At 44.7% G+C, this 57671-nt stretch carries 53 protein-coding genes (1 of these 53 running past the window's edge); 29 read left to right on the plus strand and 24 right to left on the minus strand.

The features are described from left to right. Positions 1 to 98: 98 nt before the first annotated feature. Together L2717_RS14485 and glf are read right to left on the minus strand one after the other, a co-directional pair. Positions 99 to 893 (minus strand): DUF707 domain-containing protein, encoded by a 795-nt coding sequence (locus tag L2717_RS14485; protein WP_220775192.1) that lies wholly within the window; start codon positions 891 to 893, stop codon positions 99 to 101. Positions 894 to 906: 13 nt separating this feature from the next. Beyond that, positions 907 to 2052 (minus strand): UDP-galactopyranose mutase, encoded by a 1146-nt coding sequence (gene glf, locus L2717_RS14490; protein ID WP_283106110.1) that lies wholly within the window; start codon positions 2050 to 2052, stop codon positions 907 to 909. 323 nt (positions 2053 to 2375) lie between these two features. Here glf and L2717_RS14495 point away from each other — a divergent pair, with 323 nt between their 5' ends. Next, the gene (locus L2717_RS14495; protein WP_246611816.1) at positions 2376 to 3425 is read left to right on the plus strand and encodes a CDP-glycerol glycerophosphotransferase family protein; all 1050 of its coding nucleotides are present in this window, start codon (positions 2376 to 2378) and stop codon (positions 3423 to 3425) included. Between the two features lie 37 nt (positions 3426 to 3462). Further along, on the plus strand, positions 3463 to 4227 hold the full coding sequence (locus L2717_RS14500; protein ID WP_220775090.1) for a glycosyltransferase family 2 protein: 765 nt from the start codon (positions 3463 to 3465) through the stop codon (positions 4225 to 4227). Positions 4228 to 4393: 166 nt separating this feature from the next. On the opposite strand, the gene L2717_RS14505 is transcribed toward L2717_RS14500, so the two are convergent. Further along, complete coding sequence (locus L2717_RS14505) at positions 4394 to 6235, minus strand: DUF3413 domain-containing protein (RefSeq protein ID WP_220773210.1); 1842 nt, start codon at positions 6233 to 6235, stop codon at positions 4394 to 4396. Positions 6236 to 6740: 505 nt separating this feature from the next. Here L2717_RS14505 and coaD point away from each other — a divergent pair. Both coaD and L2717_RS14515 read left to right on the plus strand, forming a co-directional pair. Continuing rightward, positions 6741 to 7232 carry a pantetheine-phosphate adenylyltransferase gene (coaD, locus tag L2717_RS14510; RefSeq protein WP_220773209.1) on the plus strand — a complete coding sequence of 164 codons (492 nt, stop codon included), beginning with the start codon at positions 6741 to 6743 and terminating at the stop codon, positions 7230 to 7232. Positions 7233 to 7311: 79 nt separating this feature from the next. Then, on the plus strand, positions 7312 to 8787 hold the full coding sequence (locus L2717_RS14515) for a capsule assembly Wzi family protein (RefSeq protein WP_220773208.1): 1476 nt from the start codon (positions 7312 to 7314) through the stop codon (positions 8785 to 8787). Positions 8788 to 8851: 64 nt separating this feature from the next. Here L2717_RS14515 and mutM read toward each other — a convergent pair whose 3' ends face one another. The 8 genes from mutM to L2717_RS14555 form a co-directional block, all read right to left on the minus strand. Then, positions 8852 to 9667: a bifunctional DNA-formamidopyrimidine glycosylase/DNA-(apurinic or apyrimidinic site) lyase gene (mutM, locus tag L2717_RS14520; RefSeq protein ID WP_220773207.1), complete on the minus strand. Its 816-nt coding sequence runs from the start codon at positions 9665 to 9667 to the stop codon at positions 8852 to 8854. Positions 9668 to 9702: 35 nt separating this feature from the next. Continuing rightward, positions 9703 to 10158, minus strand: a complete 456-nt coding sequence (locus L2717_RS14525; protein ID WP_220773206.1) for a hypothetical protein — start codon at positions 10156 to 10158, stop codon at positions 9703 to 9705. A gap of 91 nt (positions 10159 to 10249) precedes the next feature. Next, on the minus strand, positions 10250 to 11233 hold the full coding sequence (gene moaA / locus L2717_RS14530; protein WP_220773205.1) for a GTP 3',8-cyclase MoaA: 984 nt from the start codon (positions 11231 to 11233) through the stop codon (positions 10250 to 10252). Between the two features lie 17 nt (positions 11234 to 11250). Further along, on the minus strand, positions 11251 to 13065 hold the full coding sequence (locus L2717_RS14535) for a bifunctional molybdopterin-guanine dinucleotide biosynthesis adaptor protein MobB/molybdopterin molybdotransferase MoeA (RefSeq protein WP_220773204.1): 1815 nt from the start codon (positions 13063 to 13065) through the stop codon (positions 11251 to 11253). Between the two features lie 29 nt (positions 13066 to 13094). After that, complete coding sequence (gene mobA / locus L2717_RS14540) at positions 13095 to 13688, minus strand: molybdenum cofactor guanylyltransferase MobA (RefSeq protein WP_220773203.1); 594 nt, start codon at positions 13686 to 13688, stop codon at positions 13095 to 13097. Beyond that, positions 13672 to 14382 (minus strand): ABC transporter ATP-binding protein, encoded by a 711-nt coding sequence (locus L2717_RS14545; protein ID WP_220773202.1) that lies wholly within the window; start codon positions 14380 to 14382, stop codon positions 13672 to 13674. Before L2717_RS14545 ends, mobA begins: the two co-directional genes overlap by 17 nt. Before the next feature lie 3 nt (positions 14383 to 14385). Further along, a complete protein-coding gene (locus L2717_RS14550) occupies positions 14386 to 15093 on the minus strand; it encodes an ABC transporter permease (RefSeq protein ID WP_220773201.1) in 708 nt (235 codons plus the stop codon). Further along, the gene (locus L2717_RS14555) at positions 15090 to 15902 is read right to left on the minus strand and encodes an ABC transporter substrate-binding protein (RefSeq protein WP_220773200.1); all 813 of its coding nucleotides are present in this window, start codon (positions 15900 to 15902) and stop codon (positions 15090 to 15092) included. The genes L2717_RS14550 and L2717_RS14555 overlap by 4 nt, the downstream gene beginning before the upstream one ends. Before the next feature lie 285 nt (positions 15903 to 16187). Here L2717_RS14555 and L2717_RS14560 point away from each other — a divergent pair, with 285 nt between their 5' ends. Both L2717_RS14560 and L2717_RS14565 read left to right on the plus strand, forming a co-directional pair. Then, the gene (locus L2717_RS14560) at positions 16188 to 17570 is read left to right on the plus strand and encodes a sigma-54-dependent transcriptional regulator (RefSeq protein ID WP_246611739.1); all 1383 of its coding nucleotides are present in this window, start codon (positions 16188 to 16190) and stop codon (positions 17568 to 17570) included. Position 17571: 1 nt separating this feature from the next. Beyond that, positions 17572 to 19749 carry a sensor histidine kinase gene (locus L2717_RS14565; protein WP_220773198.1) on the plus strand — a complete coding sequence of 726 codons (2178 nt, stop codon included), beginning with the start codon at positions 17572 to 17574 and terminating at the stop codon, positions 19747 to 19749. 303 nt (positions 19750 to 20052) lie between these two features. Here L2717_RS14565 and L2717_RS14570 read toward each other — a convergent pair whose 3' ends face one another. Together L2717_RS14570 and L2717_RS14575 are read right to left on the minus strand one after the other, a co-directional pair. After that, positions 20053 to 20712: a 7-cyano-7-deazaguanine/7-aminomethyl-7-deazaguanine transporter gene (locus L2717_RS14570; RefSeq protein ID WP_220773197.1), complete on the minus strand. Its 660-nt coding sequence runs from the start codon at positions 20710 to 20712 to the stop codon at positions 20053 to 20055. Between the two features lie 296 nt (positions 20713 to 21008). After that, on the minus strand, positions 21009 to 22367 hold the full coding sequence (locus L2717_RS14575) for an isochorismate synthase (RefSeq protein WP_220773196.1): 1359 nt from the start codon (positions 22365 to 22367) through the stop codon (positions 21009 to 21011). 492 nt (positions 22368 to 22859) lie between these two features. Here L2717_RS14575 and L2717_RS14580 point away from each other — a divergent pair, with 492 nt between their 5' ends. From L2717_RS14580 to L2717_RS14595, 4 genes are all read left to right on the plus strand, one after another. Then, on the plus strand, positions 22860 to 23132 hold the full coding sequence (locus L2717_RS14580; protein WP_220773195.1) for a hypothetical protein: 273 nt from the start codon (positions 22860 to 22862) through the stop codon (positions 23130 to 23132). Beyond that, on the plus strand, positions 23129 to 24484 hold the full coding sequence (locus tag L2717_RS14585; protein WP_220773194.1) for an ATP-binding cassette domain-containing protein: 1356 nt from the start codon (positions 23129 to 23131) through the stop codon (positions 24482 to 24484). Before L2717_RS14580 ends, L2717_RS14585 begins: the two co-directional genes overlap by 4 nt. A gap of 221 nt (positions 24485 to 24705) precedes the next feature. After that, positions 24706 to 25932: a cyclic di-GMP phosphodiesterase gene (locus L2717_RS14590; protein ID WP_220773193.1), complete on the plus strand. Its 1227-nt coding sequence runs from the start codon at positions 24706 to 24708 to the stop codon at positions 25930 to 25932. 112 nt (positions 25933 to 26044) lie between these two features. After that, a complete protein-coding gene (locus L2717_RS14595; protein WP_220773192.1) occupies positions 26045 to 26680 on the plus strand; it encodes a paraquat-inducible protein A in 636 nt (211 codons plus the stop codon). 75 nt (positions 26681 to 26755) lie between these two features. Here the strand turns inward: L2717_RS14595 and L2717_RS14600 are convergent, their stop codons facing one another. The 4 genes from L2717_RS14600 to L2717_RS14615 are packed head-to-tail and all read right to left on the minus strand — an operon-like array spanning position 26756 to position 32361. Beyond that, positions 26756 to 27061 (minus strand): DUF3240 family protein, encoded by a 306-nt coding sequence (locus L2717_RS14600; RefSeq protein ID WP_220773191.1) that lies wholly within the window; start codon positions 27059 to 27061, stop codon positions 26756 to 26758. Further along, positions 27058 to 30111, minus strand: coding sequence for an efflux RND transporter permease subunit (locus L2717_RS14605; protein WP_220773190.1), 3054 nt, complete (start codon positions 30109 to 30111; stop codon positions 27058 to 27060). The genes L2717_RS14600 and L2717_RS14605 overlap by 4 nt, the downstream gene beginning before the upstream one ends. Position 30112: 1 nt before the next feature. Next, entirely contained in the window at positions 30113 to 31141 is a 1029-nt protein-coding gene (locus L2717_RS14610; protein ID WP_220773189.1) for an efflux RND transporter periplasmic adaptor subunit, read from the minus strand. Then, the gene (locus L2717_RS14615; protein ID WP_220773188.1) at positions 31138 to 32361 is read right to left on the minus strand and encodes a metal transporter; all 1224 of its coding nucleotides are present in this window, start codon (positions 32359 to 32361) and stop codon (positions 31138 to 31140) included. Before L2717_RS14615 ends, L2717_RS14610 begins: the two co-directional genes overlap by 4 nt. Before the next feature lie 145 nt (positions 32362 to 32506). Between L2717_RS14615 and L2717_RS14620 the strand changes: the two genes are divergently transcribed. Both L2717_RS14620 and L2717_RS14625 read left to right on the plus strand, forming a co-directional pair. After that, positions 32507 to 33052: a helix-turn-helix transcriptional regulator gene (locus tag L2717_RS14620; protein WP_220773187.1), complete on the plus strand. Its 546-nt coding sequence runs from the start codon at positions 32507 to 32509 to the stop codon at positions 33050 to 33052. 114 nt (positions 33053 to 33166) lie between these two features. After that, positions 33167 to 33313 carry a hypothetical protein gene (locus L2717_RS14625; protein ID WP_220773211.1) on the plus strand — a complete coding sequence of 49 codons (147 nt, stop codon included), beginning with the start codon at positions 33167 to 33169 and terminating at the stop codon, positions 33311 to 33313. Between the two features lie 23 nt (positions 33314 to 33336). On the opposite strand, the gene L2717_RS14630 is transcribed toward L2717_RS14625, so the two are convergent. Then, positions 33337 to 34287, minus strand: coding sequence for a YeiH family protein (locus tag L2717_RS14630; protein ID WP_220773186.1), 951 nt, complete (start codon positions 34285 to 34287; stop codon positions 33337 to 33339). 259 nt (positions 34288 to 34546) lie between these two features. Further along, positions 34547 to 35110 (minus strand): aldolase/citrate lyase/malate synthase family protein, encoded by a 564-nt coding sequence (locus tag L2717_RS14635; protein ID WP_220773185.1) that lies wholly within the window; start codon positions 35108 to 35110, stop codon positions 34547 to 34549. A 254-nt stretch (positions 35111 to 35364) separates the two neighbouring features. Between L2717_RS14635 and L2717_RS14640 the strand changes: the two genes are divergently transcribed. Further along, positions 35365 to 36894, plus strand: a complete 1530-nt coding sequence (locus L2717_RS14640) for a DUF3612 domain-containing protein (RefSeq protein WP_220773932.1) — start codon at positions 35365 to 35367, stop codon at positions 36892 to 36894. 212 nt (positions 36895 to 37106) lie between these two features. Here the strand turns inward: L2717_RS14640 and L2717_RS14645 are convergent, their stop codons facing one another. From L2717_RS14645 to hslR, 3 genes are all read right to left on the minus strand, one after another. Then, entirely contained in the window at positions 37107 to 38648 is a 1542-nt protein-coding gene (locus L2717_RS14645) for a phosphoenolpyruvate carboxykinase (protein ID WP_220773931.1), read from the minus strand. A 195-nt stretch (positions 38649 to 38843) separates the two neighbouring features. Beyond that, the gene (gene hslO, locus L2717_RS14650; RefSeq protein WP_220773930.1) at positions 38844 to 39704 is read right to left on the minus strand and encodes an Hsp33 family molecular chaperone HslO; all 861 of its coding nucleotides are present in this window, start codon (positions 39702 to 39704) and stop codon (positions 38844 to 38846) included. Positions 39705 to 39718: 14 nt separating this feature from the next. Beyond that, complete coding sequence (gene hslR / locus L2717_RS14655) at positions 39719 to 40117, minus strand: ribosome-associated heat shock protein Hsp15 (protein WP_220773929.1); 399 nt, start codon at positions 40115 to 40117, stop codon at positions 39719 to 39721. 253 nt (positions 40118 to 40370) lie between these two features. Here hslR and gspC point away from each other — a divergent pair, with 253 nt between their 5' ends. The 12 genes from gspC (at position 40371) to L2717_RS14715 (ending at position 51923) form a co-directional block, all read left to right on the plus strand. Continuing rightward, positions 40371 to 41291 carry a type II secretion system protein GspC gene (gene gspC, locus L2717_RS14660; RefSeq protein ID WP_220773928.1) on the plus strand — a complete coding sequence of 307 codons (921 nt, stop codon included), beginning with the start codon at positions 40371 to 40373 and terminating at the stop codon, positions 41289 to 41291. A gap of 24 nt (positions 41292 to 41315) precedes the next feature. Beyond that, positions 41316 to 43424, plus strand: coding sequence for a type II secretion system secretin GspD (gene gspD, locus L2717_RS14665; protein ID WP_220773927.1), 2109 nt, complete (start codon positions 41316 to 41318; stop codon positions 43422 to 43424). Continuing rightward, the gene (gene gspE / locus L2717_RS14670; protein ID WP_220773926.1) at positions 43417 to 44982 is read left to right on the plus strand and encodes a type II secretion system ATPase GspE; all 1566 of its coding nucleotides are present in this window, start codon (positions 43417 to 43419) and stop codon (positions 44980 to 44982) included. The genes gspD and gspE overlap by 8 nt, the downstream gene beginning before the upstream one ends. Before the next feature lie 3 nt (positions 44983 to 44985). Further along, on the plus strand, positions 44986 to 46209 hold the full coding sequence (gspF, locus tag L2717_RS14675; protein ID WP_220773925.1) for a type II secretion system inner membrane protein GspF: 1224 nt from the start codon (positions 44986 to 44988) through the stop codon (positions 46207 to 46209). 62 nt (positions 46210 to 46271) lie between these two features. Then, positions 46272 to 46706 (plus strand): type II secretion system major pseudopilin GspG, encoded by a 435-nt coding sequence (gene gspG, locus L2717_RS14680; RefSeq protein ID WP_281421749.1) that lies wholly within the window; start codon positions 46272 to 46274, stop codon positions 46704 to 46706. Between the two features lies 1 nt (position 46707). Further along, positions 46708 to 47283, plus strand: coding sequence for a type II secretion system minor pseudopilin GspH (gene gspH, locus L2717_RS14685; protein WP_220773934.1), 576 nt, complete (start codon positions 46708 to 46710; stop codon positions 47281 to 47283). Continuing rightward, complete coding sequence (gene gspI / locus L2717_RS14690) at positions 47270 to 47638, plus strand: type II secretion system minor pseudopilin GspI (RefSeq protein ID WP_220773924.1); 369 nt, start codon at positions 47270 to 47272, stop codon at positions 47636 to 47638. Before gspH ends, gspI begins: the two co-directional genes overlap by 14 nt. Next, positions 47619 to 48389 carry a type II secretion system minor pseudopilin GspJ gene (gspJ, locus tag L2717_RS14695; RefSeq protein ID WP_220773923.1) on the plus strand — a complete coding sequence of 257 codons (771 nt, stop codon included), beginning with the start codon at positions 47619 to 47621 and terminating at the stop codon, positions 48387 to 48389. Before gspI ends, gspJ begins: the two co-directional genes overlap by 20 nt. Continuing rightward, complete coding sequence (gene gspK / locus L2717_RS14700) at positions 48386 to 49390, plus strand: type II secretion system minor pseudopilin GspK (protein WP_220773922.1); 1005 nt, start codon at positions 48386 to 48388, stop codon at positions 49388 to 49390. The genes gspJ and gspK overlap by 4 nt, the downstream gene beginning before the upstream one ends. 91 nt (positions 49391 to 49481) lie before the next feature. Further along, positions 49482 to 50669 carry a type II secretion system protein GspL gene (gene gspL / locus L2717_RS14705; protein WP_220773921.1) on the plus strand — a complete coding sequence of 396 codons (1188 nt, stop codon included), beginning with the start codon at positions 49482 to 49484 and terminating at the stop codon, positions 50667 to 50669. Between the two features lies 1 nt (position 50670). Then, positions 50671 to 51147, plus strand: coding sequence for a type II secretion system protein M (locus L2717_RS14710; protein WP_220773920.1), 477 nt, complete (start codon positions 50671 to 50673; stop codon positions 51145 to 51147). A gap of 14 nt (positions 51148 to 51161) precedes the next feature. Then, positions 51162 to 51923, plus strand: a complete 762-nt coding sequence (locus L2717_RS14715; protein ID WP_220773919.1) for a type II secretion system protein N — start codon at positions 51162 to 51164, stop codon at positions 51921 to 51923. A 78-nt stretch (positions 51924 to 52001) separates the two neighbouring features. Here L2717_RS14715 and yrfG read toward each other — a convergent pair whose 3' ends face one another. Next, positions 52002 to 52664, minus strand: a complete 663-nt coding sequence (gene yrfG / locus L2717_RS14720; RefSeq protein WP_220773918.1) for a GMP/IMP nucleotidase — start codon at positions 52662 to 52664, stop codon at positions 52002 to 52004. A gap of 498 nt (positions 52665 to 53162) precedes the next feature. On the opposite strand from yrfG, the gene nudE reads away from it, so the two are divergent. The 4 genes from nudE (at position 53163) to L2717_RS14740 (ending at position 56996) form a co-directional block, all read left to right on the plus strand. Further along, entirely contained in the window at positions 53163 to 53714 is a 552-nt protein-coding gene (nudE, locus tag L2717_RS14725) for an ADP compounds hydrolase NudE (protein ID WP_220774465.1), read from the plus strand. Positions 53715 to 53781: 67 nt separating this feature from the next. Further along, entirely contained in the window at positions 53782 to 54594 is an 813-nt protein-coding gene (cysQ, locus tag L2717_RS14730; protein WP_220774463.1) for a 3'(2'),5'-bisphosphate nucleotidase CysQ, read from the plus strand. Positions 54595 to 54601: 7 nt separating this feature from the next. Beyond that, positions 54602 to 55045, plus strand: coding sequence for a GNAT family N-acetyltransferase (locus tag L2717_RS14735; RefSeq protein ID WP_220774462.1), 444 nt, complete (start codon positions 54602 to 54604; stop codon positions 55043 to 55045). 88 nt (positions 55046 to 55133) lie between these two features. After that, on the plus strand, positions 55134 to 56996 hold the full coding sequence (locus tag L2717_RS14740; RefSeq protein ID WP_220774461.1) for an MFS transporter: 1863 nt from the start codon (positions 55134 to 55136) through the stop codon (positions 56994 to 56996). A 99-nt stretch (positions 56997 to 57095) separates the two neighbouring features. Here L2717_RS14740 and mnmH read toward each other — a convergent pair whose 3' ends face one another. Next, positions 57096 to 57671 carry the 3' portion of a tRNA 2-selenouridine(34) synthase MnmH gene (gene mnmH / locus L2717_RS14745; RefSeq protein WP_220774464.1) on the minus strand. Its footprint extends 534 nt past the window's final position, so only the last 576 of its 1110 coding nucleotides appear in the window; its start codon lies beyond the right edge, outside the window; it ends in the stop codon at positions 57096 to 57098.

Here is a 57671-nt window from a genome sequence, read left to right on the forward strand (position 1 = left end):
TATTATCTATTATCTATTATCTATTATCTATTATCTATTATCTATTATCTATTATCTATTATCTATTATCTATTATCTATTATCTATTATCGTTTGCGTTAGTTACTATACTTAACTTGTTTTTTGCTTTTGATTTTTGATAAGTAAGTTTGAAGTTTACCTTTGATGGACGCACATTTTTCATTCAAGCGTGTAGTCTCGATTATTTGTGAATATACTTTAAATCTATTTTTTTTCTTATTTAAAGAAATGTTAGGGTATGTTTCTTGTAGTGTAATAATATCCATTTTTGGTGATAACTCCGGATTCAACCTATACAGTTCACCACCTATAGGTCTAGTATGAGTAACTGGTGTGCTATCAATAATACCAATTTTACCATCAACAAGATGTGGCCATAAAAAATCTAATCCCCATCCTGATTTACTTTGTGAAAAAGTGTGTTTAATTCTTTCTAAACTAGTTAAAGAAAAAATAGGAGCCATAACTTCAACAAAATTAGTAAAGCGAATAATGGAGTTTTTTTTCTGTAATAGACACGGGTGCGAAAAATATGAATCTATACTCAGTGCTGGTTGACCTAAAGATAAATTAAAAGCCGTAAATAAATCGAACATTTTACAAATTGAGTTAGTGTCAACTAAAAGATCGTCATCAGGAAGCCATACAGCGTCATATTTAGATATGATTTCCCAGTTTTTATCTACAAGCGCTGCAATTACCGGCCATTTTCCGCCTTTCACATGCTCATAATAATCTGCATTATTTGCATATTTATTATCCTCGTTCCCGAAGTAACTAATAAAAATGTCAAAATTTTTATTTTTACTGTTAATCCAATGATGATGTAGTGAGTTATCACCGACTCTTGCAATAATTAGATATTTTGTCAATTTAATTACCCCGTTAACTTGGATTGTAAATAAAAGAAGGCATTTTTGCATTTGCATTTGAAATAAAATGATTTGCAGTATTTAAGGCTTCTTCAATAGTGACATCCATATCTAAATATCTATAGGTGCCTAACCTTCCCACAAAAGTAATGCCATCTTCTTTTTCTGCTAGTGAAATGTAATTCTTTAAAATGTCACTATCATTAACTAACCTAACTGGGTAGTATGGAATATCTGTACTATCGGCTTCTCGACTATATTCTTTAAAACAAATTGTATCATCATGAGACTCCCATGGTGAAAAATGTTTATGTTCTGATATTCTTGTAAATCTCTCACTGTTATCGCAATAGTTAATAACAGCAGCACCTTGATAGTCACCTTTATCTCTAATTGGTATAAAATCCAAAGTCCTATAACTTAACATACCATACTGATATTCAAAGTACTCATCAATTTTACCAGAGAAAAATACATGATCATAATTTAGAACATCTTTTCGCGTAATGTTAGAACCCAAATGAACTGCTATATTTTTATGATTAAGTAGCTTTTCTATTAATGGAGTGTAGCCATCTTTTGGCATCCCTTGATATTGATGATTAAAGTAATTATCATCATAATTAAATCTGACGGGCAAGCGTTGTAAAATGCTAGCAGGTAAATCAGATGGAGAACGCCCCCACTGTTTTAGTGTATATTCTTTGAAAAACGCTTCATATAAAGGCCTCCCAATAAACTTCATAGCTTGCTCTTCAAATGAGATAGCTATATCAATACTGCTATCTGATTGCTGTTCTATAAATTTTTTAGCAGCCGATGGTGATAACTGTTTTTTGAAAAATTGATTAATTGTATGTAAGTTTATCGGTAATGAAAATATTTCATTATTTGTGTGTGCCTTTACTCGATTAATATAAGGTTTGAGCTCTATAAGATTATTAACATAATCCCAGACTAACTTGTTGTTAGTGTGGAATATATGTGGTCCATATTTGTGAACCATTATTCCACTAGGCTCATCCCTATATGAAAAACAATTTCCTCCTATATGCTCTCTTGGGTCAAATACATGCACTTGATATCCATTTTTAGCCAACTCATTCGCAATAACCGCACCCGACAGGCCTGCGCCAGCAATACCGATTGATATATTCAAAATACTTACTCACATTCAAGATTTTTATTGATTATACATGCCTGAAACTAGATTGTAACTTTAAAGAGTTATCTGTGGAATTGCATTTTCACTTAGTATTTTTTTGTACGAGTAGTGCTATAATGTGTAACTGTTAATCTAGCCTTCTGTTAAATTTTGTGACGTGTTATTTTTCTGTACTGTCTTGAGTATTTATTTCTTCCATAATAAATAATGATAACACTAATCCTTTTTTTATTTTATGATAACGCTATTATGCGGTATAGATTTTTAATGCATTGATTTTTAAAGGGTCGAGTTAAATGGTTGTAAGGCGCTATTTGATGTACATCTCACAAAACTATTCTTATGCGATATTACGGCCACTTCAAGCTGTGATCCGCGCTCAGGGTGGTGAGGTGTGTTGGTTTTTAGAGGGTAATGAGGTTAACTCTGCATTCTTAAAAGCGGATGAGCAGTGTTTGTTCAGTATTGATGCAGTAAATTCGTGGAAACCTGATGCGGTGTTTGTTCCAGGTAATGTGGTGCCAAACTTTATTCCAGGTATTAAAGTTGCAGTATTTCATGGTTTTAATGCGGGTAAAATTAATCGTAAAGGTCGTGAAGATCATTTCGAAATCCGTGACTGCTTTGATTTGTACTGTACTCAAGGTCCTAATACCACTCAAAGATTTGAAGCACTAGCGGCACAGCATAAATATTTTGTGGTGAAAGAAACCGGTTGGCCTATGCTCGATCCGCTGTTTATGCCGGTAGTCGATAACCCTTATATCGTTCCATCAGATACGCGTAAAACTTTACTGATGTGTTCGACTTTTTCACAAAAGTTAAGCTGTGCACCTCACTTACTTACCCTTATGAGTCGTCTTGCCGCAAAAGGAAATTGGCGTATCCTTGTTCAATTTCACCCTAAGATGCCGAGTGAAATAGTTAATCAATACAAAGGCATTGTCAGTGATAACTTAACTTTTGTTGAAACTGATAATGTGATCCCCTTGCTTCAAGCAGCAGACGTTATGTTGTGTGATACTTCTTCAATTTTAAATATATTTCTCTTATTGAAGAAACCCGTTGTGACTTTTAGAAATCGAACCAATGCCGCTTATTTACTAAATGTTGAAACTGAAGATCAAGTGGAGTCAACTATCGAGCATGCATTAACTTGCCCACTAAAGCTGATGGCAAGTATTGAAGCATTTTGCCAACAAATGCATCCATATAATGATGGTAAATCCAGTGAGAGAGTCTTAGCTGCAACTAATGCGCTTATTGATAACCCTGATAGAGAAAGAGTGCGTAAGCCTTATAATTTGATAAGAATGCTTAAGTTACGCCGAAAATTAGGCTATTGGAAATTAAAGTGCTGGCGATAGTAATCGAGCAAGTTGCTAATATTATTGGAGTAAAAAAGTGAAAAAACACTCGTTGTCTGTCATGTTAATTACCAAAAATGAAGAGGATCGTGTAGAGCGCTGCCTGATGTCGGTTGCGGATATTGCCGATGAAATTATCGTGCTCGACAGCGGTTCGACAGATAACACTCTGGCGATATGCCAGAAATATACCGATAAAGTCACTGTTACTGATTGGCCTGGTTTTGGTAAACAAAAGCAGAGAGCTTTAGAGCAAACGAGTTGTGATTGGGTGCTGTCCATTGATGCAGACGAAGCGCTGGATGAGACGATGCGAAATGCTCTTATTGCGCTGTTGTCGCAGGAAGAGATTAAAGAATCCGCTTTTTGTTTACCATGGGGCGTGACCTTGTATGGTAAAACCCTAAAGCATGGACGCAGTGCTCGGGCGGTTTTACGCTTATTTAAACGTGATGGCGCACGCTATACCCTTGATGAAGTCCATGAGACAGTAATCCCAGCGGCCGGCAATATCGGTAAGCTAAAAGGACTGTTATTGCATTATACCCATCGTGATTACGGTCATGGACTGAATAAAGCGGCGCAATATGCTTGGCTTGGCTCACAGAAATACTTTCGCAAAGGTAAAAAATCCCATGGACTAACCCTAGCTTTACTCAGGGGTGTGTGGACATTTTTTCATATTTACTTTTTACGGCGTGGCTTTCTCGATGGCAGTGTTGGTTTTATTGTTGCTATGACCTATGCGCAGGTGAGCTTTAACAAATACGTAGGCTTATGGTTGCTTGAAAATAATCGTTAATATTCATTAAGTCTATGCTCGCTTCCAAAGCGTAATCGGCATCTGTAAGCGCTTGCAATTAATAAATTCAGGCTAGTTTTAATCATGTTAGTCCGCTGTTGACCTATCATTTTTCGATGATAGGTCAATGCTAGGCGCTTAAGCTAATTTATAAACCTCAGTATTTCTATCGATTAAAACGACTTAATTGTTCCAGCGCTTGTTGTAAGTAGTCAAAATTTGGTTGTTGATCTTTTAGTGGTCGATTCGTTTTATCCAGCAGCTCATATTGGCCTCCGGCACCCACCTCTAAAATTGATTCGTTAGTTATTATGGCAAAACCGTTATAATCCGAGGAAATGGTCCAAGGACGTTCTGGTATTTCAGATAAAAGATTTTCGCCTACAGAGTAATGGTTAATCGGACTTTTTACGCCCAGATAGTTTTCCATTAACGTGGGGACTAAATCTTGGTGGTTTGTAAGCTTATTGCTATTTTTTGATACCATTTCAACGTTCATGTTAGGTGCCACTATCGCAAACGGCACTTTTACTTGAGCGTCAGTATAATTACTGTTGTGACCCCAATAATTTAATTTATTGTCATTTATTTCTTGGCCATGATCTCCGGTGATAATCACTAGCGTGTTATCAAGCTCACCAGATGACTTCAGCGTTTGTAATACCTGTTTAGCTAAACTATCAACATAATGAACACTGGTTTTGTAGCGATTTAAGAACGGTTGTGGATCTGAGTCATCATCTAACTGTAAATAGTTAATTTCACTTAGCATAGGTTCATAGCGGTGAGGGTAATCACTAGGGAAATCATAACCGTGGGGTGAGTCAAAAAACAAAAATGAAAAGACTGGCCTCTGAGTATCGCGTTGCGTAAACCATGTTGTCCAATCTGCAACGAGATTGGCATCCCGCGATGATGGACTCTCACCAGATGAGCTAATACGTAAGTTATCAATATTAACAAATACAGTTTGATCAAACTCTGGCTTATGTAACTGTGCCGAAGTAAAAATACCCATCTGGTAATTGAGTTGCTGTAGTCTATCTATTATTAGCGGGCTTTGTTGGTTTGCTAGCATGGCATGCCAATAAGTACCCGGCATGCCATAAAAAAGACCAAAAATACCTGCCCTTGTTGAGTTTCCAGAGGCGATATGCTGGTTAAATACGACTCCAGATTGTGCTATTTCCCATAGGTTGGGCGTATTATCCGCATTAAAGGTATCTGCACGCCAAGAATCAATCACCAGCAATAATATGTTAGTGGGTTTTGATATAGGTACCATATTCAGCGGTTCGATTGGGTAGCGCAGATCACTTTTACTTTTTAAGGTAAGAGCTTTTTGTTGAGCTATTGCTGATTCGTTAATATATCCATATTTACGCATCAAGCTGTTTGCTGTTGCTGGATAGAACAGTGGTAAATAGCGTTTTAACTGAGTGACCGGTTGGTATGCATTCGCTGCCGCCCAAATATGTACAATATGGGTTGATAGCAGCGTCATTATCGCTAAGGCTAAAAAATAGCGACTCAATGATTTTTGTTGTAGAGGAGTTGCGTCTAAGCGACGAATAATTAGCCATTCACCCCCCCAAAGAGCGCTCACTCCAATCACGACCATCAACCAAGTTAGCCATGGAAAACTAACGATTTGGCCAGAAAGAATTAAATCGAGTACCACGGCATTAATATGAAAGCGATATTGAGCAAAGACAAAAGTATCAATGATTAATATGCTAATGCCTAACGCGGCCGTGCCTGATTGAAGGAATCGTCTTAATGCCGTTGGTAAGAAAATGAGTGGCAGTGTGACTAATCCCGCAATCCCCGCGAGTAGGCTCATTTGTGAAAAAGTACTGGCAAATATGAAAAAAATCCCGAGACTATCGCTTGGTAGTTCAGGTAGAAAAGTAAAATAGCGGCTAGCAATCATCATCGCGATGAGTGAATTAAAAAGTATTAACCACCCATGAGTGTGAAGTTTTACTTTAAGAGAACTGTCTATCATTTGAATACCTTTATACAAAAAATTATAGCAAACACTTAATGGTTCATGATGCTAAGCGTTAACCTTAAAACGGGATCGGTTTATCTGGTAATGATTTATTTATAAATTTTATGATGTTTGCGTGGCGTTCAGCCAGCATTTCTAATCAATTGACTCCGTCTGTGAAGATGAATCCATCCTGCATATCGCAAAAAAACATAAGCCATTGATTTTTATTTAAATTACTTTTTATTGTTGAGTCTGGCCGACATTCATTTACTAGTTCTGCCGAAAGTCATTTTTCAATTATTGTGCTTTGAATTATGATCGTCAGATATCTAAATTAAATCTAGTATATAATACGCGCCAGTATCATCGTTAGCTTTATTACTTACCTGTTTGATTTTTAAGGTTAATTAATCATTGGCAAGGTTAGTCTTTTGTAGTCGTAAAGCTATTTTATGATGTAGTAACGGGATGCTTTATACCCTTATTGAATTAATAAAAGTGGGAATAGACTTTTACTATGCACACAAGAGCGATTTATCCGGGGACATTTGACCCAATCACTAATGGCCATGCCGATTTAATCGAGCGGGCAGCTAAGTTATTCAAGCATGTGATTATTGGCATTGCAGCTAATCCTTCTAAGCAGCCAAGATTTACCCTAGAAGAACGGGTTGAAATGGTTAATCGTGTCACGGCTCTCTTGGATAATGTTGAAGTGGTTGGCTTTTCTGGCCTGCTGGTCGATTTTGCTAAAAAGCAAAATGCGAGTGTGCTGGTACGTGGTCTACGTGCGGTCTCTGATTTTGAATATGAATTTCAATTAGCGAATATGAATCGTAGGCTGAGCCCTAATCTGGAAAGTGTATTTTTAACCCCAGCTGAAGAAAACTCCTTTATTTCATCAACCCTAGTAAAGGAAGTCGCTTTACATGGTGGCGATGTAAGGCAGTTTGTTCACCCTGAAGTGGCGATGGCACTAACAGCAAAGCTTAAACTGACGAAACTGTAAGTCTTATCCACTTTTTTGTCAGTATTTTGTGTTAACTTTGAGGCGAGTTTGACCTCGCGATGATACCTAAAAGGATGTTATGAAGGCTGTTTTCACTCCAACACTACTCGCGACTAGCGTGGCCACGGGACTGTTTTTTTCTTCTGTACTTGCCGCCGCGCCTTGGGTCGATGCTTCTGATATCTATCTTAGAGCGGATATTCAAGCGCTTGCCGATGCGGGCGTCATTACTGTACCTGTAAATACGTATCCTTTGATGTGGTCAGGTATCGGTGGTGATTTAGCGAAAGTTGAACCAGAGTTGCTTTCAGCCTCTTTAGTGCAAGCCTTTGCGCGAGTAAATTTTTACTATCAAAATGCCGTGGATAATCACGGTAATGCGCGTATAAAAGTGACGGCCGCATCTGATCCTGCTCGCTTTCGACATTATGGCTCTGACTATCGTGAAAAAGGCGAAGTGCTGGGCTCGTATGAGTATTTAGGTTCACGTATCGCCTATAAAACGACCGTGGCAGAAACCTATGATCCTCAGGATAGTGAAAACTTTCGTCTTGATGAATCCTACTTTGCGATTATTTTTGGTAACTGGATTGCAACCCTAGGTTCGGTTGAGCAATGGTGGGGACCCGGATTTGATTCTGCGTTGCACCGCTCTAACAATGCGCGCTCTATGCCGTCGCTGACCTTGAGTCGCAATAATGCATCTGCTTTTGAAACGCCATGGTTATCTTGGATTGGCCCCTGGACATTTAAAAGCGGGTTTAGCCTGATGGAGGCTGATCGCGCTGTGCCAAAAACGGCTGAGTGGGATATGCGTTTAAGCGCCAGACCGATTAAACAGCTGGAAATCGGCCTATCTTGGTCAACACTGTTTTGTGGTGAAGGCCAAGATTGTAACTTTGACTCTTGGTGGGACTCGGTGACGAGTAGTCCAGTGTGTATTGATGGTGCTGATAATTGCGCGCCAGATCAGCGCCGAGATGCAGGCCACAGAACTCAAAGTATCGATATGCGCTATGCCGACACATTGGGCAATATTCCTGTTGGCTTATACCTAGAGCGTAGCTGCGAGAATGGCAGCGACTGCGGTTCACTTTGGGGCATCGATACTCATTTTGGCACAACGGCTAAACAGTTTAAGTTTTTTATTGAGTACTCAGACACTTATGTCAAGTGCGATGGTGATAGTGCAAATTGCTTCTATGAAGATCCTGTCTATCTCAGTGGCTCTCGTTATTATGACCGCGCTTTAGGCTCAACCTATGACAGTGATGCGCAAGTATTTGTCGTCGGATTGGTGGGGCAGCTGACCAATAGCCGTGGGTTTACCTCATTACTACGCTATGCACAGTTAAATAAAGATGGTTCAAACGTAGCGACAACTTGGGCACCACAACCTCTTAAAGAAGACTTGTTAATGCTTGAACTTTCCTATCGGATGCCGCTGTGGAAGGGCATGTGGAGCTTAGGTGGGACTGTGTCTAAATCAGAATTTGAGGCTGAAGACAATGATACCAATGCCACACTCTTTAGTAGTTTCGAGTATCGGTTCTAGCATTCACGATTAAAAAAGCCTGCATTATTGCAGGCTTTTTTATCCGCTTTGTCTTGAGGTTGCGTTAACGTGTTTGGCAAATGCCGCAAAATACTGTGCTGCGTTGGCCTAAGCGGATTTCACTTAATAGATTACCGCAGCGGGTACAGGTTTTGCCGCCGCGACCATAGACATGCAGTTTTTGGGCAAAGTAACCCGGTTTTCCATCGGCATTGGTAAAATCTTTCAGTGTGGTGCCCCCCTGTTTAATGGCGTGGGCTAAGATTTGTTTCACTTCGGCGACTAGTACACACAAGCGCTCAATATCGATTTTACCCGCTTCGGCTTCTGGGTGAATACCCGCCGCAAATAGGGCTTCATTGGCGTAAATATTGCCGACACCCACCACGATATGATTGTCCATTAGGCAAAGCTTGATGGCCTTTTTCTTGCCAGCTAAAGCTGCTGCTAATTGGGCAATATTAAAGGCATCAGTCAGTGGCTCAGGCCCCAATTTAGCAAGTAATGGGTGGGCTTCTTCGGGAAGCTCACACCATAACCAAGCGCCGAAACGTCTTGGATCGTTAAAGCGTAATAGGCGACCATTGGCGAGCACTAAATCGATATGATCATGTTTTTCTACTGGGGTGTCGTGGGGCAAAATCCGTAAACTTCCCGACATACCCAAATGCACTATGCTGGTGCCTGCATCGGTATCAATTAATAGATACTTAGCACGACGGCGCACTTGGCGTATGACTTGACCAATAATCTGCTTGGCGATTTCAGGTACAGGCCAACGCAGTGAACCATTACGGATCACAAGATCAACCACGGTTTGCTCGACAAGGAATGGCGCAATACCTTGACGGGTAACTTCAACTTCTGGTAATTCCGGCATGGGTTCTGTCTTATTTTAAGTAAAAGGAGGCGATATTACGCTGCGGGTTTCGCATCGAGAATAGGTTGCAGTGTAGCTCGTAAGCTCGGTGGCACTAAGTACCAATTACCTGCAGGAGATTTTAGGGCGCCTTCCTTGGGAAAATAGATCCATAGTTGAAAATCACTGATATCAGCAATCTGTATCACTAATTCTTGAGGGGCATCAGTGGTTTCTGGTGCAGCAGCTAAGGGCGATACTCGTATGGTTTGCCATGCTTTGGCCCATTCATCGCAATTAAGCACTTTAGTATCGCAGCGCCATTCTGATGCTTGCTTATGTAGCCATAGCCCATCGAGTTGTAACTGTGCGAGCGGTGCATTATCGTCAAATAACAACTGGGCATCACTTGGAACATTATTGGTTTTTTTATCAATAAAAGTCAGTACCGCGACCATAAAGACACAGGCGATAATGATGATGTTATTCCATTGTTTACGAGTTAAGGCCATAGGGATGTGTGCTGCTAAATATGGAATGATAACTTGAGTTTATCACGGCCAAATTGAGATGCTAGCCCTGCAAACTATTGAGTGGCGATGGTTAACCGCCAGTCACGTTCATAAAACGTAGGATTTGTACTTCGTTGTTATCGAAGTCATGCTGTTTAGGCTTAAGGTTGATCCCTGTGAGAATAGCGGCTTTTAGCCTTTCAATATCAGCCGGAAACTCACGTACTATGCTTTTGAGATCAACAGCATGCTCATTACCTAAACACAGTAGTAATTGACCTTCGACAGTGACTCGTACGCGATTGCACTCGTGGCAGAAGTTGTGGCTGTGGGGCGAGATAAAACCGATATGGATTGAGCTGTCGGCCATAGTGTAATAACGCGCGGGGCCACCAGTACGTTTGCTCGATAGCTGCAATGGATAGTGAGCTTCAATCATCGCTTTCACTTCGTCACTACTGCAGTGACGGGCACGTTTGCGCTCATCTATTTCGCCAAGCGGCATTTCTTCGATAAAAGCGATATCCAAGTCGCGACCACGACAGAAATCTACTAAATCAATTATTTCATTGTCATTTTGTTGTTTCAAAATCACCGCATTAATCTTAATGCGCTTAAAGCCTGTGGCAATGGCCACATCAATGCCGTCGATAACTCTGTCTAGTTTGCCGTTACGAGTTAATTGGGTAAACAGTGTGGGATTTAAGGTATCTAGGCTGATATTAAGGCGATTTAATCCAGCGTCAAACATGGGCTTAGCAAATTTTGTCAGTCTTGAACCATTGGTGGTCATAGACAAATCCGTAAGCCCTGGTAGTTTACCAAGTAGGCTAACCAGCTGGTCGCAATCGGTGCGAACTAAGGGTTCACCGCCAGTCAGACGAATTTTAGTGACACCGAGTTCGGTAAAGGCTTGTGCAATCCAAGCTAATTCTTCGAGGTGGAGAACTTGCTCCTTTGGCAGAAAGCAAGGTTCCTCCGTCATGCAATAAACGCAGCGAAAATCGCAGCGGTCGGTGATTGAGAGCCGTAAGTATTCAACCTTACGGCCAAAAGAATCCACAATTAGACTCATAAAAAACTCACTAGATCTTAAAGTAGATCCGCAAAGGGCTGAATAAACACCGTTTCACCTGCGTTCACGGCTTCTACATCATCACCTATGATGATGAGACAATTCCCTTTGACCATTGAGCTCAACATTCCAGAACCTTGATTGCCCGTACTGCTGACGTGTAGACGTCCATCTTTACCAAGCTGATAAATACCGCGAATAAATTCGGTGCGGCCATGGCGGCTTCGCAGTATTTCATCACTGATTGCAGGGAATAATGGCGCTTGCCAGTTTACTTCACCCGCTAATTTACGCAGAGCGGGTTGTACAAATTGCAGGAAAGACACCATGACTGCGACAGGATTACCCGGCAAACCGAAGAACAGGCAATCACCCACCTTACCAAAGGCGAGTGGTCGACCTGGACGCATGTTAATACGCCAGAAATCGATATTACCAAGGCGAGCAAGCACAGTTTTAATGTAATCCGCATCACCGACGGATACACCACCCGAGCTGATGACGACATCGGCTAGGGTTGCCGCTTTGGCTAGCGTTGCTTCGAGAGCGATTTCAGAATCTTCAATAATACCTAAATCGATGACCTCACAACCTAGGCGTTTTGCCATGGCTTTAATGGTAAAGCGATTTGAGTCATAGATGCAGTTGGCTTTTAGCGTTTCGCCTGGTTGGCTCACTTCATCGCCAGTGGAGAATACAGCCACGGTTGGACGACGATATACACTCACGCGATTAAGCCCAAGTGAAGCCAATAAACCTTGTTCGGCGGCGCTCAAGCGAGTGGCTTTGGTTAATGCTACTTGGCCTTTTGCAATGTCTTCACCCGCGAGTCGAACATGTTGACCCGCTTGAATGTGGCCTTCAAAGGTAACTATGCCGTCGATTTCAGTGGCTAGCTCACGGGGCTGCACTGTATCTGCGCCAGCTGGCACTGTGGCTCCGGTCATAATCCGCACGGTTTCGCCAACGTTAAGTGTGCCTGAGTATTGATGACCTGCAAGGACTTCACCTACCCGCTTTAAGTTGGCTGGCATGGGATCTTGATAGACAAACGCGTAGCCATCCATCGCTGAATTAGTTTGCTGCGGCACGTCGATGGGCGAAATACTGTCGTGGGCAAGTACACGGTTATCTAAGGCATCTAACTCAAGTTCTTCAACTTCAGTTACGGGAGATATATGGGATAATATCTGTGCTAACCCTTGGTTTACGCTGAGATTCTTGTCATTGCCAAGAGTGCAGGCTTCTACTGTGGCTATCGGTAAGCACACGCTCGGTGCTTGCCAATTTTTGGCGTAGTCCATCACAAAGTCGGCAATCTGGCCGATATTGTTGAGGTCGAGACGGCGTAGCTCAGTTGGAAGTTCGCTGCTCGGTAACTGGGTATCATCGCAACAGGCGATAGCGAGGATGTTTTCATCTTGGGTATAAATAAAAGGTTTGCCGTGGGCGGCGCGGTGCAATTCAATTTTAGGTAATGCGAGTTTTTTAAAGCCTTCGACCAACACAATATCGACTTTGTCAGCTTCGATTTGCTTGAGCAAATGGACTAACTCAGGATCGCCATCGCGGGCATCTTCAGTCATCAGCGCCCAGCGTACATGGGAGGCAACTAGCATTTGCCGCGCGCCGGCTTTACGCATTTCGTAGCTATCTTTGCCGGGAATATCCACATCAAAATTATGGTGCGCATGTTTAATCACAGCTAAGCGTAAACCACGCTGATTTAATTCAGGGATTAACTGCTTGAGTAAGGTGGTTTTCCCCGTGCCACTGTAGGCACAAAATCCGAGAACGGGAATAGCGAGCGGATTGACGAAGGGGTTACTCATTTGCACCTCTAATTTGAGTTGTTGGAACCTTAGCTTTTGGTTATTTCTATGGCCAATCGTTGTTTTTGTTCTGGCGTATTCACATTCACAAAGGCATTGGGTTGATCGGCGAACGACACGACAACGAAGTGATGCTTAATATACCAAAAGTCCACTTTACGCTCACCCGCCTCAAGAAAGGCTTTCATCGAATCACGTAAGCTAGGTTTTAGCAGCATCACTACAGGTTGCTCATATTCACCGTCACTGGCAACGGCTAGCTCAGCATCTTCAGTTTCAATTGTGGCTAACATACGCGGCACAAGGTCGAGTGGCAGTAATGGGCAGTCGCAGGGCACTACCAATAAGTAATCGGCATCGGTCTTGCCCATCGCAGCGATCATACCTGCTAAGGGGCCAAGAAAACCACTGTGTTCATCGCTTATCACTTTAAAACCGAACTCAGCATAACGTGTTTGGTTGCGATTTGCGTTGATCAGGATCTCCTTAACCTGAGGTTTTATTCTATCAATGGCATGTTTAATCATGGCTTCGCCGTTTAATTCGACGAGACCTTTATCGTCACCGCCCATGCGACGTGCCATACCACCGGCGAGAATAACGGCATCAATTTGCGATGACATATAAGGGCTCCTGTGCTGGCAAAGATTGAGAATGTGGATAGGTGGTCATCACTTGTTCGCCTTCTATGTGCCACTGCTGTTCACAAATAGCGGTTAACGCGCAATTCTGATGGCTACTCAGTAACATACCGGTACCTTCGTATTTGAGTTGTTGGATCATTTTTAATACTAGCTCTTGGGAATCCTTATCCATATTAGACGTTGGCTCATCAAGCATTAGTAGTTTAGGTTGGAGGATCCAAGCGCGCGCAATAGCGAGACGCTGTCTTTCTCCGCCTGAGAGGTTACTGGCTCTGGCATGTAATAGCGAGCCTAGCTGCGCCATCTCAATCGCTTGAGTAATCCGTTGTTTCGCCTTGGCTTTGGTTTCTGAGCTGAAATTTAGCCCATAGGTAAGATTATATTCTACAGTGCCATCGAATAAATAAGGATGTTGATGTAGATAAACCGCTTTACCTAATAAAGGGTTACGTCGCCACCAGGCATTTTTAGCAAAACCCACCGTCTCAATATGGCCCTTCGTTGGTGCCATTAGGCCTGCCAGAATCTTCATTAAGGTCGATTTACCAGTACCATTGTCGCCTTGCAGATAAATGACATCACCTTGGCAGAGTGCTAACGCATCGGCTTTGAATAACAGGCGCGCGCCAAAGGACATTTCTAAGTCGCGGGCGATAAGTTTCACCTTACTCATTGTTTAATGGCTCCTTGGCATCGCTTTGCCGCGTAAACTACCTAAAGCAAAGTTAAGGATCAAGGCTAAGATGAGCAGCACGAGTCCGAGGGCAATCGCTTGGGCGAAGTCACCTTTACTGGTTTCGAGTGCAATGGCGGTGGGGATATTACGCGTTACGTTTAAAATATTACCGCCAACCATCATAGAGCAGCCTACTTCAGTCAAAATTCGACTAAAAGCCGCAACAATCGCCAGTAGTAACGGCATACGCAATTCGCGGCACACGGTCCACACCGCGCTACACCAAGAGGCACCTAAGGTACGTGAAGTTTCCCACGCTCTGCGGTCTACACTGGTAAATGCGGCTTGGCTCAAGGCGATTAATACAGGCGCGCAAATCAACATTTGCCCGAGGATCATACCTTCTTGGGTAAATAACCACTTTAAATCACCCAATGGGCCATTGCGTGTGAGTAATAGATAAACTAGCAGACCGATAACCACAGTAGGGATAGATTGCAGGGTTTGGACTAAGTTAGTAATGACCCATCGGCCATAAAATGGCGCAAACGCCAACACGAAGCCGAGCACCATAGAAGGAACTAAAGTGATCAGTAGGGCTGCGAAAGAAACCGAAAACGAGATCGAAATAATGGACCAAACGTCGGGGTCCAATGAAAACAGCAGGCTTAACGCCTGCTGTAACAGTGCTAACCAGCCGTCGCTCATTCGCTATAAGTTGCCTTGAACAATTGCTCACCTTCAACTTTGAAGTTATTGATCATGCTTTGACCTTCTTTGCTGATCAACCAGTCACTTAACGCTTTAGCGCCTTTGTGGTTTAGATCTGGATATTTAGCAGAGTTGATTAGCACGACTTGGTATGGGTTAGCTAAAGTTTTGCCACCATCAAAATCAACGCCTAGATCTAGCTTAGTTTTGTAAGCGACGAAAGTACCACGGTCAGATAGCGTATAACCTTGCATTTCGTTTGCCATCAGCAGAGTTTTACCCATGCCTTGGCCTACTGAAGTGTAACCTTTGAAGTCTGGTGTCACACTTGCTGCTTTCCATACTTCTAACTCTTTGATGTGAGTGCCTGAATTGTCACCACGAGAGATAAAAGGCACACCTGATTTTGCAATTTTACTAAAGGCTTCTTCGGCAGTTTTGCTATCACGAATTTTTGCAGGGTCATTTTTAGGGCCAAGTACCACGAAATCATTTTCCATGATGCCACGTGGCTCAACACCAAAACCATCGGCAACGAATTTAGCTTCGGCGCTAGGAGCATGGGTCATCACTAAATCTACGTCACCTTGCTCACCTAGTTTTAGGGCTTTACCTGTGCCAGTTGCGATAACTTGGACTTTATAACCTGATTCACTTTCAAACTTAGGTAATAGTTCTTTTAGTAGGCCTGAGTTCTCCGTGCTGGTGGTTGTAGCTAACTTGATAATTTCAGTCGAGTGAGCGGGTAAAACACTGAAAAAGCTGGCTGCAATAACCAAACTCAGTAATGATTTCATTTTTAACATGGGTACTCCTTGGCGGAAAATAGGATTCCAACTCAAATGCCTATTGAGAGGAAGAACGCATAAATAGTAATACGTTTGGTTGCAAAGCAAATTAGATGCCAAGCTGATAATGCGACCATTTTCTTCACAGCCTAAGCTAATTTGTGAGCTTAGTCTCAAGCTGATTAAATATTTTACAGACAAATTGTCTCAGCACACACTTCCAGTGGTTCATAGTGGCCTATTTATCTCTTTTCAATGATAGAATTGGTCGCAAATGAGTCAAAATGTCCAGAAGCAGACAATATGAACCCGACAGATAATAATCTCAAGCCCCTTCCATCGGCAGTATCAGTGCTCATTGTTGATGATGAACCCGGCATGCGCAGTTTTTTAAATAAGGCGTTATCGAAAAAATTCGCCTTAGTTGAGACGGCTGGCAGCATCGAAGACGCGGAGCAGCTACGCAGCCGTTGTCATTTTGATTTGCTCATCGTTGATATTCGCTTACCCGGTCGCTCAGGTATTGAATGGCATGAAGCACTCGATGAGCAAGGCCGTCGTTCAGATATTATTTTTATGACGGGTTATGCCGATATGGAAGTGGCCATTACCGCACTGCGCGCCGGTGCCTCTGACTTTATCATGAAACCTTTCCACCTTGAGCAGATGATGGCGGCAGTCGATCGCTGTATTGAGCGTCGTTTGCTTAAGCGCGAAAACTTAATGCTGCGCCGTGAGGTGTCAATTGGTTATTCATCGACCATTATTGGCAGCAGTGAAGCCATGAAGTCGGTGAAATACATTATCGAGCGTGTGGCGCCGACCAATGCTGTCGTGCTTATTCAAGGTGAATCTGGCACGGGCAAAGAACTAGTCGCACGACAATTGCATTTACTTAGTGGACGGCAGGGATCTTTTGTCCCGGTAAACTGTGGCTCTATCGCCTCTGAACTATTGGAAAGTGAACTGTTTGGTCATACTGCGGGGGCATTTACGGGCGCGAAAGGTAATCGTGAAGGCTTATTTAGTTTTGCCTCGGGAGGGACGATTTTTCTCGATGAAATCGGTGAAATGCCACTGAAAATGCAAACCGCTTTGCTTAGAGTGTTAGAGCAAAAAGCGATTCGTCCCGTGGGTAGCGAGAAAGAAGTTAATATCGATGTGCGAGTGATCGCGGCCACTAACCGTACTCTGATTGATGAGGTGGAGGCGGGTAATTTCCGTCGAGATTTATATTATCGACTCAATGTGCTGGATATTTTAATTCCGCCATTACGCGACAGGCCCGAAGATGTGGTGGAGTTAACTCATCATTTCACTCGCCAACTGGCCGCTGAACTTGGCGTCAGGGAAGTGGTGTGGAGCCATGAGGATATGGTGAAACTGCAGCAGCATGAATGGCCGGGTAATATCCGTGAACTGCGCAACATGATTGAACGCTGTATTTTACTGGGTAAACCGCCTGCGGAATATTGGAAACAACAGCTAAAAAGTGAAGTGTTATCTACATCGGGCTATCCGCTGGATTGGCCATTAAAAGAAGTCGAAAAACACCATGTTACCAGTGTGGTGGACTTACACTCTGGCAATAAGTCCGCTGCGGCAAGGGATTTAGGGGTATCGCGTAAGACCTTAGATCGCAAATATAAAGAGTGGTTTGACTTTGGCAGTGAGCAGGAGTCATAGGGTGTCATTTTTCACTCATTTTTTTGGTGTGAGTTGGCAGCAAATGCAGGCCAAGGTGCGTTATCGGATCTTAATCCTGACGTTATTACCTATCCTGCTGACGCTAGTGAGCTTAGTATTTATTACGATTTACTGGAACATCAGTTACACAGGTAAGCAGCTGTTTATGATGGTTAAAGCTGACTTATCTGTTGCCGAAAACACCTTGTTGCAAGTGCAGGTTCGTCAAGAGAATCAACTTGAGCGAGTGGTCACCTCTTGGGCTTTTCAAAATGATTTTAGGCCACTATTGAGTGCCGAAAAGTTCAGTAGTGAAAAATCGAATGTAACAGAGGCAACCATTAATCATCGAGCCAGTATCGATGCATTTCTCCTGCTGCAAAAAAAACAACTTCAGCTCGATTATTTACGTTTGATCAGTGTTGCTGATGCCGCCGAAGACCCTGATTTACGGCAAATTTTGCCTAAAATAAACGGCTTATTGCCGTATTCTGGATTAATGGTGTTACCGCCTGAACGGTTAGCGCGTATTGATCCTGAATTAGCACCAACCGCGCGTATTCCTATAGTGGCAACCTTGCGGTCACAGAGCACGACTCAAACCGTTGAGGAGCGTGGTCTATTAAGCCGCAGCCTGCTCCCCGTGCCGGACTTAGAAGGTAAAGTGGCTTGGTATCTGGATGGTGGGATCTTATTTAATCGCGATACCTGGATTGTCGATCATATTCGTGATTTGGTTTACGACAAAGGGACTTTACCCGAGCGCTCTATTGGTACAGTCACCATCTTTTTAGATGATGTGCGCATTTCTACTAACGTACCGCTCAAGTTTCCTGCCCATGAGGGAGAAGCGCCAGAACGTGCACTTGGCAGCTTAGTGTCTGATGAAGTGAAGGAAAAAGTATTAGTCAATGGTGAGCAGTGGATCAACCGCGCCTTTGTATTTAATGATTGGTTTATTTCCGCCTACGCCCCTTTAGAAGATGTTCGCGGCCAGCGTGTTGGCATGATCTATACCGGATTTTCGGAATCACCCTTTATCCATAATTACTTATTAAATATTATCGAATTGGGTACCATTTTAATGCTGGTGCTCTTAGTGTCTGGACTATTAGTTTATCGTGGGGCTTATAGCTTATTGTTACCGATTGAACGAATTCACCAAGTGGTGCAAGCGGTTCAGTCAGGTCGAAATATCCGTATTGGTGCTTTAGATTTAGACAGGGATAACGAGTTGTCGAATTTAGCCGAACAATTCGACAGCATGCTCGACCTCTTGCAGAGTCGAAATGCCCAAATTCAAGCAGCGGCAGAGCAGCTCGAGGTAAAAGTCGCAGAGCGTACCCGCAGTTTGCATGACAAAACTTTAGAGCTACAAAGTAATGTCGCATTACTCAATGAAACACGCCAACAGCTCGTCACTAATGAAAAACTCACCGCACTCGGAGAGTTGACAGCGGGGATCGCCCACGAGATTAACAACCCCACGGCGGTGATCCTCGGCAATATGGAGCTACTGCGTTATGAGCTGGGCGACAATGCCGATGTGGTAAAAGAGGAAATTGATCTCGTTATTCAGCAAGTAGGACGGATCACAACCATAATCCGCAGCTTGCTGCAGTACAGCCGCCCTGGCGAATTTAATGCACCATTAGAAATGCACAACATGACCTCCATCATTGAAGAAATGCTGGTATTAGTGCGGCATTCTATTCAGAAACAAGCAGTGGTATTGATTACTGAGCTAAACGCAACTTGCCCAGTGCAAGTTAACAAACCACAGTTATTACAAGTGTTGATTAATCTGGTGGTAAACGCTGCCCATGCGATGGATGGTAAAGGTCGAATTTGGATACGAACCTATGACTGGCTGCAACAGGGTGTGCCGATTGGCGTCAAAATTGAAGTCGAAGATGAAGGTGTTGGTATATCCCCAGAACAGCTAGGGCGTATTTTCGACCCTTTTTATACCACGCGTAAGGATGGCACTGGTTTAGGACTTTCACTGAGTTACGGCATTATTAAGCGGATTGGCGGCACCATAGAAGTGAGTTCAACCTTAGGTAAAGGGAGTTTGTTTACTATGGGCCTATATCGTGAAGCGAAGGAAGAGCGGCAAAATAGTCCCTATGAGGGATTATACTTTGCAGGTAATTATAACGAGATGTCTGGCGAATAATGATGTTTCTAAATGCAGAGCAGGCTTGTTAGCGCGGTCGTTGCCGTCATTTTGTGGTGCAGCTGTGAAGTCTATTATTTGGATGTGGGTAGTGCAGAAAAATAAGCAAAAAAAAGCCGGATGATGAGTCCGGCCACAAAGAGTGTGTGTGAGCAATGTCGTGCTTGCAAACTCAGGAGCACTCTAATTACGTTGATTACCAGTCAGCGTTATTAAAGATGAGTTTTGGAACGCGAGTTAACAATAATCATTCTCATTTGTGTTTGCAAGCTATTTATTGCAAAAAGTGCACATCTTTACAAATCAGGAAATTGATTCTTGCGGATTGGCTCGCAAAATCTTGTCTTGTAAGACTTTTAGCAAAACGCCATAGGCCGGTAAAAAAAGCCCTAAACTCACGATCAGTTTAAAACCGTAATCGACGGTAGCAATTTCGAGCCAGTTGGCTGCCATAAAGTCATCAGAAGAGGCGTAAAAGGCGATACTAAAGAAGACTAAGGTATCGACAAGATTGCCCACTAAGGTTGATGCAGCGGGCGCAACCCACCAAGAACGGTTTTTTCTAATACGGGCAAAAACCGTAATATCCATTAACTGACCGATTAAATACGCAGCAAAACTGGCAAAAGCGATACGAAATACAAAAGTATTCCACTGTGCCAGTGAATCAGCCCCTTGAAAACTACCCTGATGGAACATCACACCTATCACGTAAGAAATCACCAACGCCGGAATCATGGCTTTGAGTATGATATTACGCGCGGCTTGTTGGCCAAAAATACGGACAGTGAGATCTGTGGCTAAATACACGAATGGAAAGCTGAATGCACCCCAAGTAGTGTGGTAACCAAATAGTTGAAATGGCAATTGTACCAAGTAGTTGCTGACGCAAATAATCAGTATATGGAATCCTACTAATAGGAATAAAGCACGGCGAAGCTGCGCTGTAGTTAACATTAACATAGGTGGCCTTTTTAGTTGTGCAGGGCGGGGTGAGGGAACCCGCTAATATTTAATTTATTATGTTTACGACTCGATAACCGATAATAGCGTACTGAAATCGGGGTCGTCATTATAGTGGGCGAGTTTTAAGATGCAAGCTTGCTGTTTAAAGACGCGTATAAACGGCAAGATTTTTTGCAGTTTGACTATTTCTAAGGAGGGGGGTAACACCATTAATGGCAACGCTTAATGTAAAAGTGTCGACAAAATTTAATCATGCCATGTTTGGCCATGACTTACTCTACAGCTCGAAAAGTCTACAGCTCGAAAAGAATCGACATAATAGTCGCGAGTTTATTCTCTAATTCTTGCCATTCCGCTTGTGGATCAGAGCCTGCAATAATCCCTGCCCCTGCAAATAAATTAATCCGACCTGGTTCGATTAGAGCGCTACGAATAGCGACCGAAAATTCACTTTCGTACTGATTAAAATAGCCACAGGCACCGGCATACCAGCCGCGCATATACCCTTCTTGCTGGCGAATAAAGCTCATCGCAGTATGTCTGGGTAACCCACCTACGGCAGGCGTTGGATGCAGGGCTTGTAACAGTTCAAAATCATTGACACCTGTTTTTAGCTCGGCATGAATTGCACGGTGTAAGTGTTGAATATGATTGAGTTTAAAAATAGTGGCGAGTTCATCGGCACCGACATAACGGCTCAATGGTGTGAGCATGTTGACTATATGGCTGCGAACAAGTTGGTTTTCAACGCTATTTTTATTGTCTTCTAATAAGGCGTTTGCCAGTGCAATATCCTCTTCTTGGCTTAAGCCGCGAATCGTTGTGCCGGCAAGGGCTTCGGTAAATAACTCTTGTTGACGACGGCGAAATAAACGTTCTGGTGAGCAAGAGATAAAAGTACGCTTAGGGCTAAATTGAAAGCCAAATTGAAAGCTATTAGGATTACGCCCTTGCCAGCAGGCAAGCACCATCCAAGGATCGACAGGTTCGTTAACGGCAAGCTGAGTTAACCGAGATAACACCACTTTTGGGGTGTCTTGATTGAACTTCGGGTCGATAACTTGTTCAACAAGGGTTTTCCAACGTGTAAAGTCGGGCGTATCCGTGCGTGCTAAAAGGGCGATTTTTTTGGGTGGCGAAAGTGGCTTTGCAGGCATCACAGCTTCGATAGCTGCAATGGCGTTATCTATTTCGCTATGATGATCATTATCGGCAAAGTTAAGATTCACTAACAAACTAAATTGGTTGCCACTACGTCTAAATTCAATACGCGGTAGGATAAAGTGACTATTACCAAACTCAGGCCAAGATTCTATGGTGCGATCAAAAGCGACACCGCCATAGTAGCGAATATTCTGATTGGTTGATAACGCGCGCTGCTCTTGATAGGTCGTGGCCAGTTGCTGATCGCTGATTGCCGTTTCAAACTTAATATCTTTACACGATCCTATCGCCGCCACTTCTTCAATTCTATCGCGCCCATGCCAGTAAATACGTGGAAATTGGACCTGTGATGCCAGCCATGAAATTAAAGGCATCGCGACTGTACCAACAGACAGCTGCATGACCCGTTCTGTCACAGGAATTTGCTTTAATTGAATGAGTTTGTCGATGAGAGACTTAAGGTCTTCTGACAGGGCATGAACGGGCAAATAGAACTCCAAAGTAAAGATAAGGGATGAAGGCGAAAGCTGAAAGTCACGTTATCAGTATTCCGCATTAATACATTTAATTCAGGCTAATGTACTATTTTTTAAGTCATTTACCCTTTAGTTGATTAAGTTTGTAAATAAGAATCTTTCGCTCAAATTAAAGGCCACAGCCAAGAGTGTCAAGATGTAAGCCTCTGGTGTGTGACTTTTGCCATAGTCTCATTTAATGACGATAAAAACCGTGACTTAAGTGGGTCTTTTTGTCGTTCGAACCATCTTTGAGAGACATTTTGTCTGCTGATGGTGAAATGCCTCTCCCCTTTAGTTTAATTAGTTGATCTGAGTTGGTTTTTAATGGTTTTTCGGTTGAGACAGAATCGTTGCGGCTCACAATAGCGAGTACAGTTTAAATTTTATACGTGATCTGCAAAATATGATTACCACGAATGCTATTTTTAGAGTGTCGTTTCTAGCCTGCGCTACGAGTCTGCGATGAGCCTAGTTTTCACTGCTCAAGCTGATGATATGGCTCATAAGCCGTTATTCAATATCAATAACGCTAACATCGTTCATACGGGGGACGTTGAAGTACGTGCAATAGCAACGGTTGATGGCGGGATTGATGCACAACAGCTTAGTATCGATAGCGCCAAAATTTTAAAGAAATCCTTAAAGAATACGCCTAGCGTGTTTTTAGGTACAACGACGTTACAAGATGAAAACGATGGCCAGTATGAACCCCTGATACCGGCAGAGCGAATATGAAACTCCTCACGCTTGAAGGCGTTAGCTTCAACTACGGCAGTCAGTTACCAACGGTATTGCAGGAGATAGACTTAACGATTGGTGCAGGCCAATGCCATTGCGTGACTGGCCCTACTGGCTCAGGAAAGTCGAGTTTACTCAATTTGCTTGCAGGCGTGTTAAATCGTCCACATGAAGGCGATATCTGGCGATCCCCTAGGTTAGTTACCGGCTGGGTCACGCAAGACCCGCAGACACAACTATTGCGAAAAACCGTCGGTGCAGAGCTCGGTTTCGCTTTAGAAAACCTTGGAATTTCCACCGAAAAAATACTCTTTAAAGTGCAATTGGCACTGCGGCGCGCCGGTTTATACTTGCGCCTCGATACGCAGCTCAATACGCTTTCCGTTGGCCAAACATATCGCTTAATGATTGCCGCTCAGTTAGTGTGCGAGCCACATTTACTGTTGCTCGATGAACCTTGGGCGCAACTTGATGATCATGGCGTGAGTGAGCTGCTGGTGGTGCTGCGGAATCTTCTCCAAGAGGGCATGGCGTTAGTGTTGGTTGAGCATAACCCTTCGGCTTTCGCAGAGATAATTCAGCATCACTGGCAGCTAGAAGCTGGCAAGTTGTCTGAAGGCATCTATACAGTGAGCGATGCGGCGCAAATTGAGGCGCCTACGTGGCGAAATCAGCCTAAGTTTGAGCATGTAGGCAAAGTCTTGATCAATGCGGAGGCGTTGGAGTTTGGTTTCGATGGCTGCCCAGTGCTATTTACGTGTCCACAGGGGTTTAAGCTTCAAGCGGGTGAGATAGTGACCTTAATGGGAGATAACGGCTCAGGTAAAACCAGCCTATTAAAAAGCTTAGCGGGTGTGCTTAACTTGAAGCAGCGACTGCCGATTAAGGTGCTAGGGCGAAGGCCTAAGCTGGGCGTTTACGGTGCTGACCTAGGGCTGTTGATGCAAAGACCGAGTCGACAATTGTTCGAGACTAGCGTGTTAGCCGAAATGCAGTTTAGCTTAACGCGTTTTAAGCTCCCTAAAGAGCGGGCTGCGCAAATGTTGGAGGAGTTGGGGTTATCAGGTTTATCTCAGTTGCCACCTTATAAATTATCCCACGGTCAACAGCATTTAATTGCTTTAGCATCAATAGCTTGCTTACATCCTAAGGTGTTGTTATTGGACGACCCATTAGCGGGAATGGATAAGCATTACTATGATAAAGCGTGGTATTTGCTGCAGTGTTTAAGTTCTCAAGGTTGCGCTATCTTGCTTAGTTGTCATAGAGGCATTGAACATAGTGCGGTGTCTCGGCAACTCAGCCTACACAATGGATTATTGGTAGAGAGTTTTATTGAGGAAGGGTAAAGTCTTACTCACATAAGCAACATTGCAGGCCTTATTCCATCTACTTAAGTTTAGCGTATGTCGTTTAGCAACAAAGTCTATAGTGATTCTCTAATACTCGCCTTCACGTCTGCTCTATAATTATGAATTAATCACAACAGAAGATGCGAGTGTAGGTCGCTTTAGTATCATATGTTTAAAATTGATATATTATTCAGGCAATCATCCTTGGGGTTGTAGATATGAATGAGTCGGCAGAATTAGTTGACCTAATCAAATTACCTGTGTCGCAACTGACATTAGGCATGTTTGTCTGCGCCATAGACAAACAGGATAAAGGCCAACTTGCGATTACCAATGCTGGGCAAATTAAGCATAAGGATGCAATTTCCAAGCTAACGAAAAGCGGTATCAAATTTGTTTGGGTTGATGCACAACGCTCTGCTGAGCATTGTGGTTTAAGTAAGAAAACGGCTAACCCTCTTCATTCTCCAGTCCATTCTGCTCCTCCAATTATTAGTGAACCAGAAAGTCAAGAAATACCCATAAGTCGTGAAAAACAACAAGCTCAAGCAAAGGTGATGCTGAGTGAGGCTAAAGACCTAATTCGTAAAGTATTATCCGAAACCTTTGAAGGCAAAGCTATTGAGGTTGGACCGTTCGAGGCTTTAGCGGACAACATGATAGAGTCTGTTATGTTAGATGCTGACGCGCTTAAGTGCATGTCAGCGCTGCGCTCAAAAGATGCTTATTTACTTGAACATTCAGTGAATGTCGCTTTTTTATTAGTAACCTTTGGCAAGTATTTACAATTTGATCGTGATAAATTGCGGGAGATAGCCGTCGGCGGAATTTTACATGATATCGGTAAAATTAAAGTCGACAATAAAGTGCTGCATAAACCGGGCAAACTGACGCCAGAAGAATTCGAGCATATGAAGCTGCATCAAGTGTATGCGCTAGCAATTATGAACGAAGCCAAAGGATTATCGCAAACCAGTAAAGATATCTGTTTAATGCATCACGAAAAGCTCGATGGTCGAGGTTACCCAAGGGGGCTGAAAGGCGATCAAATCCCTCTTCATGGTCGCATGAGCTGTATCGTCGACATCTTTGATGCCTTAACTGCAACGCGTTGCTACAAAGAAGCCATGAGCCCAGCAGCAGCCTTTAAAATTATGCTCAGTTTAACGCCATTCCATTTAGACCAAGAGTTGGTCTATGACTTTATTCGTTGTATCGGTATTTACCCGGTAGGCTCTCTGGTGGAGTTATCCGATGGCCAGATTGGGATTGTTTGGACCTCAAAGGATAGAGATGCATTACATCCCGTAGTGAAGTGTTTTTACTCTCTAAAATTAAAGCGTTACACAGATGTCGCTATGGTGGATTTATTAAAATCTGAGCTGTATATCGAGCGCGGCGTGTCACCGAGTTCATTGGATATCGATCCAACGCCTTTCTATTAATCCTCATATTCTTATTCCTAACGCCATCATCTTCGCTGATGGCAGGAGTGAACGATTGCAGAGCCTGCGTTAAAAACCGTAAACTGAATGTCTTCTCCTGTCTGGCAATGCGATGAACAGTGCGATGAAATCACTATCTCCTATTTTTATCATTATCCTATCCTTGGCGTTGTTAATCCCAGGGGTCACTCAGCCTATCATGAGTATCAGTGGCACTATCGATAAGTCTAAGCTTGCTGAGCAAGGTATAGCGCAAGTTGCCCAAAGCTTTGATGAAGACTCGGGGCGCGAACGTGCTCGCGGCATGTTAGGTATGGTCAGTGGTTTGCTCGGGCTGAATAACCTTAAGGGCGAAGTCGAAGTGTTGCAGAAAACTCGCAGTATTTGGGGAACGGTAACCGAACTTTATCACTCGGGCAATCGACTCGTTGCGGGCTTAGTCATGTTATTCAGTGTGGTTGTTCCCGCCTTGAAGTTGAGTTTAATGCTGGTACAGCAATGTGTGAGTTCGATTGGCCTGAAACTGAGGATTAATGCCGTCGTCAATGCACTCGCTAAGTGGTCGATGGCCGATGTGTTTGTGGTAGCGCTGATCATCACCTTTATGACGGGGAACGCCTCAGGCGGTATGGGGGAAATGTTGAAAACCCAGGCGCAATTTGAAAACGGTTTTTACTTCTTTACCGCTTACTGCATTTTATCGATTCTGAGTGGTTTTTTAGTGCGGCGTCCAACGCCAATTTTGTAGCGAGTTTATAAGGCATGCCGACCTTAGCGAGAAGGTCGGGATGCCGAGATTTAATGCGGTTAATGGCGCAATGAGTTAGGACAAAGTACCATTTTGAACAATGGGCATAATCCAATAGCGGCAGGGATTATGTTTGCAGACCAGCGCCAGCGCAGCGAGCAGCGCCGCTTGTTGTGCCGCGGGGTGCATGATTTCGAATTTACAAAACTCCCGATAACCTTCTACTTGTTCCTTGATATTAAAATGACTGTGTTCGCGGCTAAAACCACAAATATTACCTAGGCTAAAACCCGACAGAAACTCCAGCTCTATCAAGGTATCGACTATGTCGTCCTTAATATCATTCTGGGCGATCAGGACTAACAGTTGTTCTGTGCTCATTTACGTTTCTCCAGCCAAAAATACAGAATTGGCAGTAAATACAGTGTGGTTATGGTTGAAGTGAGCAGGCCGCCAATCACCACAATCGCTAAAGGTTTTTGAATTTCAGCCCCAGGGCCCGAGGCAAACACCAGCGGCATAAGACCAAACATCGCCGTTGTGGCCGTCATCAAAATGGGGCGTAAACGCCGCGTGGCACCTTGTTCCACTCGTTCGCGCAGGTTGCTGAACATGTGCTGGGTTTGTTCGTAATAGCTGACCATCACCACGCCATTGAGTACAGCAACGCCGAGCAAGGCGATAAAACCAACCGAGGCGGGCACGGACAAATATTCCCCTGACAAATACAGGCTAACTATGCCGCCCATCATAGCGAAGGGAACATTGGCGAGGATTAAGCCCGCTTTGGCCAGTGAGCCAAATGTCGTGAATAAAATTAATGTGATCAGTGCGATAGCAATGGGGATCACTAACAGTAAATTGCTGGTGGCCCGCTGCTGGTTTTCAAACTCGCCACCAAAACTCACGCTATAGCCACTCGGGAGTTTGATTTCCTGCGCGATTTTAGCGTTGAGCTCTTCTACAAAACTCACAATATCGCGACCTTGCACGTTGGTGGTTATCACTGAAAAGCGATTCCCTTGCTCACGCTCGATAAGGATGGGGCCTTGCTTATAGCTTAAGGTAGCGACATCACTCAGGCGTTTTAAGGAGTGATCTGGCATCACCAGTAACTGATTTTCAAGCTCATTAATGCTGCTTAAGTGGCTCTGATTGTTAGCAATCAGCACGGGGGTGCGCTTTTTACCTTGCAGCACTTCGGTCACGATAACGCCTTCGAGCTGGCTTTTCAGGTAGCGAGCAAACTCCATGGTGCTCATGCCAAAGCCACGGGCGAGCTCGTTATCTAAGGTGAGGTTGATAAAAGGACTGCCTTCGATCATCGCCATTTTCACATCGACGCTGCCGCTAGTGGTATTAACCAGCTGTTGGATTTGGCTCGTGAGCTGACCTAAGGTGTCGATATCGTTACCAAAGACCTTGATCGCCACGTCGCCAATGCTGCCGGTGAGCATTTCGGATACGCGCATTTGTATCGGTTGAGTAAAGTTAAAATTAACGCCGGGATAGTCCAATAACACAGTGCGGATCGCATCGATAAGTGCTTCTTTATTTACAAAGCGCCATTCGCTGCGGGGCAAAAGTTCTAAGAACACATCGGTTTCATTGAGTCCCATGGGATCTAAGCCGATTTCATCTGCACCTGTTCGCGCCACCATCTGTTTGATTTCAGGTACTTTGGCTAGCAAGGTTTGTTGAATTTGCTTGTCGATGGCAATCGAAGCCTCGAGTGAAATTGACGGAGACTTCTCAAGCTGCAGGATAATGTCGCCTTCATCTAAGGTCGGCATAAAGGTTTTACCTACCAGTCCAAACAACCCTAGGCTGACAATAAGCAAACTAAAGGCGATTATCATAAAGCGTTTTTGATGGCTAAACGTGCTCTTGAGACTGCCCAGATAGAGCTGTTTAAGCTTTTCAATCGCCTTAGGTTCCTTGGCGGCTTTTTCGTTGACGAGGTAAGAAGCGATAACCGGAATAACAGTTAACGACAACACCAGCGCCGACAGCATGGCAAACACGATAGTGACCGCAACTGGGGTAAAGAGTTTGCCTTCAAGCCCGCTCAAGGTCAGCAAGGGCGAGAATACTATCATGACGATCACTGTGCCCGATACCACGGGGATGGCAACGTCCTTGGTCGCGCGAAAAATCAAATGTAGCCGCGGTAATCTTTGCTTAGTGGCGATAAGATTCACCATGTTTTCGACCACGACCACAGATGAATCCACTAACATGCCGATGGCGATAACTAGCCCGCCTAGGCTCATTAAGTTCGCAGAAAGATTGAAGTAATCCATCATCAAAAATGTCATCAGCGCGGCGAGAGGCAGCGAGAGTGACACGACCAATGCTGCGCGCACGTTGCCTAAAAATAGCGCCAGCAAGATGATTACCAGCACTACGGCTTCGAATAAGGCATTGGAGATGGTATCAATCGCGGTATTGATCAGATTCGCGCGGTCGTAAAAGGTGTTTATCTGGCTCCCTTCTGGCAAGGTTAGGCTGATTTGATCGAGCTTTTCCTTAATATCTTTGACCACTTGTGCGGTATTGGCATCTTTCAGGGCGATGATTAACGCTTCGGCGGTTTCGTTGCCGTCTTTCGTGACTGCGCCATAACGGGCTAAGTGACCAATTTGAATATCGGCTAGATCCTGTAGTCTATACACTCTAGCGTCATCGGCCTTGATCACTAATTGTTTGAGTTCGTCGATGTCATCGATACGACCTTCGGCGCGCACGATAATGGTATCGGTACCAATAGTAAGTTTACCCGCACCTTCGTTATGATTATTTTCTACTATCGCTTGTTGCAGCGCTGCAAAGCTCACGCCCGCAGCTGCCATTGCCGCCGGTTTAGGCGTCACATTAAAGCTTTTAGCATATCCTCCGAGAATATTAACATCGGCGACGCCTGCAACGGTTCGCAGTAACGGGCGGATTTCCCATTCGAGTAATTGTCGCCTTTCCATCAGCGATAGATTGGGATTTTCGAGTGAAAACATAAAGATTTCGCTGAGTGGCGTACTCATTGGCGCTACGCCGCCTGTCACACCTTCAGGGAAACTATCCCACACGGCGGCGATGCGCTCGCTCACCTGTTGGCGCGCCCAATAGATATCTGTACCTTCGTCAAAATCTAGGGTGATATCGCTAATGGCGTATTTAGTGGTCGAGCGCAGAATCGATTGATGGGGAATGCCTAACAGTTCGGTTTCAATCGGCACGGTAATTTGCGCTTCAATTTCCTCCGGCGTCATGCCGGGCGCCTTGAGGATAATCTTTACTTGGGTGGGCGAAATATCCGGAAAGGCATCCAAGGGAATCAAAAACCAGGCTCGCGCTCCCGCTAACATAATAATCAGCGCCACAATCAGCACAAATAGGCGCTGCGTGAGCGAGAAGCGGATGACTGAGGTCAACATCTTATTCGCCTCCTAGGCCAAGCATTATGCCTTTGACTGCGGCAACCGACTGGGATAACACTTGGATTTGGCTCAGATCCTGATCGCTTTCAACAATATATTGCTCAGGGGTTGAACCCAGAATATCGATAGTCACTGAGATGAGCGTGTCGGCGGTTTTAGTGAACACTTGGCTATCCTGCTCCCAACTAAAAACACTATTTTTAGGTAGCAGATATACGGCTTTTTGATACTCGGGAATCACAGTGATCTGTTGTCCTAACAGTAAGTTACATTCCTGCGGCACGGGTGATGACCAAGCGGTCACAAAGGCACCTTCGGCGATGGCCGACATAGACTCAATGGCGATATGGCACTGATTGATGTTCACCGCCGAGAGCGAATGTGACTGGCTCATAGGCACACTGACTTTGATGCGAATGCTGTCGCTAGGCACCAGTGAAAATAGCTGTGAACCCGCCATATAAGGTCCATTTACTTGGTTGAGTTTGACGATCCCCGCGATTGGCGTGCCTACCACTAGCGAGTCTGTGGTGGCATCTGTGCTTTTGACTAGCTCCATAAAATGCTGCATGTGCTCGTATTCGAGGTGAGTGCTGAAGTAGTCTTGGCTGATCTCGCGCCACTTTTCGGCGCTGATACTGCCATTGTTTAATAAGGGTTTATTGCGCTCATAACGGCCCTTTGCCAGTTGATATAAGCTGCTTGCGGCTTCGACTTGGGCGAGGTAGTGAAACACTTCTGGCCCTGTCAGTTTGACTATCGCTTGCCCCTTAGTAACCCGCTGGCCTTGGCCGACGAGGAAGCTGATCTGCTGGATATTCTCCGGCGTGCTGATCCAGTAATCATTACCGGGGAGGATTTCAATCTGTGCGGGCAAAGGGCTGCCCTCATAGCTGGCGACTTTCTGTGGTTGCACGTAGCTCAGGTCTAAATTACCGAGGGAACTTATCGTTAAGGATTCAGCCTGCACTAAGGTGGCAACACTGGCGGATAAACAGAAAAGGCATGCGCCGTACTTGGCCATCATAATGAAATTCCTAGGGCTTGCAGTTGTTGGGAGTGCAGTTGTTGCTGCGCGACTTGGTTCAGTGCCAAGCGAGATTCGGTATCGAGCGCATCCATATAGCGGCGCAGCCAGACTTCGTAGCTAACTTGGTTTTGGTCTTTGACCTTAGCCAGCTCCTCTGTGATGGTGCGGCTAAGGTGTAATGCTTGAGTCAGCAATGTCTGTTGGTCGAGTAAGTTGTTTTGCTGTTGCTCTAGTTTTTTAAGCTGAGTTTTTAGCTCGATATAGGTTCGGTCGAGGTTGAGCGTGTGCTCGGTATTGGCTTGTTGCCATTGGGATAATTCGGTTTGTGATAGGGCAGAACCCAAAGTCAGTGGTACAGAAACGGCGATGCCAAGCTGTTGATCATCGACTTGATTATCGGCGGTATTTTTGGCCGTGAGTGAGACAGTCCAAGGATCGTTATTCCCCGTTTGCTGACTCTGGATGATCAGCAGCTGTTGCTGCTTCTGCAGGCTCAATAATTGCCATAATGGATGTTGCGCGAGAATGTCATTGGGTTGGCTGCTGGCTGGAAGTGGCCGCGCGGTTTCGGCTATGTCCTGCGGTATTTGCTCTTGTCCTGTCAGTTGCTGATAGAGAGCAAGCGCATCGGCCTGTTGCTGATTTAGGTCGACCCGCTCCAGTGCAATATCCACCAGTTCGCGCTCTAACAAGAGTATGTGGGCAATCGGCAGTTCGCCCGCATCAGTGAGTTGCTTTTGCTGACTATGGAGTTTGTCGAGTAATTGGCTCTTACGATCTAATTGGGCTAGTTTTACTGCGGCAAGACGATGTTCCCACAGGCTTTGTCGCAATAATCCCGATAAATACAGGCCTTGCAGCGCGACTTGTTGCGACTTAATGCCTTGGGTGAGTTGTTTAATTTGCTTATCGCTGCTGTGCAAAGCAGGGGATTTTATTGGCAAATTGAGTGAGAGTTCTTGCTCGTAGCTGTTACCATTATCTAGGCTACCTAAGTGACTCAAGCTAATGCTCGGCAGGCCATTGAGCCAAGATGAGCTGCTTAAGCTTATTTGTGATTGCGGTAACTGACCGCCTGACTGAGATAAAGAATGTAATCTAGTTTGGCTGGTGAAGAGTGCTGGAGATAGCTCGGAATTCGCGGCGTGGCACAGGAAACTGCTGCTGACTAAGCTCGTCAACAGACATAACTTGATACAAGACGTACTGACAGACATAGGACGATTCTATGGTAATAAAGAGTGCTGTCAGTGTAGAGATTGGTGGGCGAAAGTCGTGGGGGACATGTATCATAAAACCGTTTATGGTACATATGTCCCATAAATTAATGGGTTGATTTTGCTTTTATTTAGGAGTTTTTCGATGAAGGATCTTGTCATTATTGGTCTGTTGGCCTTGATCATATGCTTTAAGCTTTTTGACATCACTTCCGACATTCAATTGGGCATTCCCCAATGGCATATTGCACAGGAAGCCATGTTGTTAGTGCTCACTGTGATTGGTGCCATGTACTTAAGTTATGATCTTATTCGTCGCTCTCGCGAAGTGAAAGCGTTGGCTAAACGGCTGGATAATGCAGATAAGAAAATCGACAATATGTCGACGCAAATGCGTTCCGCCAGACAAGAATACAGCCAGGCTGTATCGAACCAATTTGAAACTTGGGGCTTTACTAAGAGTGAGCAGCAAGTGGCATTTCTATTACTTAAAGGCTTAAGTTTTAAAGAAATTGCCGAAGTGCGTCAGACCAAAGAAAAAACCGTCAGACAGCAGGCATCAACCATTTATGGTAAAGCAGCAGTCGATGGACGCCATACTTTCTGTGCTTGGTTTATGGAGGATTTTATCCAAGAGCATAATCAAGATATTGCCGCGAACGAAGCGGCATCAAGCCATAAGGCAGCGTAAATAAGTACAGAACTGACTTAGCTGTTATAGCTATTTGTTATTAATAAATGATATTTGTTAGCCTTTAAGTTCTAAACAATAATGAGCATCCCCTAAGTTTGCAGGAAGATGCAATTGAAGAACTGGTTGATTATCGTGTTTTGCCTGCTTGCCTTAATTGCGTCAACGCAAACCTTCGGATTGGTACGTTCGCTGATTGAATTATGCGCTTTTGTCGGTGTTCTTTTTTGGGCTTGGCGAGTGCAGACGATGGCAGAGTAAATCTCTGCCATCGTCAATATTTATTACTGAAAATAAAGAATATACACTAAAGATGTTACACCAATTGCTGCCCACAACATTACCCCAAGTAGTAAAGGCTTTGGGCCACTCGCGCGCATTTTCTGCACAGTAATTCCTGCACCAATCAAAAATAAACACACTACGAGTGCGCGTTTTGAGAGCATAAATAGGGTGTCATAAACTGCATTAAATTGTGGTAACCAATGCGCTACAGCAATCGCTAAGCAATAAAAACCAATAAAATATGGCAGATTAATTTTGCGTTTATTGCCACCAAATATCATAGCGCTGACAAGGGCGATAGGGATAATCCACAGTGCGCGAGAGAGTTTTATGGTTGTGGCGATTTTTAAGGCTTCGTCACCATAGGCTGACGCAGCACCGACAACCGATGAGGTGTCGTGGATGGCAATGGCACTCCACACGCCAAAATCGTATTGGCTCATGTTGAGTAAATGGCCAATAGCGGGGAATAAAAATAGTGCAACTGAATTGAGCACAAACACACAGGCTAATGCCGTGGCAGTTTGGTCATTTTTGGCATTAATAGCAGGGGCGACAGCAGCAATCGCACTACCGCCACAGATAGCGGTGCCAGAGGCAATTAAGTGGCCTGTCACGTGATCAAATTTGAGGGCGCGAGTGAGTATAAAACCAAGGCCGAGAGTGAAAAAAATCGAACCTACAATCAAACCAAAGTTGTGGGTACTGGCTTCTATGGCGGTGGTGACATTAATGCCAAACCCTAAGCCAATGATTGAATAAGATAGGAGCTTTTTAGTCAGTGCAGTGATATTCCAGTCCACCGGTACCCAACCTAAGCTTGCCAAGGTAAAACCTAGCACTAACGCCATAGGAGATGAGATAAAAGGTGTGAGGCATAATAAACCCGCACAGATAAAAATAATGCGCTGACGTTTATTAACGTCTTGTAATTTTGATGAAAGTTTCATATCTACCTATGCACTAGCGATTAAATATTATCGCTCCAATGCCATTATTTACACTAATACCGCTAATAAAAAATGGCCATCAATAAGGACTGATATTGGAAAACGATGCTAGGGACATTATAGCTGTGAGTGTTAGCTTCAATAAAATCAATTAAACTTATTTTTATCATCAATTTTATTTATTGTTTGGCGGGATACATTTGCGCAAAGGTAAAGCAGCGGAGATCAACTGCGGCGCAGTTAATCTCCCCACGAGAATTTATAAATTTACGATGCTTTTCAAATCGTAATCACTGCCATCTTTCGCTGTAAATAACTTATCTTGAGTATCGTTAGCGCTAGGCATACCGACATGTAGCAAGCTAAGCCAATGGCGTGATGCTGCAGAGCGTGCCTCGGTGGTTTCCATTAAGATGCTTGAAGACGCTTCTATTTGGATATCTTCTAAATTGGCCACGTCTCTGGCACCTATCATGCCGCAACGGTCAAAACTCAGCTCAACGTGACAATCTTGGTCTTGCAGTACGATAGCGCTGGGCGCATCTTTAGTGCCATTAAAGGCCACAAACTGCTTTGGTTGGCGTAAACCACTGTGGCTGCCGTCGGCAAAAAAGGCTAACAAATGCTGGTAGTAAACGACGTAGCTGCTCACATCTTGATGTGAACCAGAGCTAAGTGGAAAGAGTCGGTCGATGAAAAGTTTCGCCTTGGCGATTTTTTCGTGCTCGGCAATCCCAACATGGACTACGGCTAGCACTTCTTCTGCGATGAGGTTGTTTAAATTTGTTTGGCTCTGGTTATTGCTGATTATTGACATAGTCATCGCTCGTTCCTCTACTCTTTCAATTTAAAAAATACGGTTCAGGGTTTCGATTTAACTTTTGATTTTTCAAAGTTTGTCTTCAACTTGGCTTGTCCGCTTTAAGTGCTTGCTGTAAGTATTAGTGGTTAAGCATTTCTTGAATTTGGTTGACTCAACTTGTTTACTTGAATCGTTTCTTGATTGCTTGATTTGTAGTCTAGTCTTTTTTTGTTTACAATTTCACAATAGAAATTTTACACTGTGAATTTTACAAAATGCGTAATGACCAGAGCTTGATGAGAAAATCACACTTCCTAGGGACAAAAATACGTAACCTACGGAAACGTAATAACTTAACTATGGAAGATTTGTCAGCACGCTGTATTCGAGTCGACTCTGGAAGCGCGCCCTCTGTGTCATATTTGTCGATGATTGAACGTGGAAAGCGCGTGCCGAGTGCCGCTATGCTGGCGGTGATCGCGACGGTTTTTCAAAAAGATGTCGATTGGTTCCTTGATGATACCCCTGAGGAAAGTGCTATTACACCGGACAAGGGCCGCCGCGGGGGGATTAGCGGTATGGCACTCGAACCTAGCTTTTTGTTTTCCAATGATATTTTGCAAATTGCGATACCTGAAATGTTATCGCAGACCGGAATTTCTGGCAGGCAGTTTGCCCATTTACTGATCCGCGCCCATCAAGAGCATCACCAAAACCACTTTCCTGATCTTGAGCGCGCTGCCGAAGAGGTTGGCCTTAAACGGATGCCATTATCCCTTGAGGATATGCTGGATATTGCCAAGGGAATAGGGCTTATCATCAAATGGGTAGATAACACGCCACAGGAAGTTATCGACGAAATGGGCGGGAGCTCTCGTCAACTTGTAACGTCTTTTTTTGAGCCACCTAATACTATTTATATGAATAAAATGCTTAAAAATCGTCCGAGTAGATTGAAGTACGATTTAGCCGCACACATAGGACATTGCGTACTCCATAACAAAGACGGTTTGAAGAGTGTAATGATTTCAGGCCGAAAGTTGGAGATGGACGAAGAAGTCACGCTGCAATCCAACACGCTAAACGCACAGGATATTTTGCACGCATGGCGTGACTTTGAGTCGAGCTTTTTTGCCGGCGCCTTGTTATGCCCTAAAGTACCGTATCGGCAATTACTCGATCGTCATGGCTACGAGATTGCAGTGCATAAGCAACTGCAAGTGTCGGCGTCGGTGGCCATGCGGCGAATGACTGTGGTATCACCGTATCCCCACTGGCATTATTTTGATGCTTACGCACCGGGTAAACTTAAAGCGGTTTACCGCGGTAACGGTATTCCACTGCCTTGGGGCAATATGCGTTTAGTGGAAGACCCTTGTCAGCACTGGGCCGTGTTTAGGATGATCAGCGAGCCAACGGTTGGCACGTCGGCACAGATTTCGATTTTAAATGTCGGTAACGAACCCCGAATTTACTGCTGTGAATCGATTAAAGTCGAAGATTCGGCGGGTAATCCCCACGTACTCTGCGCGGGCATTGATTTGAATCCGGCGATTGAAGCCCAAGGTAAAGATGCCTTATCTATCGCCCACGATTTGAAGAATGCCTGTGTTGCCAGTGGCGGCTCAGTGACGATCCCTAAGCACATTAAAAGCGATCTGGTGAGTGTTGCTAAAATCCTCAATATTAATTGGGTAGAACGTGGCATCAAAAATGATGCCCGCTTAATTTGCTCCCGCGGCGCCGTATGTCCGCGCCAACCAAGTTGTTATCAAGCGGGTAAATCACAATGCGATGGCAGTTAAATCAGTAATTTTGGGGATAAGTAGCGTGGTTGAGTGGTTATGTTTATCGTTTTCTGCATGGCGCCACTCTCTCATTCTCGATCATTCACTATGCTAGGCGTTAAGTTTGAAAGTTAGGCATAAAAAGTTAGCCACAAAAAAGCGCCGATTCATTATTGAATCGGCGCTTTTTTTACAGACAACATTCGGGCTTAATAAATAAAATTAAGTGCTTATGCCTTTGGACCTGCATTGCGGATTGCGTCTGACACTTGGTATTTAGCGAAGTTTTTAGTAAAGGCTTCGGCCAGTTTCTGGGCATATTCGGCATATAGCGCTTTATCGCCCCAAGTGTTGATTGGGTTGAGTAAATTGCTGTCTACGCCAGCTACCGCTACTGGAACTGCGAGGTTCAGTGTTTCTAAGTGGACGGTCTCAACATCTTTCAATTCACCGCTCACAATCGCATCGACAATAGCGCGGGTGGTTGGAATGTCGAAACGCTTACCTACACCATGCGGGCCGCCGGTCCAACCTGTATTAACTAAGTAAACTTGGCTACCGAACGATTCAATGCGCTTTATTAGTAACTCAGCGTATACGCCAGCAGGGCGTGGAAAGAAAGGCGCGCCGAAACAGGTTGAGAAAGTGGATTGAATCGCTGAGGTTGAGCCGATTTCAGTCGAGCCCACTTTAGCCGTATAACCTGATAGGAAGTGATACGCGGCTTGTTCTTTAGTCAAAATAGAGACCGGTGGCAATACGCCTGACACGTCGCAGGTTAAGAATACTACCGCACGTGGCTCGGCGCCGCAGTTGTCTTCTTTACGCTGGGCAATATGTTCCAGCGGATAAGCTGCACGGGTGTTTTCGGTTAGGCTACTGTCTGTGTAATTGGGCACACGGAGCTCGTCCATCACCACGTTTTCGAGCACAGTACCAAAACGGATTGCATCCCAAATAACAGGCTCATTCTTTTGGCTTAAATCGATACATTTAGCGTAGCAACCGCCTTCAATGTTAAATACGCCGCCCGGTGCCCAGCCGTGTTCATCGTCACCAATAAGGAAGCGTTTTGGATCGGCCGATAGCGTCGTTTTACCTGTGCCAGATAAACCGAAAAATAGCGTAGTGTCGCCATCTTTACCTACGTTGGCCGAGCAATGCATGGGTAACACTCCTTTGGCTGGCAGTAAGAAATTTTGCACTGAGAACATCGACTTTTTCATTTCGCCAGCGTACTTAAGGCCAACGAGCAGCACTTTACGTTCAGCGAAGTTTAAAATGACCGCAGCATCAGAGTTAGTACCATCGCGCGCGGGATCGCAGACAAAGTCAGGGGCATTAATAATTTGCCACACGGGTTTGTCTTTGCGATTAAAGTCTTCAGGGATGATAAATAGATTGCGGGCAAATAGTTGATGCCAAGCGTATTGAGTGGTCACTCGCACAGGCTGGTAATGTTCGGTATCGGCACCGACTTCAAGATCAGAGACAAACAATTCTTTATCGGCGAGGTAAGCTTCAACTCGTGCCCATAAACTTTCAAAAGCACCCGCTTCAAAAGCTTGGTTGACTGGGCCCCATTCGATATCAGCTTCTGAGCTGGGTTCTCTAACAATAAAACGATCGCCGGGTGAGCGACCACTGCGAGCGCCTGTTTTAGCGACTAATGCGCCATTAGCTGTCAATTCACCTTCGCCGCGTAGCAGGGCAAGTTCGACAAGTTGTGCTGTTGAAGGGTTAAAGTAAACGCGGTTTAATCCATCCGCCATAATGAAATCTCCATTGATTTGTAAGGTTATTTTTATCATCGATCGTCTGCCGATTTAGTTTATTTATCAACTGAGTCGTGTCAGAGGATAAAGTGAACCGATTGTAGCTTAAGCCGAGTGCAATGTGTGAGGGGATTATAGGCAGGATAAAAAATGGGCGCCGAATTGGCGCCCATTATCTCAACAGCAGTCAGGTTATTGCTGCGTGGTTGATGTTTGACCGTTTGCAAATAAGGTGGCGATATCTATGGCATCAAAGGTGTAATTTGCGTGGCAATATTCACAGCCCATTTCTATCTTGCCGTCTTCGGCCAGTATGGTTTCAATCTCTGCTTGAGCTAACGTCTTAATCGCGCCCGCACTGCGCTCCAAAGAACAGGTGCACTTAAAGCTGACATTGATAGGCTCGAATAGGCGCACTTCTTCTTGATGATAAAGGCGGTGTAATACGCTTTCTGCATCCAGAGTGAATAGCTCTTCTGCCTTAACGGTTGAGGTTAACTGGCTTAAGTGCTCAAACTCGATGTTATCTTCTTTTTGGCTGGGTAGAATTTGTAAAAACATACCTGCAGCTTGTTTGCCATCGGCAAATAACCAAATGCCAGTTGGTAACTGTTCGGATTGATTAAAGTATTCTTCAACACAGGCCGCTAAAGTTGGCTTGTCCAGTGCAACCACACCTTGGTAACGCTCACCTTCTTCGGGTGTTAGGGTGATGACCATATAGCCTTGGCCGAATAAATCCGCCAAGCTAGCATCGTCAGCCAGTTCGTCATTCCAACGTGCTACACCGCGTAATTCTTGTCGATTGTTACCGTTGATCACCGCTAAAGAAACTGGGCCATTACCCTGTAACTGCACACTGATATCGCCGCTAAATTTTAACGTTGCGGTTAATAGTGACGTGGCCGCCATGAGTTCACCCAGCAGAATTTGCAAAACGGGAGGGTACTGTTGGGCACTGATCACTTGTTGGTAGCTGTCTTGTAACTGTACCATTTCGCCACGGACATCTGCATTGTCGAACAAGTAGCGGTGTAAAATATCTTGAGTCATGGTGTATCTCACTATTAAAGGTCTTTAAAGCGCATGAGCTGGCGTCGTTGCTTTTTGTCTGGTTTCTGATCTGGTATGGGGTTGTTAAGCATGTTGAGGCGTCGTTGCTCAGCATTAACGGCCCGTTTAACCATGCTTGTCTCGGTTTCTTGGTACAATTCTTGTGCAATCGCACCCGATTGACGTATTTGTGATAATTTTTTTATGACGATCTCTTTATCGTCATATCCTTGGCGTATCTTAAGGACGGCGCCTATCTCAGCATTCCTACTAGATTTGGCGCGCTGACCGTTGTAATGTACTTTGCCGCCGTTAATCATGTCTTTGGCAATGGCACGAGTTTTATAGAAACGTGCGGCCCACAGCCACTTATCGAGTCGAATGTCTGTTTTTTCGCTTTGACCTTGCGTCATAGTGTCTCCAGCTAAAAGATCGATTAGTTCACATGCCGAGCAATAAAGTGTCAGATGCGCATTTCTATTATGTTAAAGGGTGGAGTGCTTCACAGCCTTTTTAGGTGGGCAAAGTTAGCATAATTGGCCTATTTTCGCCAACGGGAATACTGTTATGGGCTTGTTGCCACATGCCGCCTAGGTTAGCATTAGGCGCTTATTACCTAATTATTATAATCAGAACAGAGACCTGTATCGAGGGTCCACATAAAATATGGATTTATTAGATAAAATTATCGCAAAAGCCATTGGTATGCCCCATAAGCCCCTCAGTCGGATTGTTTTCTGGTTAGGGTTTATTGTCATCATGCTATTGGCAGCACAAATTACTTGGAAATTAGTGCCCACAGACTCATCTGTCACTGCTTGGTCACCCACTCCCGTTAATGTTAATGGCAAAGATGTGGGGCAGGTTGATCTTGCCGGTTTGCAGCAGCTTGGACTCTTTGGCAAGGCAGATACTCAATCTGATAGACCTAAAGTCGCAGCGGTTGAAACCATTACCGATGCACCTAAAACCTCACTTTCCATTCAGTTGACTGGCGTAGTCGCATCGACAACAGATCAGAAGGGCTTAGCCGTTATTGAGTCAAATGGCAGCCAAGAAACCTACAGCTTAGGCGACAAAATTAAAGGCACGTCGGCATCACTCAAAGAAGTCTACGCTGACCGTATTATCATCACTAATGCGGGTCGTTACGAGACATTAATGCTCGATGGCCTTGTTTACACTAGCCAAAGCCCAGCCAACCAGCAGCTACAACAGGCCAAGAGTAATACAACGGTTAACCGTATCGACCAACGGAAAAACGCCGAAGTTTCCCAAGAGCTCGCTGAATCTCGCACAGAATTGTTAGCCGACCCCAGTAAGATCACCGATTACATTGCTATCTCTCCTGTGAGACAGGGTGACGCTGTGGCGGGCTATCGTTTGAATCCGGGTAAAGACGCCAATTTGTTTAAACAGGCGGGTTTTAAAGCCAATGATTTAGCTAAATCGATTAATGGATACGACTTGACCGTTATGAGTCAGGCGTTAGAAATGATGAGCCAACTTTCCGAGTTAACCGAAGTGTCTATTATGGTTGAGCGGGAAGGACAATTGGTTGAAATCATGTTTAGTTTGCCGCAATAACACGCGTTAGAGGAAAGAAAAAGAATGAAAAACAAAAGGATTCGACGCAAGCTTATTGCTGGGATTGTTGCGGGTGCAGCTATGTTCTCATCGCAATTTGCATGGTCAGAACAGTATGCTGCTAACTTTAAAGGCACGGATATTCAAGAGTTTATCAATATAGTTGGTAAAAACTTGAATAAGACCATAATAGTTGACCCAACGATTCGCGGCAAAATCAACGTGCGCAGTTATGATTTACTGAACGATGAACAATATTATCAGTTCTTCCTCAACGTCTTACAAGTTTACGGTTATGCCATTGTCGAGATGGAAAATAACGTCATTAAAGTCATTAAAGACAAAGACGCTAAAACTGCTGCCATTCGTGTCGCTAATGATAATGATCCTGGTATGGGTGATGAAATGGTCACGCGTATTGTGGCTTTGTATAACACTGAGGCCAAGCAATTAGCCCCACTATTACGCCAGCTTAATGATAACGCGGGCGGCGGGAACGTAGTGAACTACGACCCTTCTAACGTATTAATGTTGTCGGGCCGTGCAGCGGTGGTGAATAAGCTAGTTGAAATTGTTCGCCGCGTAGATAAGCAAGGCGATACCTCTGTACAGGTTGTACCGTTAGAATTTGCCTCCGCCGGTGAAATGGTGCGAATTATCGATACGCTTTATCGTGCCACCGCCAACCAATCACAACTTCCGGGTCAAGCGCCTAAAGTGGTCGCAGATGAACGTATCAATGCCGTAGTGGTGAGTGGTGATGAGAAAAGCCGTCAACGGGTGATTGAGTTAATCCGTCGCCTCGATGCTGAACAAGCCAGCACAGGTAACACTAAGGTACGTTACCTACGTTACGCTAAGGCTGAAGATCTCGTTGAGGTATTGACCGGTTTTGCGCAAAAGCTAGAAGGTGAAAAAGAGACGGGCACCCAAACGGCAGGTAGTAAGCGTCGTAACGAAATCAATATCATGGCCCATACCGAGACTAACGCTTTAGTCATCAGTGCCGAGCCAGACCAAATGCGGACTATTGAGAGTGTGATTAATCAGCTCGATATTCGCCGCGCGCAAGTATTGGTCGAAGCTATTATTGTGGAAGTTGCCGAGGGTGACAGTGTGGGCTTTGGCGTGCAGTGGGCCGCGAAAGCGGGTGGTGGCACGCAGTTTAATAACTTAGGCCCAACCATTGGTGAGATTGGTGCTGGTGTATGGCAAGCACAAGATAAAGAAGGCACTTACATCACTAACCCGAGTACCGGTGAAGTAATTGGTAAAAACCCAGATACTAAAGGTGATGTAACGTTACTGGCTCAAGCGCTAGGTAAAGTAAACGGTATGGCTTGGGGCGTGGCTATGGGGGACTTTGGCGCACTTATTCAAGCCGTATCGAGTGATACTAATTCTAACGTGTTGGCAACGCCGTCAATTACCACCTTAGATAACCAAGAAGCCTCGTTTATTGTGGGTGACGAAGTCCCTATTCTGACCGGTTCTACTGCCAGCTCTAATAACAGTAATCCTTTCCAAACCGTTGAACGTAAAGAGGTTGGGGTTAAGCTCAAAGTCGTACCGCAAATTAACGAAGGTCACTCAGTTAAGCTGACGATTGAGCAAGAAGTGTCAGGCGTTAACGGTAACACGGGTGTGGATATTTCTTTTGCCACTCGCCGGTTAACGACTACTGTGATGGCCGACTCAGGTCAAATCATTGTGCTTGGTGGTTTGATTAATGAAGAAGTGCAGGAAAGCGTACAGAAAGTGCCTTTCTTGGGTGATATCCCTGTGATTGGTCATTTGTTTAAATCTTCCTCGAGCAAAAAGACGAAGAAAAACCTGATGATCTTTATCAAACCCACCATTATCCGTGATGGCATCACAATGGAAGGGATTGCTGGCCGTAAATATAACTATTTCAGAGCATTACAGTTAGAGCAGCAGCAGCGCGGCGTGAACTTAATGCCTAATACTCAGGTGCCAGTGTTAGAAGAATGGAACCAATCAGAGTATTTACCGCCAGAAGTTAACAATATTTTAGAGCGTTACAAAGAAGGCAAGGGCTTAGATACCCAAATGCGCCAAACGGACTCAACCCTTAAAACGTTAGACGACAACAAAGATAAGCCTAATGAGTGAAATACAATTATCCCCAGTCGATGATCTTAGCCAAATCTCTAATGAGCTAGGTCTTGAAACCGAAGGTGATGAGGTGTTTCGTTCAAGCAGTAAAGAGCGTTTACCTTTTGCCTTTGCGCATCGCCACGATGTGGTGCTCTCGCTGGGTGATACGGGTGAGTTGAGCTTGTTTTACACCAGTAAAACACCGTTAACGGCCATGCTCGAAGCGCGGCGTTATTCGGGTGTCGATTTGCCTTTGGTTAAGCTTGAAGTGACGAAGTTTGAGGCCAAACTGACGCAAGCCTATCAGGCTAATTCATCAGAAGCGCAGCAGTTGATGGAAGACATCGGCAATGAGATGGATTTATTCACTCTGGCCGAAGAGTTACCACAAACCGAAGACTTGCTCGAAGGTGATGATGATGCGCCGATTATTAAGCTCATCAATGCCCTGTTATCTGAAGCGATTAAAGAAGAAGCCTCGGATATCCATATCGAAACCTATGAAAAACAGCTTATTGTGCGTTTTCGTATCGATGGTGTGCTCAAAGAAGTCCTTAAACCCAACCGTAAGCTGTCGTCGCTGTTAGTGTCGCGGATTAAGGTGATGGCGCGTCTGGATATAGCCGAAAAACGCGTGCCACAGGATGGTCGTATTTCGCTGCGGATTGCCGGTCGTGCCGTGGATGTGCGGGTATCAACCATGCCATCGAGCCATGGCGAGCGTGTGGTGCTGCGTTTGCTGGATAAAAATACTGGTAACCTTGATTTAGAACAATTGGGCATGACCGACAGTATTCGAGTTAAGTTTGAAGATCTTATCCGTCGCCCCCACGGTATTATTCTAGTGACTGGCCCGACGGGTTCGGGTAAAAGTACCACCTTGTATGCGGGCCTGACCGAGATTAACTCAAAAGATACCAACATACTGACAGTCGAAGATCCCATCGAGTACGAGTTAGATGGTATTGGTCAAACCCAAGTTAATATTAAGGCGGACATGACCTTCGCCCGTGGCCTACGGGCTATTTTACGTCAAGATCCTGATGTGGTGATGATTGGTGAAATTCGTGACTTAGAAACCGCGCAAATTGCGGTGCAAGCGTCACTCACTGGCCACATGGTGATTTCAACATTGCATACCAATACAGCATCAGGCGCCATTACCCGTTTGCAAGACATGGGCGTTGAGCCGTTTTTGGTATCCTCGAGTTTGCTCGGCGTATTAGCCCAACGCTTGATCCGTACTCTTTGTCCAAAATGCAAAATTGAGCACGTGCCCGATGCGCGTGAGCGTGAGTTACTGGGCATAGCCGCCAGTGATGATAGACATATTTTCCGCGCCAATGGCTGTAAATCCTGTGGTAATAATGGCTATCGTGGCCGAACAGGTATCCATGAGCTATTACTGGTTGACGATAACGTACGTGAGTTAATCCACGGCGGTCGCGGCGAATTAGCTATCGAAAAATATATTCGTCAGTCTATACCCAGTATTCGTCACGATGGCATGAGTAAAGTGCTCGCGGGCATCACCACACTTGAAGAAGTATTGCGTGTGACTCGCGAGGAGTAATCTATGCCAGCATTTGAATATAAGGCGCTCGATGCCAAGGGAAAGCAGCTTAAGGGCGTAATTGAAGCGGATACCGCCAGACACGCCCGTAGCCAGCTGCGCGACCAGCGCATGATGCCGCTAGAGATTCTGCCCGTTTCCGAAAAAGAAGCTAAAGCTAAGAGCGGTAGTTTCTCTTTTTTCAAACGCGGTATCTCGGTAGCCGAATTGGCCTTAATCACCCGTCAAATTGCGACGTTAGTGGCGGCGGGTTTGCCGATTGAAGAATCCCTTAAGGCTGTTGGTCAGCAATGCGAGAAAGACCGTCTTGCAAGCATGATAATGGCGGTGCGCTCGCGGGTGGTTGAAGGTTATAGTCTGGCCGATTCCTTGGCGGAGTTTCCGCATATTTTCGATGATTTATACCGCGCGATGGTGGCCTCGGGTGAAAAATCCGGTCACTTAGAAGTGGTGCTTAATCGACTAGCGGATTACACCGAGAGGCGCCAGCAGCTTAAATCTAAGCTGACCCAAGCCATGATTTATCCTGCAGTACTCACCACTGTGGCGATAGGTGTTATTTCCATCCTATTGGCGGCAGTTGTGCCAAAAGTGGTTGGGCAATTTGAGCACATGGGCGCCGAGCTTCCTGCCTCAACACGATTTTTGATTTCGGCCTCTGACTTTGTGCAAAACTATGGTGTGTTTGTTGTGATTGCCTTAGTGCTGCTATTTGCACTCTTTCGGCGCATGCTAAAGTCGCCTGCGTTTCGGATGAAGTACGATAATTTTTTATTGAACATGCCAGTGGTTGGCCGCGTAAGCAAAGGCTTAAATACGGCGCGTTTTGCCAGAACCTTAAGTATTTTATCCGCCAGTTCAGTGCCTTTGCTCGACGGTATGCGTATCGCCAGTGAAGTATTGCAGAATATGCGAGTGCGAGCGGCGGTGGACGATGCAACTGCGCGCGTACGCGAAGGAACTAGCCTAGGCACAGCGTTGACTAATACTAAATTGTTCCCGGCAATGATGTTATACATGATTGCCTCGGGCGAAAAGAGCGGCCAGCTTGAGCAAATGTTAGAACGTGCCGCCGATAACCAAGACCGCGAATTTGAAGGTAACGTCAATATCGCACTGGGTGTATTTGAGCCTATGCTGGTGGTCAGCATGGCGTGTGTGGTGCTATTTATCGTGATGGCGATTTTGCAGCCCATCTTAGCTTTGAATAACTTGATTAGCGGTTAATTTTTGAATTTACGGATTATGACCAAGTCGATTGGCATAGGATTTTTTAGGAGAAGTAGTCAATGCAAATGAACAAAAAACATCAAGGTTTTACCTTACTCGAAGTCATGGTCGTTATCGTGATTTTAGGTATTTTAGCCTCTATGGTCGTGCCTAATTTAATGGGTAACAAAGATAAAGCTGACCAACAAAAAGCGGTGTCTGACATAGTCGCGCTCGAAAATGCTTTAGATATGTATAAGTTAGATAACGGCATTTATCCATCGACCGAACAAGGCTTAGAGGCCTTAGTACAAAAGCCGACTATTTCACCTGAGCCACGTAACTACCGTGAAGATGGTTATGTTAAACGCTTGCCAGAAGATCCATGGCGCAATAATTACCTGCTGTTAAGTCCTGGCGAAAACAGCAAGTTAGATATATTCAGTGCTGGCCCTGATGGTCAACCAGGTACCGAAGATGACATCGGTAACTGGAATTTACAGAATTTCCAATAAGATGTTAAAGCTGCGCCACGCTGGCTTCACCTTAATGGAGGTGATGCTAGTGATGTTACTGATGGGGCTCACGGCTGCGGCTGTGACTATGTCTATCGGTAATTCGGGCCCGCAACAGGCTCTAGATAGAACAGCGCAGCAGTTTATCGCCGCCACTGAAATGGTGCTCGATGAAACCGTTTTAAGTGGCCAATTTATGGGTATTGTGATTGAAAAAACCAGTTATCAGTTTGTTTTTTATAAAGACGGTAAGTGGCAGCCTTTGGATGAAGACCGGCTCTTGTCTGAAAAGGAAATGGAGCCGGGCGTGGTGATGAATTTAGTGCTCGATGGCTTGCCTTTAGTACAAGAGGATGAAGAAGACGATTCTTGGTTCGAAGAACCATTGATAGAACCTTCATCTGACGATAAGAAAAAACATCCAGAACCACAGATCATGTTATTCCCAAGTGGTGAAATGAGCGCTTTTGAACTGACATTTATCGCTAAAACTGACAAACGCCAGCAGGCTGAGGCATTAGTGACTGGCGATGCACTGGGTAGGTTAACCGTAGGGCGCGCCGATGAAACGCGTTAAGGGCATGACCTTACTCGAAGTGATTGTGGCCCTTGCCGTATTTTCGATTGCGGCTGTGTCGATCACTAAAAGTTTAGGCGAGCAGATGGCTAATATGCCCATTCTGGAGTCACGCACTTTGGCCCAATGGGTAGCTGATAATCAGATGGTTGATGCCAGACTCGAGCCGCAGTTTCCTGAAGTCGGTAAAAAAGAAGGCCAAGTTGAACTGGCAGGAAAAGATTGGTACTGGCGTAAAGAAGTGGTTAAAACCACCGATGATAATTTTCGTATGATCCGTATTAGCGTAAGTGAAGACGAGCGATATCAGCGTATTGCAGCACAAGTGAGCAGTTATGTCCTTAAAACGGATTAGTGTGCAGCGCGGGTTTACCCTGTTAGAAATGCTGATCGCCATCGCGATTTTTGCCATGATAGGCTTGGCTTCTAATGCCGTGCTCAGCACTGTGCTGACTAATGACGAAGTGACGCGTACTTTCTCTACTCGGCTTAAAGCATTGCAACAAGGTTTTGGCGCGATTGAGCGTGATCTCGCGCAAATGGTAGCGCGCACACCCAGATTACTCGAAGGTGGCCGTGGTTCGACCGTCTTCCAAACAGGCAATGATATCTTAGAGTCAGAATCAGAAGCTTTAGTGTTTTACCGTTTAGGTTGGTTAAATCCCGACGGGTTATTGCCACGAGGCAGCTTACAGTCGGTGGCGTATGTGGTGCGCGAAGGGCGGTTAGAACGCTGGTATTTTCCTTATCCTGAGCCTGAATTTGGCGCCGAACCGATTAAGACGGTAGTGATAGATAAAGTGTTGTCGGTAGAATATTCCTTCTTTATGGATGACAAGTGGGAGCGCAAAGTCGAGGCGACTAAGTTGCCTAAGGCTATCGCTATGGAGATTGAGATTGAAGGCTTGGGTAAAATCCAACGTAAGTTTTTATTACCGTTAGGTGCTGTAGCACCTGAAAAGTCTAAAGATGACGATAATAAAGATGATAATCAGGATAATGGCGATAAAGATGCCGATGGAACCGATGATGGCTCGGGGAATGATACTGGCAATGGTTCTAGCGAATCCGGTGACGGTAATCCCGAAGATGAGGACCGCGAATGATAACCGGCATTCAGCCTCGGTCTAAGCAACGCGGCGTTGCACTAATCGTAGTGTTGTTGATTGTGGCTATGGTGGTCATCATCGCAACTAATATTACTGGCCGTAATCAGTTATCAATGCGCCGAACCTTAAACTTGGCCCAGTACGATCAAGCTTATTGGTATGCGATTTCCGCCGAAGAATTAGCGAAAAAGATTTTAAAACAAGATTTAGATGACTCAGAAGGCCGAGTCCATAGGCAACAATATTGGGCGATGGCCGATGTGGTATTTCCAGCAGAATACGGTGAAATCGCCGGCAAGATCACCGATATGCGTTCTTGTTTTAACTTGAACGCCCTATCCGCTACCACCAAAGAGGTTGAAAATGGCCAACCTAAGCTGCCGTTGGCAGCGAAGCAATATAAGGCCTTGTTAGTGAGTTTAGGGATGGACGACTTTAGTGCAGATCGCCTGACTCAGACCTTAAAAGATTATATTGACGAAGACATGACGGCCAGCCCCTACGGCGCTGAAGATGCGGAATACGAAGCGCGTAATGTGCCTTACCGTGCGGCTAATACGCTGATGAACCATCGTAGTGAATTACGAGCCGTTATGGGGTACACCCAAAGTGTTTATGTGAAATTATTACCCTATGTTTGTGTGATCCCAGGTAACGACAGGCAATTACTTAACGTCAACACCTTGGAAGTTGAACAAGCGGCACTGCTAGCGGGCATGCTCGATAATCAGATTTCAGTCGGCGAAGCCGAAAGTATTATCAACCTGCGTCCCGGTGATGGCTTTGCCAAGATAGAAGATTTTTATGAAAGCTCATCCATGGGATCGATCAAGTGGGAAGGCGCCATGAAATCGAGCTTTGTCATTGATAGCCAATATTTTCTGTTGGCCTCGGGGGCGAAAGTTGATAACGCCGTATTTAGAATGGAAAGCGTGCTCAAAAAGAGCGGCGGCAATAAAATGGAAGTGCTCACCCGTCAGTTTGGTGGCCAAAAATAATGGCAGTGCCCATCCCGCAGAATCTGGTGGACAAAAATAATAGCAACGAGCTCAGTCACGCTTTCTTGACTGGGACTGGTGGAGAAAAACTGTGAGTGAACGGCTATTTATTCGCTTAGGCAGAACGGCAGAGCAAGCGTGCTCTTGGCTAGTTTGGTCTGAGCAAGAACAAGAAATTATTGCCTCTGGCGAACTTGCCAATGCTCAAGGTTTATCGACCTTAACTGAGCGTGCGGGTAATCGCCCTGTCGATGTGTTAGTGCCCGCTGCGGCAATGACGCTCACGAGTGTGCATTTGCCCGAAAAAGGCCAACGTCAAGCCTTAAAAGCCTTACCCTTTATGCTCGAAGAAGCCTTAGCCGAAGATGTTGATGCGATGCATTTTACCGTTGGCCCGCGAGATGGCGATGCTTTAAGTGTGGTTGCTGTGGCCCATGAACAAATGCAAATGTGGCTGAGTTGTTTAACTGAAGCCGGTTTAAAAGTAAAACGTATCGTACCTGATTGCTTAGCCTTACCATTGCAAGAATGCCAATGGGCAGCAATGAGAATGGGTAATGAGTTATTACTGCGTACCGGATTAGCCACGGGGCAAAGTTTACCGCTACCTTGGTTACCGATAGCGTTGGAACAGCTAAAACCGGCAAAGGGCGAAGTCTCTGTCGCCAGTTATACCGACATGCAATTCGAAGGTGTCGAGCTTAAGCCGCAGCCACTTGAGCTACCTATGTTAGTGCTCGCTCGCGGTATTCTGCATGCGCCGGTTAACTTATTGAATGGCGTTTACACACCTAAGCGTGAATACAGTAAGCAGCTGATGATGTGGAAAAGTGCCGCCATCGTTATAGTCATCGCCTGTGTGCTAGCGTTAGTGAACAAAGGCTTAAATATTCACCAAATAAATGCACAGGTTGCCGATCTTAAAGCGCAGAGTGAATCTATTTATCAACAGGTGGTGCCAGGAAATTCGCGCATTGTTAACCTTCGCTCGCAAATGGACAGTCAGTTACGTGCATTGCAAGGCCAAGGTAGCGGCGCCGAGTTTTTTACTATGCTCGAGGGTTTACAGGATGCCTTTAAGCAAGTACCTGAACTTAAACCTAATAGCTTAAGATTCGAAAGCGCGCGTAACGAGATACGCATGCAAGTGACGGCTAAGGACTACGCTCAAATTGAGAAGTTTAAAGACATCGTCGGTCGCCGTTTTCAAATGGAAGGTGGCACTATGAATAGCGGCGAAAATCAAGTCACCAGCACCTTAACCTTGAGGAGCAAATAAAATGAATAATTTGCGAATTTGGTGGCAAGGGCTCGCATCGCGCGAGCAGCAGTTAGTGGGTTTTGGTTCAGTATTTTTAGTTATTGGTATTTTTTATTGGGGTATTTGGACACCCATTGCTAATGCTGAAGCCGATGCACTACGTAACCTCAATGCCCAACAACAAACCTTGAGTTATGTAAAACAAGCAGCGAATAAAATCGCTAGCCTCAAGCAGAGCGGCGCAAAACCGACAGTATCAGGCAGTTTAAGCTCAGTGGTTAACCAAACCGCAGGCGATTATGGGCTAGTGATCACGCGTATGCAGCCCCAAGGCGATAAAATCCAAGTATGGATGGACGATGTGCCTTTTGATGCCTTGTTAGGTTATTTGGGTGAGTTAGTGCAGAAAAAAGGTTTATCACTTGAAAGTGTTGATTTAGCAGAGGCCGATGCGCCTGGCTATGTCAAAGTAAGACGTATTCAATTAGCGCAATAAGTTAAGGTGTAGCAGTGAGTTTGATAAAAAAAATCATTATAGGTGTACTGATTTATTTAGTATTTTTAGTGGTGTTATTTCCCGCTAAGATTGCGATAGCATTAGCCCCTTTACCGAGTAATATCAGTGTTTCAGGGGTGAATGGCAGTATTTGGTCTGGCAGCATAGAAACCTTAAGTATGCCGCAGCGCCAGTTAGAGCAAATTCGTTGGGAACTGAGTCCTTGGGCATTATTTTTAGGTAAAGTGAAAATCGATTTCCAAGTCGGTAGCCGCGCAACCCCTGTTAGTGCAAAGGGGTTAGTGTCTTGGTCTTTGGGTGGCTTGAGTGCGCAGGGATTACGTTTTGAAGTGCCAGATAGCTTTTTGCTGGGTAATGCAAAACTACCCTTTAGAACTGAAATATCTGGTGAAGTCAGTTTATTAGTTGAGACATTAGAGCAAGGTAAACCTTGGTGCGAACAGCTATCTGGCAAGCTATTTTTGAATCAAACCAATGTTAAAAACCAGTTTGGCAATTATCCGCTCGGTAATATTGAACTCGGCTTAAGTTGCATTGATGGCAAAGCGCAATTGGCGACCGATGAAGCTAAGAATCAACTCGGTATCGTTGGCACTTTACAGTTGGACGAAGGCAATATGGTGAGAGTGGACGCTAAGATTAAAGAAACCGCTGAGCAACCAGAAGATATGCGAGAGTCGCTGAATATTTTAGGTAAACGCGGTGCGGATGGTTATTTCCCTGTGGTATATCAGGGTCGTATTCCTGGGTTATAGTGCTGTTTCAGCGTGTGATAATAGATCTACACTATGAATGAAAACGAAGGCACCTTAGGTGCCTTTCTTATTATCTTTTTATCGTGTTAGATCATTAAGTAGCGAGTGATAGTCGGTAATCGCGGGGAAATCTTGAAAGACTTTGACTGGCTTTTTACTGTCTGGGTTAGCAATCCCCAACTGATGGCCCACACCGGCAAGTTTAGCGGCCTTGAGTATGGGTTCACTATCGTCGATAAAGAGACAGCGACTTGGCTCAAGTTGAAACTTTTCAAATAAACTGACCCAAAATTGCGGGTGTTCTTTTGGGTAACCTGTCTCGTGGCTCGAGATCATGTTATCTAATCCTAAAGCGAGTTCGGTATGTTCAAGCTTGAGGGCAAGACTCTTTGGATGAGCATTAGTCACCAGAATCCGCGTTTTACCTGCAGAAGCTAAGGCCGCTAAAAATGGCATGCTGTCTTGGCGCAGTTGAATGCGATCCACCAAAGTGCGATGCAAACCCATAATGTCGAGTTGTAGCTGCGCCTGCCAATAATCGAGACAGTACCAATCGAGCGTACCGACAACTTTCTCATAGGCGTTGACGACTAACAGCTGTGCTTCATCCTTGCTCATACCCCGTTGTTTGCTTAATTCCTGCGGTACTACACTCAGCCAAAAATGATTATCGAAGTGCAAGTCGAGCAGGGTGCCATCCATATCGAGTAGAACCGTATCAATAGTCTTCCAGTTAAACATTGGATATTTCCTATTCTTTGTATGTTTGAGCAACACCTGCAATAGACACTGTAAGTGTACCTCATAGTGACAGCAAGGATGATTGTTCGCTTTGTTACAACAAGACAGATAATCTGACTTCAATTAGCGTGAAAGGCTTTATAGTTATTTGGATGTGTTACCTTTTTGCTGCAGAGTACAAGCAGCAAACCTCATCTTGCAAGTCTTCCTCATCATGGCAATATCTGCTTCACTTAGAGTCTGTCCCAATTTAACCATAGAACTCGATAGTACCGATTGACATGTCTGAGATCGTTTAACTGTTGATTAATCGTAAAAGATTTTATGCATATTTTGCTCTAACCCACTTAGGCTGAGCTTGGTTTGTGATGTATCTCGCAAAGGGTTTACGGCTTGTCTTTAGCGGTATGTAATAAATTCAGGTTGTAGATTAAAGGCAGGATAGTAAGATTGTCACTTATCTTATTTAATTTATCGCTTTTTTATCCAGAGGCAGTTATGTCGCAGCGGCAGAATAAGCCGGAAATATTGCATACCGAAGTTGTCGCGAAAAGCCGATTATTTCAAATTGAGCAAGTGCACCTTCGATTTTCTAATGGTGTTGAGCGTCAATATGAGCGTATGAAAGGCGGTAGTCGTGGCGCCGTGATGATAGTGCCGATTCATCAAGGTCAAATGCTACTGGCGCGCGAATATGCCGCAGGTACCGATCATTACGAGTTAGGTTTTCCTAAAGGACTTATCGATCCTGGTGAATCGCCAATCGAAGCTGCTAATCGTGAATTACAGGAAGAAATTGGCTTTGGGGCGAATAAGCTCACGCTATTGAAAGAACTTAGCCTAGCGCCGGGCTATTTCTCCAGCAAGATGCAAATTTTTCTTGCAGAAGATCTGTATGAGAGTCGCCTTGAAGGTGATGAGCCAGAGCCCATTGATGTGGTGCCTTGGGCGCTGGTTGATTGGGAAGCTTTGCTCGATGATGTCGATTTTTCAGAGTCCCGTAGTGTGAGCGCGTTATTTTTAGCGCAAAAATATTTACAACATAAATAATCTTTTTCCTTTTAAGTATTCGATGAATGCTTGCAAAACATTCGCAAAGGTTGCGATTGGAGTTGTTATGAAGCCAGAAGAGTTGATCGATCAAATTATTGAAATAGCAACAGAAGCGGGGATCATAATCCGTGATATCTATCTCACAGGTAATTTTGAGCGAGAAATTAAATCTGACAATACCCCTGTCACATCCGCTGACTTAGCGGCGCACAAGATCATTTGTGATCGATTAACCGCACTCACACCCGATATTCCGGTGTTATCTGAAGAGGCCGCCGATATCCCGCTCAGTGTGCGTGAATCTTGGAAGCGTTATTGGTTAGTTGATCCGCTCGATGGTACCGGAGAGTTTATTGCTGGCAGTGGCGATTTTTCAGTGATCATTGCGCTGGTGGAGCACAACCGTCCGGTTATGGGCGTGGTGTATGTACCAATGACCCAAGTGTGTTATTACGCCATTGCGGGTTTAGGTGCCTACAAACGTACTGATAAACAAGAAGTGCGTATCAGCAGCCGCCAAATTGCCAATCGAGATAAAGTCTCACTGCGGTTGGCTGTGAGTCGCCGCCAAGATCCACAATCCGTTTTAACCTTATTTAATCATCCTAAGCACTGCGAGTTAGTGGTCATGGGCGGCGCAGCATTGAAAAGCTGTTTAGTGGCTGAAGGTCGAGCCGATTGCTATGTGCGTGTCGGTCCTACGGGGGAGTGGGATACGGGAGCGGCGCAAATTATCGTCGAGGAAGCGGGCGGGCAGCTAATGGATACCGAGCTGCAACCGTTAACGTATAACGAGCGTGAAACCTTAGAAAACCCTAACTTCATCGTAGTGGGTGCACCCAACTTAGAGTGGGATAAGATTTTAATAGGTGAATAATTTTCGAATGCAGTCTATACGTCCGGTATTAAAGTCAGAGCTGCTAGCGGTGTACCAACTTGAGCAGGCCATTTTTGGTGACCATAGCTATCCTGACTTTTTCTTCCGTCAGGGCTTTGATTGCTGGCCTAAGCAATTTTTAGTCGCCGTAGATGAGCGTCATCAGTTACAAGGTTATTTGCTCTGCGCTCAGAGTGGCGATCCTCAATATATGTGGATCTTATCCGTTGCCGTGAGTGAGAATGCCCGGGGGCAAGGCTTGGGTAAACGTTTAATCGAGCAATGTTTAGCTGAGTTACCCCTATCGATACAAGGAGTTTACTTAACCGTCGACCCTAATAATCCCGCTTATTCTTTGTATCAAAAGCTGGGTTTTAGTGACATAAATTTTGAGGCCGATTATTTTGGTGCTGGCATGGAGAGAATGGTGATGCAGTATCGTCGCTCCTGAGTGTGAGTACGTTGCCATCTACATATCAACCGATAAAACTCTTATACTGCATTAACTTAACGGCAATCGACGATTAAAGGGAATGACCATGTTGTTAACTAAACGTTTTTTGCCTTATTTTGTCACGCAGAGTCTGGGGGCCTTAAACGATAATTTCTATAAAAATATTTTATTGTTATTTGTGACCTTTAGCCAAGTGCAGGATTTGCCTATAAGTGTCGATCTATTTGTTAATTTAGCAGCTGGGTTATTCATTTTACCGTTTTTTCTATTTTCGGCTCATGCGGGAGTGGTCGCCGATAATATGGATAAGGCCAAGCTTATCCGCCGATTAAAATTACTCGAAGTTATCATCATGTTCAGTGCCGCTATCGCAATCTTGAACGGAAATTACATGATGATGTTATTACTGTTGTTTTTAACCGGTAGTCAGTCAGCCTACTTTGGTCCGGTTAAATATTCCTTATTACCTCAAGCGTTACAAGAGGACGAGTTAGTCTCAGGCAATGCATGGGTTGAGATGGGCACCTTTCTGTCAATTTTAATCGGCACCTTGAGCGCCGGCATACTCATTTTTGAAGAAAATGGCACGCAGTGGTCGGCCATAATTGTTGCTACATTGGCATTGGTGGGGTATTTGGCCAGCCGTGCTATTCCTGCATTGCCCCCGCAAGGCACCATCGAAAAAATTCGTTTCAGACCATTATCAGGTACTTGGCGCAGTATTCAAAAAGTCCGCCAAACACCATCAATCTGGATGGCGATTATTGCAATTAGTTGGTTTTGGTTTTTAGGTGCCACTTATCTGACGCAGTTTCCCAATTTTACTAAGCTGCATTTGCACTCTGGTGCCGCTGTAGTGTCGTTACTATTAGGACTGTTTTCAATCGGAATTGCTGTTGGTTCATTTGTTTGCGAGCGATTCTCTTACGGTCATGTTGAACTAGGTTTATTACCATTTGGCGCACTTGGGTTGACCATTTTTGGCATTGACTTGTTGTGGGCCATTCCGCCAGTACCTGTTGATGTCAGTGTTGTTTACGGCGTTAAAACTTTTATTAGCCAGTCGCAGCATTTTAGAGTCATGCTAGATTTCTTTATGATTGGCGTTAGTGGCGGCCTATTTATCGTGCCTTTGTATGCTTTTATACAATCGCGCTCAGCTAAGGGAGAGTGTGCTCAAGCTATTGCGGCAAATAACATTATGAATGCCTTATTTATGGTGGCTTCCGCACTGTTATCTATGTTGTTGCTCGGTGTTGCGGGCTGGACTATCCCACAGCTATTCCTGCTGCTTGCCGTGATGAACTTCGGGATGATTCTTTACGTTTATTCGCAAGTGCCCGAATTTACCTTGCGCTTTATCAGTTATTTGCTGAGCCATGTTATGTATCGCGTGACAGTAATCGGCCGCGAAAAAATCCCTAAGCAGGGGGCTGGCATCATAGTTTGTAACCACGTGAGTGATGTGGACGCATTGATTATTATGGGGGCGTCAATACGGCCAATTCGCTTTGTGATGGATAAATCCGTGAGCGAGCGGCCTCTTCTTAAATCTGTATTTTGTCACGCAGGTGTGATCCCTATCTGTTCACCTAAACAGAGTGAAACAAGCTATAACCAGGCCTTTGAGCTAATTCATGAGGCGTTATTCAATAACGAGTTGGTGTGTATTTTCCCTGAGGGACGAGTTACATCAGACGGTACATTGGGTGAGTTTTATGTGGATATCGATAAAATCTTAGCTAGAGATTCGGTGCCAGTGATCCCTATGGCACTTGACGGGTTGTGGGGTTCTTATTTTAGTCACAAAGATGGGCTGGCATTAACGACAATACCCATACGATTTCGCTCAAGGGTATCGGTGACTCTCGCAGAGGCTATTGATGGCCATGTAGCAAATAAGGATTCGCTAAGAGTTAAAATTGCGAGCCTGCTGGGTAAGCGATAACCCGTTAGATTCAATATCAATAAAGACATCACCGCGGATCTTACCCTCGCGGTGATGGCTCTAAAGATGGCTATTGTGGAGGATTATTACTGTTGAAGATTATGATTGAGGCTGATAGCTATCTAACCATTCGTGCACGGCTTGATGCGAGCCTTTAAAGAGCACCCGTTCGGACTTTTTCTGTAATTGGTACTGATACATAGGATCGTAATATTTATGCAGCAATAGGTTTATCCAGCTGAAATGCAGGGAAGTCTCATTAGTGCTGATCTGTTGATCTAAGGCCTGTTGAATTAAATCTTGCAGCTCTTGATGCTGTTTACCGCCTAAACGCTTACTAATACTGCCTAATCCTTGCAACAAATATTCGCTAAAAGCGGTAAAGCCCGCTTCAGGACCAAAGCGTTCACAAAATCCGCTATGCATTTTATGTACGTACTCATTACGCAAGCGCTCTAGCCTAGCATCATCAGTTTCTTCTAATACGATGACACTCGCGGTTTGCATGGCATTATAAAACGTTTGTGGTAATGCTGAACGACCAATAAGAAAACTTTCATCCTCAAGTAATAAATAGTCTACAGCACTGCTTTGATGTTGCAGTAAGGCGATAGCGAGTTGGTTTTCAAAGTTAATTTGCGTTGGTTGAGGGTCAATGTTCTTACCAAAACTTGA

Source organism: Shewanella glacialipiscicola (genome assembly GCF_023283485.1).
Lineage (GTDB): Bacteria > Pseudomonadota > Gammaproteobacteria > Enterobacterales > Shewanellaceae > Shewanella > Shewanella glacialipiscicola.

What these genes read in the sequence shown, in the direction of transcription:
- L2717_RS14495 (WP_246611816.1), top strand. Translation starts at nt 2,376, where the DNA reads ATGTACATCTCACAAAACTATTCTTATGCGATATTACGGCCACTTCAA.
- L2717_RS14505 (WP_220773210.1), bottom strand. Translation starts at nt 6,235, where the DNA reads ATGATAGACAGTTCTCTTAAAGTAAAACTTCACACTCATGGGTGGTTA.
- coaD (WP_220773209.1), top strand. Translation starts at nt 6,741, where the DNA reads ATGCACACAAGAGCGATTTATCCGGGGACATTTGACCCAATCACTAAT.
- L2717_RS14515 (WP_220773208.1), top strand. Translation starts at nt 7,312, where the DNA reads ATGAAGGCTGTTTTCACTCCAACACTACTCGCGACTAGCGTGGCCACG.
- mutM (WP_220773207.1), bottom strand. Translation starts at nt 9,667, where the DNA reads ATGCCGGAATTACCAGAAGTTGAAGTTACCCGTCAAGGTATTGCGCCA.
- L2717_RS14525 (WP_220773206.1), bottom strand. Translation starts at nt 10,158, where the DNA reads ATGGCCTTAACTCGTAAACAATGGAATAACATCATCATTATCGCCTGT.
- moaA (WP_220773205.1), bottom strand. Translation starts at nt 11,233, where the DNA reads ATGAGTCTAATTGTGGATTCTTTTGGCCGTAAGGTTGAATACTTACGG.
- L2717_RS14535 (WP_220773204.1), bottom strand. Translation starts at nt 13,065, where the DNA reads ATGAGTAACCCCTTCGTCAATCCGCTCGCTATTCCCGTTCTCGGATTT.
- mobA (WP_220773203.1), bottom strand. Translation starts at nt 13,688, where the DNA reads ATGTCATCGCAAATTGATGCCGTTATTCTCGCCGGTGGTATGGCACGT.
- L2717_RS14545 (WP_220773202.1), bottom strand. Translation starts at nt 14,382, where the DNA reads ATGAGTAAGGTGAAACTTATCGCCCGCGACTTAGAAATGTCCTTTGGC.
- L2717_RS14550 (WP_220773201.1), bottom strand. Translation starts at nt 15,093, where the DNA reads ATGAGCGACGGCTGGTTAGCACTGTTACAGCAGGCGTTAAGCCTGCTG.
- L2717_RS14555 (WP_220773200.1), bottom strand. Translation starts at nt 15,902, where the DNA reads ATGTTAAAAATGAAATCATTACTGAGTTTGGTTATTGCAGCCAGCTTT.
- L2717_RS14560 (WP_246611739.1), top strand. Translation starts at nt 16,188, where the DNA reads ATGAACCCGACAGATAATAATCTCAAGCCCCTTCCATCGGCAGTATCA.
- L2717_RS14570 (WP_220773197.1), bottom strand. Translation starts at nt 20,712, where the DNA reads ATGTTAATGTTAACTACAGCGCAGCTTCGCCGTGCTTTATTCCTATTA.
- L2717_RS14580 (WP_220773195.1), top strand. Translation starts at nt 22,860, where the DNA reads ATGAGCCTAGTTTTCACTGCTCAAGCTGATGATATGGCTCATAAGCCG.
- L2717_RS14585 (WP_220773194.1), top strand. Translation starts at nt 23,129, where the DNA reads ATGAAACTCCTCACGCTTGAAGGCGTTAGCTTCAACTACGGCAGTCAG.
- L2717_RS14590 (WP_220773193.1), top strand. Translation starts at nt 24,706, where the DNA reads ATGAATGAGTCGGCAGAATTAGTTGACCTAATCAAATTACCTGTGTCG.
- L2717_RS14595 (WP_220773192.1), top strand. Translation starts at nt 26,045, where the DNA reads ATGAACAGTGCGATGAAATCACTATCTCCTATTTTTATCATTATCCTA.
- L2717_RS14600 (WP_220773191.1), bottom strand. Translation starts at nt 27,061, where the DNA reads ATGAGCACAGAACAACTGTTAGTCCTGATCGCCCAGAATGATATTAAG.
- L2717_RS14605 (WP_220773190.1), bottom strand. Translation starts at nt 30,111, where the DNA reads ATGTTGACCTCAGTCATCCGCTTCTCGCTCACGCAGCGCCTATTTGTG.
- L2717_RS14610 (WP_220773189.1), bottom strand. Translation starts at nt 31,141, where the DNA reads ATGATGGCCAAGTACGGCGCATGCCTTTTCTGTTTATCCGCCAGTGTT.
- L2717_RS14615 (WP_220773188.1), bottom strand. Translation starts at nt 32,361, where the DNA reads ATGTCTGTCAGTACGTCTTGTATCAAGTTATGTCTGTTGACGAGCTTA.
- L2717_RS14620 (WP_220773187.1), top strand. Translation starts at nt 32,507, where the DNA reads ATGAAGGATCTTGTCATTATTGGTCTGTTGGCCTTGATCATATGCTTT.
- L2717_RS14630 (WP_220773186.1), bottom strand. Translation starts at nt 34,287, where the DNA reads ATGAAACTTTCATCAAAATTACAAGACGTTAATAAACGTCAGCGCATT.
- L2717_RS14635 (WP_220773185.1), bottom strand. Translation starts at nt 35,110, where the DNA reads ATGACTATGTCAATAATCAGCAATAACCAGAGCCAAACAAATTTAAAC.
- L2717_RS14640 (WP_220773932.1), top strand. Translation starts at nt 35,365, where the DNA reads ATGCGTAATGACCAGAGCTTGATGAGAAAATCACACTTCCTAGGGACA.
- L2717_RS14645 (WP_220773931.1), bottom strand. Translation starts at nt 38,648, where the DNA reads ATGGCGGATGGATTAAACCGCGTTTACTTTAACCCTTCAACAGCACAA.
- hslO (WP_220773930.1), bottom strand. Translation starts at nt 39,704, where the DNA reads ATGACTCAAGATATTTTACACCGCTACTTGTTCGACAATGCAGATGTC.
- hslR (WP_220773929.1), bottom strand. Translation starts at nt 40,117, where the DNA reads ATGACGCAAGGTCAAAGCGAAAAAACAGACATTCGACTCGATAAGTGG.
- gspC (WP_220773928.1), top strand. Translation starts at nt 40,371, where the DNA reads ATGGATTTATTAGATAAAATTATCGCAAAAGCCATTGGTATGCCCCAT.
- gspD (WP_220773927.1), top strand. Translation starts at nt 41,316, where the DNA reads ATGAAAAACAAAAGGATTCGACGCAAGCTTATTGCTGGGATTGTTGCG.
- gspE (WP_220773926.1), top strand. Translation starts at nt 43,417, where the DNA reads ATGAGTGAAATACAATTATCCCCAGTCGATGATCTTAGCCAAATCTCT.
- gspF (WP_220773925.1), top strand. Translation starts at nt 44,986, where the DNA reads ATGCCAGCATTTGAATATAAGGCGCTCGATGCCAAGGGAAAGCAGCTT.
- gspG (WP_281421749.1), top strand. Translation starts at nt 46,272, where the DNA reads ATGCAAATGAACAAAAAACATCAAGGTTTTACCTTACTCGAAGTCATG.
- gspH (WP_220773934.1), top strand. Translation starts at nt 46,708, where the DNA reads ATGTTAAAGCTGCGCCACGCTGGCTTCACCTTAATGGAGGTGATGCTA.
- gspI (WP_220773924.1), top strand. Translation starts at nt 47,270, where the DNA reads ATGAAACGCGTTAAGGGCATGACCTTACTCGAAGTGATTGTGGCCCTT.
- gspJ (WP_220773923.1), top strand. Translation starts at nt 47,619, where the DNA reads ATGTCCTTAAAACGGATTAGTGTGCAGCGCGGGTTTACCCTGTTAGAA.
- gspK (WP_220773922.1), top strand. Translation starts at nt 48,386, where the DNA reads ATGATAACCGGCATTCAGCCTCGGTCTAAGCAACGCGGCGTTGCACTA.
- L2717_RS14710 (WP_220773920.1), top strand. Translation starts at nt 50,671, where the DNA reads ATGAATAATTTGCGAATTTGGTGGCAAGGGCTCGCATCGCGCGAGCAG.
- yrfG (WP_220773918.1), bottom strand. Translation starts at nt 52,664, where the DNA reads ATGTTTAACTGGAAGACTATTGATACGGTTCTACTCGATATGGATGGC.
- nudE (WP_220774465.1), top strand. Translation starts at nt 53,163, where the DNA reads ATGTCGCAGCGGCAGAATAAGCCGGAAATATTGCATACCGAAGTTGTC.
- cysQ (WP_220774463.1), top strand. Translation starts at nt 53,782, where the DNA reads ATGAAGCCAGAAGAGTTGATCGATCAAATTATTGAAATAGCAACAGAA.
- L2717_RS14735 (WP_220774462.1), top strand. Translation starts at nt 54,602, where the DNA reads ATGCAGTCTATACGTCCGGTATTAAAGTCAGAGCTGCTAGCGGTGTAC.
- L2717_RS14740 (WP_220774461.1), top strand. Translation starts at nt 55,134, where the DNA reads ATGTTGTTAACTAAACGTTTTTTGCCTTATTTTGTCACGCAGAGTCTG.